The sequence below is a fragment of the Modestobacter sp. SYSU DS0875 genome, from assembly GCF_054050915.1.
Window position 1 is genome coordinate 1 of record NZ_JBJHAH010000015.1, and the last position, 55,523, is coordinate 55,523.

General features: G+C 74.6%; 53 protein-coding genes and 1 other RNA gene (1 of these 54 running past the window's edge). 31 read left to right on the top strand and 23 right to left on the bottom strand.

The features are described from left to right. Nucleotides 1–138: 138 nt before the first annotated feature. Together ACI79Y_RS11045 and ACI79Y_RS11050 are read left to right on the top strand one after the other, a co-directional pair. Nucleotides 139–3,876, top strand: a complete 3,738-nt coding sequence (locus ACI79Y_RS11045; RefSeq protein WP_457158529.1) for an ABC transporter ATP-binding protein — start codon at nt 139–141, stop codon at nt 3,874–3,876. 97 nt (nt 3,877–3,973) lie between these two features. After that, complete coding sequence (locus tag ACI79Y_RS11050) at nt 3,974–4,501, top strand: GNAT family N-acetyltransferase (protein WP_457158530.1); 528 nt, start codon at nt 3,974–3,976, stop codon at nt 4,499–4,501. Between the two features lie 82 nt (nt 4,502–4,583). On the opposite strand, the gene ACI79Y_RS11055 is transcribed toward ACI79Y_RS11050, so the two are convergent. Beyond that, on the bottom strand, nt 4,584–5,021 hold the full coding sequence (locus ACI79Y_RS11055; protein ID WP_457158531.1) for a hypothetical protein: 438 nt from the start codon (nt 5,019–5,021) through the stop codon (nt 4,584–4,586). 135 nt (nt 5,022–5,156) lie between these two features. Between ACI79Y_RS11055 and ACI79Y_RS11060 the strand changes: the two genes are divergently transcribed. From ACI79Y_RS11060 to nadA, 5 genes are all read left to right on the top strand, one after another. Beyond that, nucleotides 5,157–6,284, top strand: coding sequence for an L-dopachrome tautomerase-related protein (locus ACI79Y_RS11060; RefSeq protein WP_457158532.1), 1,128 nt, complete (start codon nt 5,157–5,159; stop codon nt 6,282–6,284). 86 nt (nt 6,285–6,370) lie between these two features. Then, a complete protein-coding gene (locus ACI79Y_RS11065) occupies nt 6,371–7,570 on the top strand; it encodes a Nif3-like dinuclear metal center hexameric protein (RefSeq protein ID WP_457158533.1) in 1,200 nt (399 codons plus the stop codon). 50 nt (nt 7,571–7,620) lie between these two features. Further along, nucleotides 7,621–8,361 (top strand): zinc ribbon domain-containing protein, encoded by a 741-nt coding sequence (locus ACI79Y_RS11070; RefSeq protein ID WP_457158534.1) that lies wholly within the window; start codon nt 7,621–7,623, stop codon nt 8,359–8,361. Then, on the top strand, nt 8,358–9,464 hold the full coding sequence (locus ACI79Y_RS11075) for a bifunctional RNase H/acid phosphatase (protein WP_457158535.1): 1,107 nt from the start codon (nt 8,358–8,360) through the stop codon (nt 9,462–9,464). Before ACI79Y_RS11070 ends, ACI79Y_RS11075 begins: the two co-directional genes overlap by 4 nt. Before the next feature lie 79 nt (nt 9,465–9,543). Next, on the top strand, nt 9,544–10,560 hold the full coding sequence (nadA, locus tag ACI79Y_RS11080; RefSeq protein ID WP_457158536.1) for a quinolinate synthase NadA: 1,017 nt from the start codon (nt 9,544–9,546) through the stop codon (nt 10,558–10,560). 108 nt (nt 10,561–10,668) lie between these two features. Here nadA and ACI79Y_RS11085 read toward each other — a convergent pair whose 3' ends face one another. Continuing rightward, nucleotides 10,669–11,424: a sulfite exporter TauE/SafE family protein gene (locus ACI79Y_RS11085; RefSeq protein WP_457158537.1), complete on the bottom strand. Its 756-nt coding sequence runs from the start codon at nt 11,422–11,424 to the stop codon at nt 10,669–10,671. 25 nt (nt 11,425–11,449) lie between these two features. Here ACI79Y_RS11085 and ACI79Y_RS11090 point away from each other — a divergent pair, with 25 nt between their 5' ends. Continuing rightward, on the top strand, nt 11,450–11,809 hold the full coding sequence (locus ACI79Y_RS11090) for a DoxX family protein (protein ID WP_457158538.1): 360 nt from the start codon (nt 11,450–11,452) through the stop codon (nt 11,807–11,809). Between the two features lie 2 nt (nt 11,810–11,811). On the opposite strand, the gene ACI79Y_RS11095 is transcribed toward ACI79Y_RS11090, so the two are convergent. Beyond that, nucleotides 11,812–12,810: an Lrp/AsnC family transcriptional regulator gene (locus ACI79Y_RS11095; RefSeq protein ID WP_457158539.1), complete on the bottom strand. Its 999-nt coding sequence runs from the start codon at nt 12,808–12,810 to the stop codon at nt 11,812–11,814. A gap of 98 nt (nt 12,811–12,908) precedes the next feature. Between ACI79Y_RS11095 and ACI79Y_RS11100 the strand changes: the two genes are divergently transcribed. The 3 genes from ACI79Y_RS11100 to rnpB all read left to right on the top strand — a co-directional run bounded on the left by ACI79Y_RS11100 (nt 12,909) and on the right by rnpB (nt 15,609). Then, the gene (locus tag ACI79Y_RS11100; RefSeq protein WP_457158540.1) at nt 12,909–14,429 is read left to right on the top strand and encodes an MFS transporter; all 1,521 of its coding nucleotides are present in this window, start codon (nt 12,909–12,911) and stop codon (nt 14,427–14,429) included. 20 nt (nt 14,430–14,449) lie between these two features. After that, complete coding sequence (locus ACI79Y_RS11105; RefSeq protein ID WP_457158541.1) at nt 14,450–15,169, top strand: PIG-L deacetylase family protein; 720 nt, start codon at nt 14,450–14,452, stop codon at nt 15,167–15,169. 29 nt (nt 15,170–15,198) lie between these two features. Beyond that, an RNA gene (rnpB, locus tag ACI79Y_RS11110) (RNase P RNA component class A) lies at nt 15,199–15,609 on the top strand. 17 nt (nt 15,610–15,626) lie between these two features. On the opposite strand, the gene ACI79Y_RS11115 is transcribed toward rnpB, so the two are convergent. The 3 genes from ACI79Y_RS11115 to ACI79Y_RS11125 all read right to left on the bottom strand — a co-directional run bounded on the left by ACI79Y_RS11115 (nt 15,627) and on the right by ACI79Y_RS11125 (nt 17,274). After that, entirely contained in the window at nt 15,627–15,911 is a 285-nt protein-coding gene (locus tag ACI79Y_RS11115; RefSeq protein WP_457158623.1) for a flagellin, read from the bottom strand. Nucleotides 15,912–16,040: 129 nt separating this feature from the next. Further along, the gene (locus tag ACI79Y_RS11120; RefSeq protein WP_457158542.1) at nt 16,041–16,244 is read right to left on the bottom strand and encodes a hypothetical protein; all 204 of its coding nucleotides are present in this window, start codon (nt 16,242–16,244) and stop codon (nt 16,041–16,043) included. Nucleotides 16,245–16,401: 157 nt separating this feature from the next. Continuing rightward, nucleotides 16,402–17,274 (bottom strand): AMIN-like domain-containing (lipo)protein, encoded by an 873-nt coding sequence (locus ACI79Y_RS11125; protein ID WP_457158543.1) that lies wholly within the window; start codon nt 17,272–17,274, stop codon nt 16,402–16,404. A 393-nt stretch (nt 17,275–17,667) separates the two neighbouring features. On the opposite strand from ACI79Y_RS11125, the gene ACI79Y_RS11130 reads away from it, so the two are divergent. Beyond that, nucleotides 17,668–18,078 carry a YkvA family protein gene (locus ACI79Y_RS11130; RefSeq protein WP_457158544.1) on the top strand — a complete coding sequence of 137 codons (411 nt, stop codon included), beginning with the start codon at nt 17,668–17,670 and terminating at the stop codon, nt 18,076–18,078. A 2-nt stretch (nt 18,079–18,080) separates the two neighbouring features. Here ACI79Y_RS11130 and ACI79Y_RS11135 read toward each other — a convergent pair whose 3' ends face one another. Then, on the bottom strand, nt 18,081–19,151 hold the full coding sequence (locus ACI79Y_RS11135) for a hypothetical protein (RefSeq protein WP_457158545.1): 1,071 nt from the start codon (nt 19,149–19,151) through the stop codon (nt 18,081–18,083). 74 nt (nt 19,152–19,225) lie between these two features. Between ACI79Y_RS11135 and ACI79Y_RS11140 the strand changes: the two genes are divergently transcribed. After that, nucleotides 19,226–19,651 (top strand): MarR family winged helix-turn-helix transcriptional regulator, encoded by a 426-nt coding sequence (locus ACI79Y_RS11140; RefSeq protein ID WP_457158546.1) that lies wholly within the window; start codon nt 19,226–19,228, stop codon nt 19,649–19,651. A 13-nt stretch (nt 19,652–19,664) separates the two neighbouring features. On the opposite strand, the gene ACI79Y_RS11145 is transcribed toward ACI79Y_RS11140, so the two are convergent. Further along, nucleotides 19,665–20,009, bottom strand: a complete 345-nt coding sequence (locus tag ACI79Y_RS11145; protein WP_457158547.1) for a hypothetical protein — start codon at nt 20,007–20,009, stop codon at nt 19,665–19,667. A gap of 164 nt (nt 20,010–20,173) precedes the next feature. On the opposite strand from ACI79Y_RS11145, the gene ACI79Y_RS11150 reads away from it, so the two are divergent. From ACI79Y_RS11150 to ACI79Y_RS11160, 3 genes are read left to right on the top strand one after another with little or no spacing between them, the layout of a single operon-like run. Next, nucleotides 20,174–21,304 (top strand): baeRF2 domain-containing protein, encoded by a 1,131-nt coding sequence (locus tag ACI79Y_RS11150; protein WP_457158548.1) that lies wholly within the window; start codon nt 20,174–20,176, stop codon nt 21,302–21,304. A 29-nt stretch (nt 21,305–21,333) separates the two neighbouring features. Next, nucleotides 21,334–21,591, top strand: coding sequence for a DUF2795 domain-containing protein (locus ACI79Y_RS11155; RefSeq protein WP_457158549.1), 258 nt, complete (start codon nt 21,334–21,336; stop codon nt 21,589–21,591). Nucleotides 21,592–21,611: 20 nt separating this feature from the next. Continuing rightward, nucleotides 21,612–21,827, top strand: coding sequence for a hypothetical protein (locus tag ACI79Y_RS11160; RefSeq protein WP_457158550.1), 216 nt, complete (start codon nt 21,612–21,614; stop codon nt 21,825–21,827). A gap of 51 nt (nt 21,828–21,878) precedes the next feature. Here the strand turns inward: ACI79Y_RS11160 and ACI79Y_RS11165 are convergent, their stop codons facing one another. After that, nucleotides 21,879–22,898 (bottom strand): LacI family DNA-binding transcriptional regulator, encoded by a 1,020-nt coding sequence (locus ACI79Y_RS11165; RefSeq protein ID WP_457158551.1) that lies wholly within the window; start codon nt 22,896–22,898, stop codon nt 21,879–21,881. Between the two features lie 240 nt (nt 22,899–23,138). Here ACI79Y_RS11165 and ACI79Y_RS11170 point away from each other — a divergent pair, with 240 nt between their 5' ends. The 3 genes from ACI79Y_RS11170 (at nt 23,139) to ACI79Y_RS11180 (ending at nt 25,616) form a co-directional block, all read left to right on the top strand. Further along, on the top strand, nt 23,139–24,275 hold the full coding sequence (locus tag ACI79Y_RS11170) for an endo-1,4-beta-xylanase (RefSeq protein WP_457158552.1): 1,137 nt from the start codon (nt 23,139–23,141) through the stop codon (nt 24,273–24,275). A 135-nt stretch (nt 24,276–24,410) separates the two neighbouring features. Continuing rightward, nucleotides 24,411–24,842 (top strand): ChaB family protein, encoded by a 432-nt coding sequence (locus tag ACI79Y_RS11175; protein WP_457158553.1) that lies wholly within the window; start codon nt 24,411–24,413, stop codon nt 24,840–24,842. Nucleotides 24,843–24,860: 18 nt separating this feature from the next. Then, complete coding sequence (locus ACI79Y_RS11180) at nt 24,861–25,616, top strand: potassium channel family protein (protein WP_457158554.1); 756 nt, start codon at nt 24,861–24,863, stop codon at nt 25,614–25,616. Here the strand turns inward: ACI79Y_RS11180 and ACI79Y_RS11185 are convergent. Both ACI79Y_RS11185 and ACI79Y_RS11190 read right to left on the bottom strand, forming a co-directional pair. Next, nucleotides 25,594–26,919: a M24 family metallopeptidase gene (locus tag ACI79Y_RS11185; RefSeq protein ID WP_457158555.1), complete on the bottom strand. Its 1,326-nt coding sequence runs from the start codon at nt 26,917–26,919 to the stop codon at nt 25,594–25,596. The two genes, ACI79Y_RS11180 and ACI79Y_RS11185, sit on opposite strands and share 23 nt — an antisense overlap. A gap of 46 nt (nt 26,920–26,965) precedes the next feature. Next, nucleotides 26,966–28,150, bottom strand: coding sequence for a diguanylate cyclase (locus tag ACI79Y_RS11190; RefSeq protein WP_457158556.1), 1,185 nt, complete (start codon nt 28,148–28,150; stop codon nt 26,966–26,968). Nucleotides 28,151–28,301: 151 nt separating this feature from the next. On the opposite strand from ACI79Y_RS11190, the gene ACI79Y_RS11195 reads away from it, so the two are divergent. The 3 genes from ACI79Y_RS11195 to ACI79Y_RS11205 all read left to right on the top strand — a co-directional run bounded on the left by ACI79Y_RS11195 (nt 28,302) and on the right by ACI79Y_RS11205 (nt 29,500). Continuing rightward, nucleotides 28,302–28,493, top strand: a complete 192-nt coding sequence (locus ACI79Y_RS11195) for a hypothetical protein (RefSeq protein WP_457081099.1) — start codon at nt 28,302–28,304, stop codon at nt 28,491–28,493. 103 nt (nt 28,494–28,596) lie between these two features. After that, the gene (npdG, locus tag ACI79Y_RS11200) at nt 28,597–29,292 is read left to right on the top strand and encodes an NADPH-dependent F420 reductase (protein WP_457081097.1); all 696 of its coding nucleotides are present in this window, start codon (nt 28,597–28,599) and stop codon (nt 29,290–29,292) included. 85 nt (nt 29,293–29,377) lie between these two features. After that, on the top strand, nt 29,378–29,500 hold the full coding sequence (locus tag ACI79Y_RS11205) for a DivIVA domain-containing protein (protein WP_457158624.1): 123 nt from the start codon (nt 29,378–29,380) through the stop codon (nt 29,498–29,500). Nucleotides 29,501–29,596: 96 nt separating this feature from the next. Here the strand turns inward: ACI79Y_RS11205 and panB are convergent, their stop codons facing one another. Then, nucleotides 29,597–30,427 carry a 3-methyl-2-oxobutanoate hydroxymethyltransferase gene (gene panB, locus ACI79Y_RS11210; RefSeq protein WP_457158557.1) on the bottom strand — a complete coding sequence of 277 codons (831 nt, stop codon included), beginning with the start codon at nt 30,425–30,427 and terminating at the stop codon, nt 29,597–29,599. A 244-nt stretch (nt 30,428–30,671) separates the two neighbouring features. On the opposite strand from panB, the gene ACI79Y_RS11215 reads away from it, so the two are divergent. From ACI79Y_RS11215 to ACI79Y_RS11240, 6 genes are all read left to right on the top strand, one after another. Next, a complete protein-coding gene (locus ACI79Y_RS11215) occupies nt 30,672–32,012 on the top strand; it encodes a glutamine synthetase family protein (protein WP_457158558.1) in 1,341 nt (446 codons plus the stop codon). Nucleotides 32,013–32,079: 67 nt separating this feature from the next. Next, nucleotides 32,080–32,826: a type 1 glutamine amidotransferase gene (locus ACI79Y_RS11220; protein ID WP_457158559.1), complete on the top strand. Its 747-nt coding sequence runs from the start codon at nt 32,080–32,082 to the stop codon at nt 32,824–32,826. Nucleotides 32,827–32,828: 2 nt separating this feature from the next. Next, a complete protein-coding gene (locus ACI79Y_RS11225) occupies nt 32,829–35,942 on the top strand; it encodes a bifunctional [glutamine synthetase] adenylyltransferase/[glutamine synthetase]-adenylyl-L-tyrosine phosphorylase (RefSeq protein WP_457158560.1) in 3,114 nt (1,037 codons plus the stop codon). A 5-nt stretch (nt 35,943–35,947) separates the two neighbouring features. Continuing rightward, nucleotides 35,948–36,568, top strand: coding sequence for an FMN-binding negative transcriptional regulator (locus ACI79Y_RS11230; RefSeq protein ID WP_457158561.1), 621 nt, complete (start codon nt 35,948–35,950; stop codon nt 36,566–36,568). A 29-nt stretch (nt 36,569–36,597) separates the two neighbouring features. Further along, complete coding sequence (locus tag ACI79Y_RS11235) at nt 36,598–36,927, top strand: CDGSH iron-sulfur domain-containing protein (RefSeq protein ID WP_457158562.1); 330 nt, start codon at nt 36,598–36,600, stop codon at nt 36,925–36,927. Nucleotides 36,928–37,035: 108 nt separating this feature from the next. Beyond that, nucleotides 37,036–38,322: a hypothetical protein gene (locus ACI79Y_RS11240; RefSeq protein WP_457158563.1), complete on the top strand. Its 1,287-nt coding sequence runs from the start codon at nt 37,036–37,038 to the stop codon at nt 38,320–38,322. Nucleotides 38,323–38,344: 22 nt separating this feature from the next. Here the strand turns inward: ACI79Y_RS11240 and ACI79Y_RS11245 are convergent, their stop codons facing one another. The 4 genes from ACI79Y_RS11245 to glnA all read right to left on the bottom strand — a co-directional run bounded on the left by ACI79Y_RS11245 (nt 38,345) and on the right by glnA (nt 43,709). Beyond that, nucleotides 38,345–39,355 (bottom strand): iron-containing redox enzyme family protein, encoded by a 1,011-nt coding sequence (locus ACI79Y_RS11245; RefSeq protein ID WP_457158564.1) that lies wholly within the window; start codon nt 39,353–39,355, stop codon nt 38,345–38,347. 61 nt (nt 39,356–39,416) lie between these two features. Beyond that, nucleotides 39,417–40,976 carry a methyl-accepting chemotaxis protein gene (locus tag ACI79Y_RS11250; protein ID WP_457158565.1) on the bottom strand — a complete coding sequence of 520 codons (1,560 nt, stop codon included), beginning with the start codon at nt 40,974–40,976 and terminating at the stop codon, nt 39,417–39,419. 179 nt (nt 40,977–41,155) lie between these two features. Further along, on the bottom strand, nt 41,156–42,127 hold the full coding sequence (locus ACI79Y_RS11255) for a D-2-hydroxyacid dehydrogenase (protein WP_457158566.1): 972 nt from the start codon (nt 42,125–42,127) through the stop codon (nt 41,156–41,158). A 148-nt stretch (nt 42,128–42,275) separates the two neighbouring features. Beyond that, nucleotides 42,276–43,709 (bottom strand): type I glutamate--ammonia ligase, encoded by a 1,434-nt coding sequence (glnA, locus tag ACI79Y_RS11260; RefSeq protein WP_457081076.1) that lies wholly within the window; start codon nt 43,707–43,709, stop codon nt 42,276–42,278. A 166-nt stretch (nt 43,710–43,875) separates the two neighbouring features. On the opposite strand from glnA, the gene ACI79Y_RS11265 reads away from it, so the two are divergent. Next, nucleotides 43,876–44,301, top strand: a complete 426-nt coding sequence (locus ACI79Y_RS11265) for an RDD family protein (RefSeq protein WP_457158567.1) — start codon at nt 43,876–43,878, stop codon at nt 44,299–44,301. Nucleotides 44,302–44,408: 107 nt separating this feature from the next. On the opposite strand, the gene ACI79Y_RS11270 is transcribed toward ACI79Y_RS11265, so the two are convergent. From ACI79Y_RS11270 to ACI79Y_RS11280, 3 genes are all read right to left on the bottom strand, one after another. Continuing rightward, the gene (locus ACI79Y_RS11270) at nt 44,409–45,245 is read right to left on the bottom strand and encodes a DUF4191 domain-containing protein (RefSeq protein ID WP_457158568.1); all 837 of its coding nucleotides are present in this window, start codon (nt 45,243–45,245) and stop codon (nt 44,409–44,411) included. Between the two features lie 83 nt (nt 45,246–45,328). After that, a complete protein-coding gene (lipA, locus tag ACI79Y_RS11275; protein WP_457158569.1) occupies nt 45,329–46,330 on the bottom strand; it encodes a lipoyl synthase in 1,002 nt (333 codons plus the stop codon). Between the two features lie 91 nt (nt 46,331–46,421). Continuing rightward, on the bottom strand, nt 46,422–47,762 hold the full coding sequence (locus tag ACI79Y_RS11280; RefSeq protein ID WP_457158570.1) for a hypothetical protein: 1,341 nt from the start codon (nt 47,760–47,762) through the stop codon (nt 46,422–46,424). A 131-nt stretch (nt 47,763–47,893) separates the two neighbouring features. Here ACI79Y_RS11280 and ACI79Y_RS11285 point away from each other — a divergent pair, with 131 nt between their 5' ends. Continuing rightward, complete coding sequence (locus tag ACI79Y_RS11285) at nt 47,894–48,823, top strand: LLM class F420-dependent oxidoreductase (protein ID WP_457158571.1); 930 nt, start codon at nt 47,894–47,896, stop codon at nt 48,821–48,823. A 46-nt stretch (nt 48,824–48,869) separates the two neighbouring features. Here ACI79Y_RS11285 and ACI79Y_RS11290 read toward each other — a convergent pair whose 3' ends face one another. The 4 genes from ACI79Y_RS11290 to ACI79Y_RS11305 are packed head-to-tail and all read right to left on the bottom strand — an operon-like array spanning nt 48,870 to nt 53,222. Next, on the bottom strand, nt 48,870–49,691 hold the full coding sequence (locus ACI79Y_RS11290; protein ID WP_457158572.1) for a phosphocholine cytidylyltransferase family protein: 822 nt from the start codon (nt 49,689–49,691) through the stop codon (nt 48,870–48,872). 2 nt (nt 49,692–49,693) lie between these two features. Then, nucleotides 49,694–50,818, bottom strand: a complete 1,125-nt coding sequence (locus tag ACI79Y_RS11295) for a CDP-glycerol glycerophosphotransferase family protein (protein ID WP_457158573.1) — start codon at nt 50,816–50,818, stop codon at nt 49,694–49,696. Then, the gene (locus ACI79Y_RS11300) at nt 50,815–51,588 is read right to left on the bottom strand and encodes an HAD family hydrolase (protein ID WP_457158574.1); all 774 of its coding nucleotides are present in this window, start codon (nt 51,586–51,588) and stop codon (nt 50,815–50,817) included. The genes ACI79Y_RS11295 and ACI79Y_RS11300 overlap by 4 nt, the downstream gene beginning before the upstream one ends. Nucleotides 51,589–51,629: 41 nt before the next feature. Beyond that, complete coding sequence (locus ACI79Y_RS11305) at nt 51,630–53,222, bottom strand: mannitol dehydrogenase family protein (RefSeq protein ID WP_457158575.1); 1,593 nt, start codon at nt 53,220–53,222, stop codon at nt 51,630–51,632. 555 nt (nt 53,223–53,777) lie between these two features. On the opposite strand from ACI79Y_RS11305, the gene leuS reads away from it, so the two are divergent. Continuing rightward, on the top strand, nt 53,778–55,523 hold the 5' portion of the coding sequence (gene leuS, locus ACI79Y_RS11310; RefSeq protein ID WP_457158576.1) for a leucine--tRNA ligase. It continues 1,158 nt past the right edge of the window; only the first 1,746 of its 2,904 coding nucleotides appear in the window; the start codon lies at nt 53,778–53,780; its stop codon lies off the right edge, out of view.

Here is a 55,523-nt window from a genome sequence, read left to right on the forward strand (position 1 = left end):
CCCCCCCCCCCCCCCCCCCCCCCCCCCCCCCCCCCCCCCCCCCCCCCCCCCCCCCCCCCCCCCCCCCCCCCCCCCCCCCCCCCCCCCCCCCCCCCCCCCCCCCCCCCCCCCCCCCCCCCCCCGCCCCGGATCCGCCTCGTGACGCGACCTCCCGGCACGAGCGGTGAGCAGGGTCCCGCCGGCGGCTGGCTGCGCCGCCTGACCGGCTACTGCCTGCGCCACCGCCGCGACCTGTTCGGCGCCTTCGCCGCGGCGCTGGCCGGCTCGGTGATCGCCGCGCTGGCTCCGCTGCTCACCCGGGAGGTCGTCGACCGGGTGGTCGCCGGCGCCGACGGCGGGGGCGACGTCGACGTGACCCCGTTCGTGGTCGCGCTGGTGCTGGCCGGCGTGCTCCGCTTCGCCGCCGGGTTCGTCCGCCGCTACCTCGCCGGCCGGCTCTCCCTCGACGTGCAGGTGGACCTGCGCAACGACGTGCACACCGCCCTCGCCCGCCTCGACGGACCCGGGCAGGACCGGCTGCAGACCGGGCAGGCGGTGAGCCGCTCGATCAGCGACATCACCCTGGTCCAGGGGCTGCTGGCGTTCCTCCCCAACCTGACCGGCAACGCGCTGCTGTTCGTCGTCTCCCTCGGGGTGATGGCGTGGCTGTCGCCGCTGCTCACGGTGGTGGCCCTCGCCGTCGGCCCGGCGCTGTGGTGGCTCGCGCTGCGCTCCCGGCGCGACCTCTTCCCGGCCAACTGGGCCGCCCAGCAGCAGGCCGGCGTGCTGGCCGGGGACGTGGAGGCCGCGGTCTCCGGCGTCCGCGTGGTCAAGGGCTTCGGTCAGGAGAACCGCGAGCTGGACCGGGTGGACGCCGGCGCGCGCACGCTGTTCGGCGCGCGGATGCGGGTGGTGCGCTTCACCGCCCGCTACAACCCGCTGCTGCAGGCGGTGCCCGCGCTGGGCCAGGTCGGCGTGCTGGCGCTGGGCGGCTGGCTGGCGCTGCGCGGCTCGATCAGCCTGGGCACCTTCCTCGCCTTCGCCACCTACCTGGCCGTGCTGGTCTCCCCGGTGCGGCAGCTGGCCGCGGTGCTCACCATCGGCCAGCAGGCGCGGGCCGGCGTCGAGCGGGTGCTGGAGGTCATCGACACCTCCCCGACGCTGGTCAGCGGGTCGGCGCCGCTGCCCGCGGGGCCGCTGACCGTCGAGCTGGACGACGTCACCTTCGGCCACGACGCCGACCGGCCGGTGCTCGCGGGGGTGTCGCTGCGGATCGAACCGGGGGAGACCCTCGCGCTGGTCGGCAGCTCGGGGTCGGGGAAGTCCAGCGTGGTCAGCCTGCTGCCGCGTTTCTACGACCCGACCGCGGGCGTGGTGCGCGTGGGCGGGGTCGACGTCCGGGAGCTGGACACCGCCGCGCTGCGGGCGGCGCTGGGCGTGGTGTTCGAGGACAGCTTCCTGTTCTCCGACACGGTGCGGGCCAACATCGCGTTCGGCCGGCCCGACGCGAGCGACGACGAGGTCCGCGCCGCTGCGCGGGCCGCCCAGGCCGACGGGTTCATCACCGCGCTGCCGGAGGGGTACGACACCGTCGTCGGTGAGCAGGGGCTGACGCTCTCCGGTGGGCAGCGGCAGCGGGTCGCGCTGGCCCGCGCGCTGCTGCCCGACCCGCGGGTGCTGGTGCTCGACGACGCCACCTCGGCGGTCGACGCGGCGGTGGAGGCGCGGATCCACGCGGCGCTGCGGACGGCGGTGCGGGGCCGGACGACGCTGCTGGTGGCGCACCGCCGCTCGACGCTGGCGCTGGCCGACCGGGTGGCGGTCCTCGACGGCGGGCGGGTGGCCGACGTCGGCACGGTGGCGGAGCTGGAGGCCCGCTCCCCGCTGTTCCGCGCGCTGCTCTCCGGCGCGGCCGAGGACCTGCCGGAGCCCTCGCCGGCCCCGCCGGGCGGGGTCACCGCGGCGGCCTGGCCCCCGGCGGCGCCGGCTGCCGAGGACGACGGCCCGCTGCGTGCCGCGGCGAGCTCCATCGGCGGGCGCGGCTCGGCGATGGCGGCCGCCGCACCGACGCCCGCGCTCAAGGAGCTGGTGCGCCGGCTGCCGCCGGGGGACGAGCGGCCCGACGTGCCCGCGGACCGGGCCCGGGCACCCGAGCCGGACTTCACCCTCCGGGGCCTGCTGCGCCCCTTCCGCTGGGTGCTCGCGGGCGCGCTGGTGCTGGTCGGGATGGACACCGCCGCCCAGCTCGCCGTCCCCGCCCTGGTGCGGGAGGGCGTCGACGACGGGATCACCGCCGGCTCGCTGCCGCTGCTGCTGGGCATCTCCGGGATCGCGCTGGCCGTCGTGCTGACCGACGTCGTCGCCGCCCGCGGCGCCGCCTGGCTCACCGGCCGCACGGGTGAGCGGCTGCTCTACACGCTGCGGGTGAAGACCTTCGCCCAGCTGCAGCGGCTCGGCCTGGACTACTACGAGCGCGAGCTCGGCGGCCGGATCATGACCCGGATGACCACCGACGTCGACGCGCTGTCGGCGTTCCTGCAGAACGGCCTGACCACCGCGGTGATCAGCGCCCTCACCCTGGTCGGGGTGCTCGTCGCGCTGTTCTGGTTCGACGTCGATCTGGCGCTGGTGCTGGTGGCCTCGCTGCCGGTGCTGGTGGTCGCCACGGTGTGGTTCCGGTCCCGTTCGGTGCCCGCGTACACCGAGGCCCGCGAGCGGGTCAGCGCGGTCAACGCCCGGCTGCAGGAGGACGTCGCGGGGCTGCGGGTCACCCAGGTGTTCGCCCGCGAGGAACGCTCGACGGCGGTGTTCCAGGAGCGGGCCCGGGAGTACCGCGACGTCCGGCTGCGCGCGCAGCGCTACATCGCCACCTACTTCCCGTTCGTCGAGTTCCTCTCCGAGGTGGCCGCGGCCGCGGTGCTCGCGGTGGGCGCGGCCCGGCTGACGGCGGGCTCCATCACCCCCGGCGTGCTGATCGCCTTCGTGCTCTACGTGAACACGTTCTTCTCCCCGGTGCAGTCGCTGTCGCAGGTGTTCGACAGCTACCAGCAGGCCTCGGTCGGGCTGCGGCGGCTGCGCGACCTGCTGCGCACCCCGACGTCCACGCCGGCGGCGGCCGACCCCCGCCCGGTCGGCCGGCTGCGCGGGGAGGTGCGGCTGGTCGACGTCACCTTCGCCTACCGCGGGGCGCCCGCCCCCGCGCTGCGCGACGTCTCGCTGACCGTGGCGCCGGGGGAGACCGTGGCGCTGGTCGGGGAGACCGGGGCGGGGAAGTCGACGGTGGTCAAGCTGGTCGCGCGGTTCTACGACCCGACGTCCGGCGCGGCGTGCGTGGACGGCGCCGACCTGCGGTCGCTGGACCTGCTGCAGTACCGCGCACGGCTGGGCGTCGTCCCGCAGGAGGCGTACCTGTTCGCCGGCACGGTGCGCGACGCGATCGCCTACGGGCGGCCCGAGGCCAGCGACGCGGAGGTGGAGGCCGCGGCCCGCGCGGTCGGTGCGCACGAGATGGTCGCGACGCTGCCGCAGGGCTACCGCACCCGGGTGGGGGAGCGCGGCCGGTCGCTGTCGGCCGGGCAGCGCCAGCTGCTCGCGCTGGCCCGGGCGGAGCTGGTCGACCCCGACATCCTGCTGTTCGACGAGGCGACCGCGTCGCTGGACCTGGCCACCGAGGCGGCGGTCACCCGGGCGGCCGACGCCATCGCGCACCGGCGGACGACGCTGGTCGTGGCGCACCGGCTGACGACGGCGGCCCGCGCCGACCGGGTCGCGGTGCTCGACGGCGGGCGGATCGTCGAGGTGGGCCCGCACGCCGAGCTGCTGACCGCCGGCGGCCCCTACGCCGCGTTGTGGGCCGCCTTCACCGCCGACGAGGACGCCGCCCCGCTGCCGGCCTGAGCACTGTGCGGCAGGTACCCGGTTCGCGGTGCTCCCGGGCAGTGAGCGCACATCGCCCGGGCGGGAAGTCGGTTGCCCGACATGTCAGGGTGCCGACATGTCGACCGGTCGCCACGAGGTGCGCATCGCCGAGCCGGCCGACCTGCTGGAGCTGCCCGCGGTCGAGTCGGCCGCCGACGAGCTGTTCGTGCCCTTGGGCGTCACCGACCTGCCCGCGCCGGCCACCCCGGCCGAGCGGGCAGCGGCCTGGCGCGTGCTCGTGGCGGGCCGCCCGGTGGTCGGCTTCGCCGTGCTGGAACGGCGCGACGGCGCCGTCCACCTGGAGCAGTTGTCCGTGCACCCCGCGCACGGCCGGCGCGGCATCGGCGCGGCCCTCCTGGCGGCGACCGTCGCCGCGGCGAGGGAGCACGGCGCCGACCGGGTCACGCTGCTCACGTACGCCGACGTCGGCTGGAACGCGCCGTTCTACGCCCGCCACGGCTGGCGCCGCCTGGACGAGCTCACACCCGGGCTGGCCGCGCTCCGCCGTCGTGAGGTCGCCCTCGGCCTGGACCGGCACGGCCCCCGCGTGGCGATGGTGCGGCCGGTCGCCGCCGACGAGGACGCCGCTCCGTGGCCGGCCTGAACAGCGCGGGCTCGGTGCTCTCGGCCCCTGCTGCAGGGGTTCGCCGCGAGCCTGCGAGCGGTGGGGGCAGCGGGGTCCTTCGTCAGTCCAGCCGCCACGTCATGAGCGCCATGCCCAGCGGGGACCAGGCGAGGGACAGCCCGGCGAGACAGGCCAGGGTCACGAGCACCAGCCCGACGCTCACCGCGGGCGTGCCGCGGCGGGCCCGGAAGACGAGCCCGCGTCCCGCCCCGATCAGCACCGCCACCAGACCGACCGGCGTGAGGATGAAGGAGAAGAGACCGCCGAGCTGGACCAGGCCGCCGACCGGGCCCTGCGGCCAGAGGTCCTTGGGGTCGTGCGCGCCGCTGGTCAGCTCGGACAGCGGCAGGGCGTCGAGGTCGTTGACGTAGTAGGGCACCAGGACGCCGGCCAGCCAGGGCGCGAGCGCCAGCGCGGTGCCCGCGGCGAGCAGGGCGACGCGGCGGCCATCGGCCGGGCGGGGCTGAGCCGGGTCCGTCTCCTGCACCGCAGGGCTCATGCCGTGGACGGTGACAGATGGGGGCCGCGGTGACCAGAGGATCCGCGGTCCGGGTGCTGGCCGGCGGCTCGCGACGGTGCGGCCGGTCACCGTCGGCTGGTTAGTCGATCGTCCGGTTCGGGCACCCCCGAGGCCATGAGCGAGACACACACCGTCGGGGACCTGCAGGCCGACCGCCCGCTCGGCGAGCTCGAGGTGGTGCACGAGTTCACCGACGGGCCGATGCCGACCGGCGTGTCCGTGTCGCACGCCGGCCGGGTGTTCGTGAACTTCCCGAAGTGGGGTGACGAGGTGCCGGCCACCGTCGCCGAGATCCGCGACGGGCAGGTCGTCGCCTACCCGGACCAGGCGTGGAACGACCCCCGCGGTGACGACGACCGCGAGGCCTTCGTCAGCGTGCAGAGCATCGTCGTCGACCCCGCCGACCGGCTGTGGGTGCTCGACACCGGCTCGCCGCTGTTCCAGCCCACCCAGGTCGGCGGGCCCAAGCTGGTCTGCGTCGACCTCGCCACCGACCGCGTCGTGCAGACGATCGTCTTCCCGCGCGAGGTCGCGCTGGAGACCACCTACCTCAACGACGTGCGCTTCGACCTGCGCCGCGGAGAGGCCGGCGTCGCCTACATCACCGACTCGGCAGACTCGGGCGAGAACGCGATCATCGTCGTCGACCTGGCCACGGGGGAGTCCTGGCGGCGGCTGCGCGACCACCCCTCGACGAAGGCGGTCACCCCGCCGGAGCTGCTCCTCATGGTGGAGGGCCGGCCGTTCCTGGAGCAGCCCGAGCCGGACGCCGAGCCCCAGCCGGTGGCGATGGGCGCCGACGGGATCGCCATCTCCGCCGACGGCGCCCGGCTCTGGTACTGCCCGCTGGCCTCGCGGCACTGGTACAGCGTCAGCACCGACGCCCTGGTCGACCGCGGCTCCGACGACGCCGCGGTCGCCGCCACCGTCGTCGACGAGGGCGACAAGGGCTGCGCCGGCGACGGTCTGGAGACCGACGACGCCGGCAACCTGTACGCCACCGCCGGCGAGCAGAACGCCATCCTCCGGCGCCGGCCGGACGGCGCGATCGAGACCGTCGTGCACGACCCGCGGCTGCTGTGGCCCGACACCATGTCGGTGGCCACCGACGGGCACCTCTACGTCACCGCCAACCAGCTGCACCGGCAGTCCCGTTACAGCGGCGGTACCGATCTGCGCCGGTACCCCTACGTCCTGTTCCGCACGCCGATCGGCGCCGGCCCCGTGCTGCTCCGCGGGTGAGCACCACCGCTCCCGAGGGACACCGCGCGGTCGGTGGATCGCGCACGACGGGCCGTCGCCGGTCAGCTGACCTACAGTCCGATCCCGTGGCACGACCGGTGGACGACGGGACAGCGACGGCCCGGCAGCTGCCCGTGCCCGGAACCCCGCTGGGGGAGGTCGTCGCCGCGCTCGAGGCGCGCTACGACCCGGAGCTGGCCGAGAAGTGGGACGCCGTCGGCCTGGTCTGCGGCGACCCTGCGGAGGCCGTGCGGTCGGTCCTCTTCGCCGTCGACCCGACCGCGGCCGTGGTCGACGAGGCGATCGCCACCGGCGTGGACCTCGTCGTCACCCACCACCCGCTGCTGCTGACGCCGGTGCACGGCGTCCCGGCCGACGACCCCAAGGGCCGGCTGGTGCACCGGCTCATCCGCGCCGGCACCGGGCTGTTCGTCGCGCACACCAACGCCGACCGCGCCGCCGACCACGGGGTCAACGACGCGCTGGCCGCTGCCCTCGGGTTGGTCGACCCCCGCCCGCTGGAGCCGGTGAGCGCACCGCCGACCGACACCCTCGTCGTCTTCGTCCCGGTGGACGACGCGGATCGGCTGGCCGACGGACTGGCGGAGGCAGGGGCCGGGGTGATCGGCGACTACACCCGCTGCGCCTGGCAGACGACGGGCACCGGCTCGTTCCTGCCCGGTGCTGACGCCCGTCCGGCGATCGGTTCCCCGGGCCGGCTGGAGCGGGTCGCCGAGGCCCGCCTGGAGATGGTGGTCCCGCGGCACCGCCGGGCCGCCGTCCTGCGCGCGCTCCGGGAGCGGCACCCCTACGAGGAACCGAGCTTCGCCTTCTTCGAGAACGCGGCGACGCCGTCCCGTGCCGGGCTCGGCCGGGTCGGGGAGCTGGCCGAGCCGACGACGCTGCGCGAGTTCGCCGAGCGGGTGTCCCGCGCGCTGCCGGCCACCCCGGGCGGCGTCCGGGTCGCCGGCGACCCCGACCGGGAGGTGCGCACGGTCGGCGTCTGCGGCGGCAGCGGCGGGTCGCTGCTGGCGGCCGCGACCGCGGCCGGCGCGGACGTCTTCCTGACCAGCGACCTGAAGCACCACGCGGTGTCCGAGGCGCAGGAGGTCCCCGGCCCGGCGCTGGTCGACGTCGCGCACTACGCGTCGGAGTGGCCCTGGCTGCCGGTGGCCGCCGACCTGCTGCACCGCGACCTCGACGGCCGGGTGCAGGTCGCGGTCTCGGAGCAGCGGACCGACCCGTGGACCTGGCAGGTGCCCAGCGCTGCCCCGTCCGGCAGCTGACCTCCCCCGCGCCGTCCCGGCGGGAGGGGCGGCGCGGGTAGGTTGGCCACGTGCAGGCTGACCACTTCGACCAGCAGAAGCTGCTGCGTCTCGCCGCGGAGGACGTGGCGCTCGCGCAACTGGCCCACCGCCGGCGGACCCTTCCCGAGCTCGCCGCCGTCGAGGCCGCGCTGGAGGCGCAGCGGACCGCGTCCGACGACGTCGTCCGCGCCGAGACGGTGGTCCGCGACCTCGACCGCGAGCAGAAGCGGCTGGAGAGCGACGTCGACACCGTGCGCCAGCGGGCCGACCGCGATCAGCAGCGGATCGACTCCGGGGGCGCCACGCCCAAGGAGATCACCGGGCTGCAGCACGAGCTGGAGTCGCTGCAGCGGCGCCAGGGTGACCTGGAGGACCAGGTGCTCGAGCTGATGGAGCGCCGGGAGGCCGCCGACGGTGCCCTGGCCGCGGCACAGGCGGCCGAGGCGGCGGCGCAGGCCGACCAGGAGCGCGCCGAGGAGGCGCGGGACGCCGCGCTGGCCGAGATCGCCGAGGGCGAGCAGCAGCACACCGCCAAGCGCGCGGAGATCGCCGCGACCGTCCCCGCCGACCTGCTGAAGCTCTACGACCGGGTCGCCGGGCAGACCGGCAGCACCGGTGCCGCGGAGCTCAAGGCCCGCCGCTGCCAGGGCTGCCGGATCGAGTTCTACGGCGCCGAGCTGGCCGGGTACCGCAAGGCCGACCCGCACACGGTGATCCGGTGCGAGAACTGCGGCCGGGTGCTGGTGCGCACCGCCGAGTCCGGGCTGTGAGCCAGGGGTCCACGGGCAGGCGGCTCATCGTCGAGGCCGACGGCGGGTCACGCGGCAACCCGGGGCCCGCCGGTTACGGCGCGCTGGTCCGGGACGCCGAGACCGGGCGGCTGCTCGCCGAGCGGGCCGAGTCGGTCGGTCGCGCCACCAACAACGTCGCCGAGTACGGCGGTCTCGTCGCCGGGCTGCAGGCCGCCCTCGACCTCGACCCGACGGCGAGCGTGGAGGTCCGGATGGACTCCAAGCTGGTCGTGGAGCAGATGTCCGGGCGGTGGAAGATCAAGCACCCGGACATGCAGAAGCTGGCCGTCCAGGCCCGGGACATCGCCCGCCAGCTGGGCTCGGTCCGCTACACCTGGGTGCCGCGCGCGCAGAACGGTGCCGCCGACGCGCTGGCCAACAGCGCGATGGACGGCAAGCCGGTGCGCCGGGACCTGGCGGCCGAGCCGGTGGTCGTCGAGGACGACGTGCAGCCCACCGCGCCGGCCCCGGTCGTCACGACAGTGACCCACCTGCTGCGGCACGGGCGCACCGAGCACACCCCCGAGCGTCGTTACAGCGGCAGCAGCGACCTGCCGTTGTCGCAGCTCGGACGGGCGGACGCCGAAGCCGCGGCCCGGCACCTGGCCGGCCGGGGCATCGACGTCATCGTCAGCTCACCGTTGCAGCGCACCCGGCAGACCGCCGAGGCCGCCGCGGCGGTGCTGGGCGTCCCGGTGGAGATCGACACCGACCTGCGCGAGCTGGACTTCGGCGCCTGGGAGGGGTTGACCGCCGAGGAGGCGCGCGCGAAGAGCCCGCTGGCCTACCGCCGCTGGTCCGGCGCCACCGACGTGCGCCCGCCCGGTGGGGAGTCCGTCGCCGACGTCTCCGCCCGGGTCGCCCGGGCCCGCGCCCGCATCCTGGAGCGGCACGCCGGGAAGACCGTGCTGCTGGTCAGCCACGTCACCCCGATCAAGCTGCTGCTCGCCGCCGGGCTGGGCGTGGGCGACGAGATCGTGCACCGGGTGTTCCTGGAGGCGGCGTCGCTGTCCACGGTCACCTGGTCCTCCGACGGCCGCGCTTCGGTGCGGCTGGTCAACGACACCAGCCACCTCGGCTGACCCGTCCGCCCCGAGCTGCTGGCGCGGGCATGGACACTGGTGCCGACAGGTGAACAGCAAGCAGCCAGGAGCGCTCTGAATGACCGCGACGACCGCGCCCGCCCTCGATGAGCGCACCATGAGCCCCGCCGAGTACGAGCCCTGGGCTGCCGAGGTCCGTCGGCTGGCCGACGAGCGCGGCGCCGTCGTCCTGGCGCACAACTACCAGGTGCCGGAGATCCAGGACGTCGCCCACTTCACCGGCGACTCGCTCTACCTGTCCCGGGTCGCCGCGGAGACCGACGCCCGGGAGATCGTGTTCTGCGGCGTGCACTTCATGGCCGAGACGGCGAAGATCCTCTCCCCGGAGAAGACCGTGCTGCTGCCCGACCACGCGGCCGGCTGCTCGCTGGCCGACTCGATCACCGCCGCCCAGCTGCGCGAGTGGAAGGCCGAGCACCCGGGCGCCGTCGTCGTCAGCTACGTGAACACCACGGCGGCGGTGAAGGCCGAGACCGACATCTGCTGCACCAGCTCCAACGCCGCCGACGTCGTCCGGTCGATCCCCGCAGACACCGAGATCCTGTTCTGCCCCGACCAGTTCCTCGGCGCGCACGTCAAGCGGGTCACCGGGCGGGACGACATCCGCATCTGGGCGGGGGAGTGCCACGTGCACGCCGGCATCAGCCCCAGCGACGTCCGCGCCCAGATCGCCGCCCACCCCGACGCGGAGGTGCTGGTGCACCCCGAGTGCGGCTGCACCACCTCGGTGCTCGACCTGGTGAGCCACGGCGACCTCCCCGCCGACCGCACGCGGGTGCTGTCCACCGGCGGCATGGTCGAGGCCGCGGTCGCCACCCGGGCACCGCAGGTGCTGGTCGCCACCGAGCTCGGCATCCTGCACCAGCTGCGGGCGGTGAACAGCGGCACCGCGTTCATCCCGATGAACGACCAGGCCGCCTGCCGCTACATGAAGATGATCACCCCGGCGAAACTGCTGGCCACGCTGCGCACCGGGGAGGGCGCGGTCGACGTCGACCCGGAGGTCGCCGCCCGGGCCCGTCGCGCGGTGGAGGCGATGATCGCCATCGGCGAGCCGGGCCGCGGCGGGGAGTGAGCGCGCCCGCCGGTTGATCATGGGCGTTCTGCCCAGGGACACGCCGGGCTGCGGCGTGTCGCGCGGCACGATGCCCATGATCAACGTGCACGCGGGAGGCGCGTGGCCTCAGCCGCGCAGGAACAGGTAGATCGACACGGCCACGCCGAAGACCACGATGAGCACCCGCAACGGGGTGGTCGGGATCCGGGTGGCGACCCTCGCGCCCAGGTACCCGCCGAGCAGGCTGGCCGGCGCGCAGACGGCGACGTAGGCCCAGGCGACCGGGCCGAACAGCCCGAAGACGACGACGGTCACCGTGGCGGTGACGGTGGCGACCGCGCTCTTCATCGCGTTGGCCAGCTTGAGCCGGCCCAGGCCCAGGCCCAGGACGCCGACCAGGATCACGCCCAGGGCCCCGCCGAAGTACCCGCCGTAGACGGTGGCCAGGAAGAGCGCGACGTAGACCCAGGCCGCGTCGCGGGTGCGGGTCTCGTCGGCGGCGCGCCGCACCCGGCGGGTGATCAGCGGCTGGGCCAGCAGCAGCAGGCTGGCCAGCAGCACGAGCACCGGGACGATCGTGTCGAACGCCTCGGACGGCAGCGTGAGCAGCAGGATCGAGCCGACCGTGCCGCCCAGCACCGCGACGACGGCGAAGGCGACCAGCCGACGGCGCTGTCCGGCGTACTCGCGGCGGAAGCCGAGCACACCGCCGATGTAGCCGGGCCACTGGGCGATCGAGTTGGTGACGTTGGCCGCGACCGTCCCGAGACCGAGCGCGACCAGGACGGGGAAGAGGATCAGCGATCCGCCGCCGGCGATGGAGTTGACGCCGCCGGCGAGGAGGGCGACCCCGGCGGCGATGAGCAGGTCGACGGCAGACACGAGCGGCGAGCCTACTGTCGTCCCCGTGCGGGAGCAGACGCGTGCGCTGGCGATGGCGGCCGGGATGACCGCCACCGGGCTGTTCCACCTGGTCCGGGCGCAGGTCTACGACTGGATGATCCCGCCGGAGCTGGGCCCGGCCCGGCCGTGGGTGATCGGCAGCGGGCTGGCCGAGCTGGCCACCGCCGCGTTGCTCGCGGTGCCGGCGACGCGGCGGGCCGGTGGCTGGGCCTCGGTCGGGCTGCTCGTCGGTGTGCTGCCGGCGCACGCCCAGACGGTGCGCGCGTTCCGCCACCAGCCGGCCAGGCTGGCGGTGGCGGTGGCCCGGATCCCGTTCCAGGTGCCGATGCTGCAGGCGGCGCTGCGGGTGGCCCGGGGCGGCTGACCTCAGCGGCCCCGGGTGGGCGCCAGGTCAGGCTCGGTCAGCCGGGCGCCGTCCATCCGGCTGCCGGCCTGCTTCACCCGGCGCAGCACCGGTGAGGTCTCCATCGACTGCACCGGCAGCGAGCCGACCTGCTGGGTGATGAACCGGTAGAGGTGGGCGTTGTCCCGGGCGACCACGGCCACCAGCAGGTTGGCCGGGCCGGTCAGCACCGCGGTGTAGGCGGTCTCCGGTGCCCGGGCCAGCGCCTCGCCGACCCGGGCCAGGTCACCCGGCGCGACCTGCAGCCACAGCAGCGCGTTCACCGGGTGGCCGAGCAGGGCGTTGGCCACCTCCAGGTCGAAGTACAGGACGCCGGCCGCGCGCAGCGCCTCCACCCTGCGGGCCACCCGGCTCTCCGACCAGCCGGTGACCGCGGCCAGCTCGGCCCACGACAGCCGGCCGTCGACGGCGAGGGCGGCCAGCAGCGGCTGGTCCTCCGGCTCCGCCTGCACCGGGCGCCCGCCGGCCCGCTCGGTCCCGGGGGTGAGAGCGGCGATCTGCTCGGTGGTGAGCGGGTCGGCCAGGCCGGTCCACTCGTAGGGTCCGGAGACGTAGTCGTGCAGCACGGAGAACGCGCTGAGGTCGATCACCTGCACGGTGCGCGGCAGCCGGTCCAGCAGCAGCGCGTCGCGCTGCGAGTCGGTCGTCGGCCGGGTGGCGAAGGCGATCTCCGCACCGCCGGAGGTGATGTTCACCCAGGACACGTCGGGACGACGGGCGAGCGCGTCGGCGACGGCCCCGGCGGCCGCCGGCTGCACCCGCACCCGCACGTGCCAGTGCGGCTCGACGTCGTCGGGGGTGCTCAACCCGAGCACCCGCACGACCCCCTCCGCACGCAGCCGCCGCCAGCGCCGGGCGACGGTCTGCTCCGAGACGCCGAGGACGGCGGCCAGCCGGCTGAACGGAGCTCGCCCGTCGACCTGCACGGCGTGGATGATCTGACGATCAGTGGCGTCGAACACAGCGAGGATCCTGCACCAGTGCGGCGATGAGTGGAGGATTCCGTCACCCGGACGGGATCGGTGCACGTGATGGGGTGGCCTGCCCGCACAGTTGTGCCATGCGCAAGTGGCTCCCGCTGGTGGCGATCTGCACCGGCACCTTCATGCTCCTGGTCGACGTCACCATCGTGAACGTCGCGCTCCCCGCGATGGCGATCGACCTGGACACCTCCTTCGGCCAGCTGCAGTGGGTCGTCGACGTCTACGCCCTGGCGCTGGCCGCGCTCGTGCTCGGCGCCGGTTCGCTCGCCGACGTCTTCGGCCGCCGCCGGCTCTACCTGATCGGGCTGGTGGTCTTCGCCCTCGCCTCGCTGGCCTGTGGGCTGGCGCCGGACGCCGGGCTGCTGCTCGTCGCCCGCGGCGTGCAGGGCATCGGCGGCGCGATCATGTTCGCCACCACCATCGCCCTGATCAACACCAGCTACGAGGGGCGCGACCGGGGCACCGCATTCGGCATCTGGGGCGCGGTGGTCGGCGCCTCCGCGGCGCTCGGCCCGATCCTCGGCGGTGCGCTGACCGAGCTGTCGTGGCGGTGGATCTTCTACGTCAACCTGCCGGTCTGCGTGCTCGCCGTGTGGCTGACCCTCACCGCCGTGCAGGAGGCCCGCCAGCCCGGCGCCCCCCGCCCGGACGTCCCGGGGATCGCGCTGTTCACCCTGGGCGCCGCCGGGGTCGTCTTCGGGCTGGTCCGGGCGGCGGCCGAGGGTTGGGGCGAGCCGGCCTCGTGGGGGCCGATCGCCGCCGGCCTGGTGGTGGTGGCCGGCTGGGTGGTGCTGGAGCTGCGCCGTCCGGCCCCGATGCTCGACGTCCGGCTGTTCCGGTCCCGCTCGTTCACCGGCATCATGATCGGCGCGATGGTGCTCAACGGCGCCGCGTTCGCCGCGCTGGTGTTCACCTCGCTCTGGCTGCAGTCGATCGGCGGCCTGTCGCCGCTGCAGGCCGGGTGCGTGTTCATCCCGCTCTCGGCGCTCAGCTTCGGCGTGGCGGCCGGAGCCGGCCGGTACCTGCAGACGTTGCCTCCGCGCTGGGTCCTCGGCGGCGGGCTGCTGCTCGTCGGGGCGGGATCGCTGCTCATGGCGCTGGTCGACGGCGACTCGACCTGGCGGGTGCTGGTCGCCGGGCTCGCCGTCCTCGGTGCGGGGGTGGGCATGGCCAACCCGACGCTGGCCTCGGCCGCGCTGGCCGCGGTCCCGCGGGAGCGCAGCGGGATGGCCTCCGGCGCGGTCAACACCTCGCGTCAGCTGGGGTTCGCGCTCGGCGTCGCGTTGCTCGGCAGCGTCTTCGCCGCCCGCGCGACCGCGCAGCTGCGGGAGGCCGGCGTCCCCGATCCGGCCGGCACCGCGTCGGCGCTCAGCGCCGGGCAGGCCGGCGAACTGGTCGGCAGCGCGCCGGCGGGGGCCCGGGCCGACCTCGCCGACCTGCTGGGGACGGCGTACGCCTCCGGCCTGCGGGACGTCTTCCTCGCCTGCGGTGCGGCCGGGCTGATCGGCGGCGTGCTCGTGCTGGTGCTGGTCCGGGCGGCCGCGCCGAGCGCCGGGCCGCGGCCGGCCGAGCGACCCGAGCCCGCCACCCAGCACTGAGCGCGGGCAGACTCAGCGGCATGGCCGCCCCCTTCCCCGACGACTGGCAGCGCGCCCTCGTCGTCGCCGCCCACCCCGACGACATTGAGTACGGCCCGGCCGCGGCCGTGGCGGTGTGGACCGCCGCCGGCAAGGAGGTCCGCTACCTGCTGGCCACCCGCGGGGAGGCGGGCATCGCCGGTCTCGCGCCCGCGGAGGCCGGGCCGCTGCGCGAGGAGGAGGAGCGGCGGTCCGCGGCGGTGGTCGGCGTCTCCGTGGTCGACTTCCTCGACCACGCCGACGGCGTGCTGGTGGCCGACCTGCAGCTGCGGCGGGATCTCGCCGCGGCGATCCGCCGGCACCGGCCGGACCTGGTGGTGACCATGCACGGCGGCGACACCTGGACCCCGCCGGAGGTGACGCCCGGCGCGCTGAACTCCGCCGACCACCGGGCACTGACCCGCTCGGTGCTCGACGCGGTCGCCGACGCCGGCAACGAGTGGATCTTCCCCGACCTCCCCGAGACGCCGTGGTCGGGCGTGCAGTACGTCGCGGTGCACGCGGTCGGGTACCCACCGCCGCACGTCGTCGACGTCACCGCCGGCGTCGAGCCCGCCGTCGCCTCGCTCATCGAGCACCGCCGCTACCTGGCGGCGCTCTCCGACGATCCGGTCGAGGAGCAGGCCCGCCGCCAGGTCGACATGTCGACGCTCACCGAGGACGGCGGGCGCCAGGTCGGCTTCCGGCTCTTCTGGGGCTGAGCAGCGGGTAGGCTGGCCGGCACGACGGACGAGTCGGCTGGGCGGTCGCGTCGGTGGGGGAGACCCCGCCGCCGAGGAACGTCCGGGCTCCACAGGGCAGGGTGGTCGTTAACAGCGACCCGGGGTGACCCGCGGGACAGTGCCACAGAGAACAGACCGCCAGTGCGTGCACTGGTAAGGGTGAAACGGCGGTGTAAGAGACCACCGCACACCGGGTGACCGGTGTGGCTCGGTAAACCCCACCCGGAGCAAGGTCGAAAAGGGACGGCGGACGGAGCGATCCGGACGCCGTCCTGCGCAGGCGTTCGAGGGCTGCCCGCCCGAGCCTGCGGGTGGACCGCTCGAGCCTGCCGGCAACGGCAGGCCCAGATGGATGGCCGCCCAGCGGGGTGCCGTGAGGCCCCCGGGGACAGAACCCGGCGTACAGGCCGACTCGTCCGTCGTCCTCGCCGGGCGATCAGCCCAGCAGCTTCAGCACGCACTGCGGGGTCTGGTCGGCCTGGGCCAGCATCGCCGTCCCGGCCTGTGCGAGGACCTGGACGCGGGTGAGGACGGTCGTCCCCGCGGCCATGTCGGTGTCCCTGATGCGTGACTCCGCCGCGGCGGTGTTCTCGATCGAGACACCGAGCCGGGCGATGGTGCGCGCTGGTGCGGCCGCGGTGCGCCGACAGCGACGCGGTGTCGATGACGACGCGCAACCCCATGCGGGCGTCCTCCGTGGTGTGGGGCGCGCCTGCCGCATCCGTGCGGCAGGCCTGCGGCGTGCACGACGGCGGTGGCCCTCCCCCGTCTCCAGTCGCAGCGGGAACTGCTCACGCGGCGCAGGGTGCTTCTCGGAGAGGGTCACGCCGGATCCCGCCGCCACCGGCACTCAGTCCAGGTCGGGGGCGACCTCGGCGACGATCGCCCGGAACGTGCGGGTGTCGACCTCGTCGTCCACGGTGACCCGGACGATGTCGCTGACCTGCTGCCGGGTGGCCGGGCCACAGGCGCTGACCCGGGCCGCGGCGATCAGCCGGAGCTGGTGCAGGCGGGCGGTCGAGGAGGTGGCCGGGGCGGGGCGGTTCTCGCGCATGGACGGACGGTAGGGCGATCGTCCACCGGTGCCGTGCGGGTCGGGCGACGTGTCGTGGACGACCGATCCCGGGCGCCACACGGGGCCCAGCGGTCCCGGGTGCCCCCGCGCTCAGCCGGTCGCGCGGGGACGGCGCGCGTGCCCGGCAGCCCCGCGATCAGCCGGCGGCGGTGATCTCCAGGGTCTCGGCCATCCGGTCCAGGATGCCGACGTTGCGGGCGTAGTCGAACTGCGGCAGCCCGACGGTGTCGAACACCAGCGTGCGCGGACCGTCGTCCCCGTCGGGCAGGCCGATGACGTAGCTGGTGGAGCGGATGCCCTCCGGCCAGAGCCCACGCCCCTGGCTCTCCCGCTCCACCCGCACCGCGGGGCGACCGTCGACGGTGGTCTCGCGGCGCTGCAGGTCCCGGTCCGGGTCCGGCGCAGCGATCCGGTCCACGTCCACCGGCTCGATCGACGCGGTGAGCGCGCCCATGCGCTCGTCGGTCCCCGGGGGGACCGTGAACGCCTCCGGCGCGAACCGGGTGCACGCCGGCGCGGTCTCCCCGGAGTTGACCGCCCAGCCCTCGGGGTAGCTGACCGCGAAGCCGGTCGGGCTCTCGCACCGCTGGCTCAGCGGGACCGTGCCCGACCGCTGCTCCGCGAGGGCGTCGACGACGATCCGTTGCGGCTCCGCCAGGAGGCCGACCGCGAACGGGCGTCGCTCGTCCAGGCCGGCGAAGAAGGTGGCCCGCCCGCCCAGCACGGTGTCCCAGACCAGCGTGTCCAGGGCGCCCGCGTCGGTGAGGCGCAGGCGCTCCGGCCCGTCCCACGGCTCGACCCCGGCCGGCGCGTCACCGGGCAGCGCGATGTTGGTCAGCGTGATGCCCAGGTCGGCCTCGCCCGGGACCTCGACCTCCTGACCGGATCCCGGCGACCGGGGCTCGTCGGTGTACCCGACCTGCCAGCCGGCCAGCCCCTCGCCGGCCAGCTCGAAGACGACCCGGTCGAAGGCCTCGTGCGCACCGAGCCGCACGTCGACGAGGGTCACCGGTGCACCGGCCCCCTCCGCCGCGGAGTCGGCCGTGTCCGGCGCGCCGATCGGCTCCAGGGAGCGGTCGGCCGGGTCCTCCCCGGGGAGGGGGGCACCCGGGCGGGGCCGGCCGGACGAGCCGGGGGCGCTGGTCGAACCGGACGCGCTGGTCGTGTCGTCAGACGGTCGGGCCTGGGGGTCCTCGTCGGCGGACGAGCCGCAACCGGCGAGCAGGACGGTCGCACAGGCCCCTGCGATGACGTGGCGCATGGTGCCGGAGAGCCTTCCGATCTCGGGTTCAGGTCACCGGGGGAGTTGCCGCTCCGGCGGCAGCCGAACGTCGGAGGGGTGCTTCTCCACGAGAGCGTCATGTGCCCGCGGCCCTGGGGGCGACCGGGCGGATCGGCCAGGATGGCAGTCGTGGGCGGGTGGTGGGCGGCGTTGGTCACCGGGTTGGTGGTCGTGCTGGCGAGCTGGGCGGTGCTGGTGCTGCTGGCCCGGACGCTGCCGCCGGGCACCGCGCGGGAGCTGGCCCGTTTCCTGCCGGCCTGCCTCACCACGGTCCGCGCGCTCCGCCGACACCCCGCCGTGCCGCGCCGGGCCAGGGTGGCGCTGGTCGTCGCCGGGCTGTGGGTGCTCTCGCCGGTCGACCTGATCCCGGAGTTCCTGCCGGTCATCGGCCCACTGGACGACGTCGTCGTCGTGGCCCTGGCGTTGCGCTACGCCGCCCGCCGGGTCCCCCGCGACGTCCTGCTGGACGCCTGGCCGGGGGACCGGCGGATGATCGAGCGGCTGCTCGGCGCCCCGCGGGCGTCGGCCTGAGGTCAGGCGGCGACGGTCTCCTCGATCTCCTCCTCCGCGTCGTCCGCGCGGTGGTGAGGCGGCAGGGGGGCGGGCGTCGCTCGCTGTGCGCGGCGTCGTTCGGCGGCCGCGGCGATCGCGGTCAGCGCCGCCCCGGCCAGCGCCCACAGCGCGAGGGTGAGCACCTGGCGGCCGATGCCGAGGTCGGGGAAGTAGAGCAGGCGGCGGGCGGCCTCCACCAGCCCGGAGCCGATCCAGAACTCGTGCAGCGCGCCGAAGAAGGCCGGCTGCAGCGCGGGGGCGAACACCCCACCGGCCGACGTGAAGTTGAGCATCACGAACAGCGCCACCAGGGTCGCGGTCGTCCAGCGGCCCAGGAAGGTGTGCAGCCCGATGCCGATCAGCACCACGGCGCTGACGTAGAGCCAGGCCAGGGCGCCGATCGACCAGGCCGCGCTCGGCAGCGCACCGTACAGCGGCCCGGCGACGAGGGTGGCCAGGGCGGCGATGACCCCGGCGGCGGCGATCCCGAGCAGCACCCGCACCCGCATCCGCAGCCGACCGCCGGCCGCGGCGATCGCGATGGCGGCGCTGTACCCGCCCACCGACAGGGCCACCAGGTGGAAGAAGGCGCCTTGCCCGGTCGGGTCGCTGGGCGCGGTGGGCACGACGTCCTCGACCTGCAGCGGGAGGCCCTGGGCCAGGGCGACCGGGGAGAGCATCCGCTCCACGGTCACGGCAGTGGTGTCGGACGCAGCGGTGGCCACGAGCAGGGTGGGTCGTTCCGGGTCGGGCACGTAGGCGCCGGCGGCGTCGAGGTGGGCGAGCTCGGCGCGGGCGTCGTCCACCGTCGGCACGGTGCGCACCGCGGCAGCGTCGCCGAAGGAGTCCTGCAGCTGCTGGGCGAGCACGGCCACGGCGGACTCGGTGCCGACGACGTCCAGGCGCAGCCCGTCCGGCTCGGGCTGGTGGAAGCCGCCCAGGTACGCCAGCGCCATCCCGGTGGCCAGGAGGACCGGAACCAGCAGGTGGGTGAGCACGTGCCGGACGATCGTGCGGGTGGGAGGGCTGGGTGGAGTGGCGGCCGAGCTCATGCGACGTCCTCTAGGTTGTAGATTGCAACTCGGTGATCGGGTTGCACAGTACAACCTTCTGGGAGTGTCGTGTCGTGTCTCGGGAACAGCTGTCCGCGTCGGTGCAGCGCGAGCTGACCGTCTTCGCGCGGCGGGTGCGAGGCCTGCCGCAGCGACTCGACCAGGAGCTGTCGTTCGTGGCGCACTCGATGCTCAGCTCGATCGACGCTGCAGACGGGTGCCGCGGTGTCGACCTGGCCGCGCTCTACCGCCTGGACAAGTCGACCGTCAGCCGGCAGGTCGGGGACCTCGAGCGCCGGGGGCTGGTGGCCCGTGCCCCCGACCCGGCCGGCGGACGCGGGCAGGTGCTGCGGGTCACCGCGGCCGGGCAGCGGGTGCTCGCCGAGGCCGCGGACGCCCAGCGGGCCGAGTTGGCCCGCCGGGTGGCCGGGTGGAGCGATGCGGAGCTGGCCGCCTTCGCCTCGGCCCTGCAGCGCTACAACGCGGCGGAGCCGGACTGACCGGCCGGCTGGCTCAGCCCGTCGAGCGGGGCTGGGCCGGGTTGGTCGGATCGCCTTGCGACGGCGGGTTGATCACCGGGCCGGTCGTGGCCTCCGAGACCGGCGACCCGCCGGCTGCGGCGGGGGCGTGCTCGGGCTGCGCGCCCTCCGGGTCGCCCCCGGACGGCTGCGCGCCGGACTTCAGCTCGTCGAGCCGGTGGGTCATCGCCTGCACCACCTGCACGCGGTTGGCGTGCGACTGCTCGTAGTCGAGCACGGTCTCCAGCTGCTGGGCGTCCAGCGTGCGGATCCGGGAGGTCAGGCTGCCCACGGGCAGGTGGTCGTAGTCGGGCAGGGGGAGGGTGTCGTGTTCGGTCATGCCGGCTCCTCGGGTGCGTGGCGGCAACGTGTCCGGCTCCGCCTACCCGAGTGGCCGGGACTGACACACCGGGTGTGAGGCCCGGGGGCGTGGGTAGGCCGCGACGACGCACGTCGCGGCTCCCCGGGGCCGCGAGACGAACGATCGAAGGAGCTGCTCACCCGATGGACCTGTCCTTCCTGGAGCCGGTGTTCGCCGCCCCGGGCCCGTACGCCACCGTCTGCGTGGACGTCACCCACACGACCGAGAACGCCGATGCCGAGGTGGAGCTCCGGGTCCGCGCAGCCTGCGACGAGCTGGCCGGGCAGGGAGCGCCCGAGACGGTCGTCGAGGCCGTCCGCAGCCGCCTCCTGCAGGTCAACGAGGGCGGCCAGCTGGCCACCCTGCGCGGCCGGGCGCTGGTCGCCGCGGCCGACGGCCGGATCGTGCTCGACCAGGTGCTCGCCGACGCCCCCCGCGAGCCGCTGGCCTCCTGGGCGCCGCACCCACCGCTGCTGCCGGTGCTGCGCCAGCTCGCCGGGCGCGTGCCGCACGTGGTCGTGGTCGCCGACCGGGTCGGCGCCGACGTGTCGGTGGCCACCCTTGCCGGGCACCCCACGGAGGAGGAGGAGATCGAGGGCGACACCTTCCACATGCGCAAGGTGAAGGTCGGCGGCTGGGCGCACAACACCTACATGCACACGGCCGAGAACCAGTGGGAGGAGAACGCCGGCCAGGTGGCCGACGAGGTCGACACGCTGGTCAAGCAGCACAAGGCCCAGTTCGTGCTGCTCGCCGGTGACGTCCGCGCCACCCAGCTGATCGCCGACAAGGCGACCAAGGAGGTGTCCGACGTCCTGGTGTCCATGACCGAGGGCGGCCGGGCCGCCGGCGCCGACCGGGCGCCGATCGAGCAGCGCGCGATCGAGCTGGTGGCGGAGAACGAGGCGCACGAGCAGGCCGGCGCCGTCGAGCGGGTGCAGGCGGCCAGCGCCCACGGGCTCGCGGTGACCGGGACGGCGCTGGTCGTCGAGGCCCTGCGCAAGGCCCAGGTCGAGGAGCTGGTCCTGGCCGACGACATCGCAGACGAGGGTGACCTGCTGGTCGGCCCCGACCCGCTGCAGATCGGGGTCGGCGCCGACGACCTGCGCTCCCTCGGCGTCGACGGTGCGCAGTCCGTGCCCGCCGACCGGGCGCTGCTGCGTGCCGCGATCGGCAGCAGTGCGCGGGTCGTCGTCGTCCCCCGGACGGCGATGCCCGGTGACATCCCGGTGGCCGCCGTCCTGCGGTACACCGACGACTCCACCCCCAGCTGAGATCTCACCCCACCACGAACGGAGCACCGATGACCGACCCCCACCAGCCCGCCACCTCGCCCGGCACCGACCCGGCCGACGTCGAGCGACGGGCACAGATCGCCGAGGCCCTGGGCAAGGAGGTCTGGCCGGCCGACCGGGACGCCCTGGTGGCGAAGGCGCAGGAGAACAACGCGCCCGACGGCGTCCTCTCCGCCCTGCACCGGCTGCCTGCCCACGGTGAGTTCACCAACGTCCAGGAGGTCGCCGAAGCCCTGGGCATGGGCACCGAGCAGCACCGGTTCTAGGGGGAGTCATCGTGCCGAGCATGAAGGACCCGACGCCGGAGGCGCGGGCCAACGTCACCGAGAGCAACGTGGAGTCGCGGTCGCAGCTGCTCCCGGAGGAGACGTCGGTCGGGCCGAGCGCCGATCCAGAGGCGCAGGCCGCGGTCATCCTCGCCGAGTCCGAGGAACGCACGGTGCACGCCGATCCCGACGACGCCCAGGGCGGGCACCGGCAGAGCTCGGACACCGCCGACTGAGCCCGCGCACGGCGGCGCCCCCGAGGAGTTCCTCGGGGGCGCTGCCGCGCGTCAGGCCCGCGCGGGGGCGGTGCTGTCCCGGACGACCAGCTCGGTGGCCAGCTCCAGCCGGGGGGTCTCCACCGGCTCGCCACGGACCAGCCGCAGCAGGGTGCGGGCGGCCACCATGCCCATCTCGGCCAGCGGCTGGTGCACCGTGGTCAGCGGCGGGGAGGACCACTGGGCCGCCGGCAGGTCGTCGAAGCCGACGATGCTGACGTCCTCGGGCACCCGCAGCCCCCGGCGCCGGACCGCCTCGTAGACGCCCATCGCCATCTGGTCGTTGGCGGCGAAGACCGCGGTCGGCGGCTCGGGGAGGGCCAGCAGCCGGCTCGCGGCGGCGAACCCGGACTCGTAGCCGAAGTCGCCCTCGAGCATCAGGTCGGGGTCGACACGCAGCCCCGCCGCGGCCAGCCCCGCGCGGTACCCGCCGAGCCGCGCCCGGCTGCAGGAGAGCGACGGCGTGCCACCCACGTAGCCGATCCGACGGTGTCCCAGGCCCAGCAGGTGCTCGGTGGCGCTGACCCCGCCGGCCCAGTTCGTCGCGCCGATGGTCGGGACGTCGAGCGCCGGCACGCCGGCGGGGTCGATCACCACGGCGGGCACGTGCAGCTCGCGGAGCTCGGACTCCAGTGCCGGGTCCAGGGCGCTGGTGACCAGCACCGCGCCGTCGCTGGCCCGGGCGCGCAGGTTGTCCAGCCACACCCGGGCGTCGCTGGCCCGGCGGTGGATCGCGCTGATCACCGTGCCCGCGCCCTCGGCGTGCACAGCGCCCTCGACGCCGCGGATGATCTCCACCGCCCAGGGGCTGTCCAGGTCGCTGAACACCAGGTCGACGAGCTTGGGGGTCTCCGGGGCGCGTCCACCGCGCCGCTGGTAGCCGTGCGAGCGCAACAGGGCCTCGACCCGCTGCCGGGTGTGCGGGGCCACGTCGGACCGGCCGTTGAGCACACGTGAGACCGTCGGCACGGACACCCCCGCCTCGGCCGCGATGGCCGCGATGGTGACCGTGCGCGTCTGGGTCTCGGACACGGACCCCTCCTCCTCGTCGGAGGGTCCACCCTACGGCTCGGGGACACGCCCACCCGCCGCGACCGGGTGAGACGGGGACACGCCGACCGCCTCTTGCCACGGCTCACAGCCGTCCTTAACGTGCCGCGCATCACTTCCGGAAAACTCCCGGAACTGGCAACGTCGCCGACGAGAGGTTGCGCCATGCGCCCCCAGCGGTCCCTGTCCCGAACGTTCCTCCGGTGCGCCGTGGGGGTGGGCATGCTGCCCGTCCTGCTCGGCGCGACCCTGGCCCCGGCCGCGGCCGCCCCGGCCGGGGAACGCGGTCGAGCACCCGACCACGCCGTGGAACACCGCGTCCACAAGACCCTCGACCGGCTCGGCCTGCGCACGGTGGCCCCCGGCGACCTGGCGATCGGCACCGCGGTCGCCGGGGGCGGGCACCACCTGGAGCAGGACTACCCCGACCCGTTCACCTACGACAAGCCCTACCGCAAGGCGCTGGCGCGGGAGTTCAGCTCCCTGTCGCCGGAGAACCAGATGAAGTGGGAGTTCATCCACCCCGAGCAGGACCGGTACGAGTTCGCCGCCGCGGACGCGATCGTCGAGTTCGCCCAGCGCAACGGGCAGGCCGTGCGTGGCCACACCCTGCTGTGGCACAGCCAGAACCCGGCGTGGCTGGAAGAGGGCGACTTCACCCCTGACGAGCTGCGCGCGATCCTGAAGGACCACATCCAGACCGTGGTCGGCCGGTACGCCGGCAAGATCCAGCAGTGGGACGTCGCCAACGAGATCTTCACCGACGGGGCGAACCCCACCCTCCGACCGGAGAACATCTGGATCAGCGAGCTCGGCCCGGGCATCATCGCCGACGCCTTCCGCTGGGCCCACGAGGCCGACCCGCAGGCGAAGCTCTTCCTCAACGACTACGCCGTCGACGACATCGGGGCCAAGAGCGACGCCTACTACTCGCTCGCCCAGGACCTGCTGGCCGAGGGGGTGCCGCTGCACGGCTTCGCCACCCAGTCGCACCTGAGCTTCGAGTACCCGTTCCCGGCGACCCTGCAGGAGAACCTGCAGCGCTTCGACGACCTCGGTCTGGAGACCGCGATCACCGAGCTCGACGTGCGCATGCCGCTGGGTGAGAACGGCCGGCCCACCTGGCAGCAGCTGGACCAGCAGGCCGACTGGTACCGCATGGCCCTGCAGGCCTGCCTGCGCGTGGAGGAGTGCAACAGCTTCACCATCTGGGGCTTCAACGACAAGTACTCGTGGGTGCCGCACTTCTTCGAGGGCACCGGCGCGGCCAACGTGATGTTCGAGGACTACACGCGCAAGCCCGCCTACTGGGCGCTGGCCGTCACGCTCGCCAAGGCCCGCTGGCTGAACTGGCGGTGAGCCGGGCGCCGGGCCGGCGCGCCACCCTGCCGGCCCGGCGCTGAACCGCGCCCGGTGGGGAGCCCGGTGACTGGCCGGGCTCCCCACCGGGTAGCCGTCCGAGGTCAACCGTCCCGACGACCGAGGAGAACGGCCGTGCCGAAGACCACGAAGAGCGGTGACGCGAAGCAGAGCGAGCTCCCCAGCACGCTGCAGCGCTCCGACGAGAAGGCGCAGCGGACCTTCGCCAAGGCGCACGACTCCGCCGCCGACGAGTACGGCGACGAACAGCGGGCCAACCGGGTCGCGTGGGGGGCGGTGAAGCACACCCACGAGAAGGTCGGCGACCACTGGGAGCCCAAGGAGGGTGGCAAGAAGGGTCCCAGCGACGAGCAGTCGGCCAAGGGCAACGCCGACACCGACTACGACAGCAAGGGCGGGGTCGACGCGAACGCCTCCAAGTCCCACCTGTACGACGTGGCCAAGCGGCTGGACGTCGAAGGCCGGTCGACGATGGACAAGGGCGAGCTGGTCGATGCCATCGAGAAGGCCAACGACGAGAAGACCGCCGAGGCGCGGGAGAAGTGACCCGGCGACACTGAGCGGGTGCACCGCGAGGAGATCAGGGTCCGCTACGAGCGGGCCAGCCAGTGGCCGCTCGTCGTCGTCGCGCTGCTGTTCGTCACCGCGTACGCGTGGCGGGTGCTGCGCCCGGGCGTCCCGGACTGGGTCCAGACGACGCTGACCGTCGTCACGCTCGCGGCGTGGCCGGTGTTCGGAGCCGACTACGTGATCCGCCTGGTGCTGGCGGAGAAGCGCTGGCGGTTCGTCCGGCGGAACTGGATCGACGGCCTGGCGGTGCTGCTCCCGCTGCTGCGGCCGCTGCGCATCGTCAGCCTGGTCCGGGTCGCGCGGGTCCTCGACCGCAAGCTCACCGTCTCCCTGCACGGCCGGGTCGCCTGGTACGTCACGCTGATCGCGCTGCTGATCTCCTTCATGGCCTCCCTGGCGGTCCTCGACGCCGAGCGCGACGCTCCCGGCGCGGTGATCACCACCTACGGGGACGCGGTCTGGTGGTCGGTGGCGACCATCACCACCGTCGGCTACGGCGACGCCTACCCGGTGACCGCGGAGGGCCGGTTGGTCGCGGTGCTGCTGATGGTCGGCGGCATCGCCCTGCTCGGTGTGGTCACCGCGGCGGTCGCCTCCTGGTTCGTCGGCCGGGTGGCCGACGCCGCGCAGGCCCAGGACCAGCCGGACGACGACGCCCTGCGGGCCGAGGTCCGGGCACTGGCCGAGGAGGTGCGCGGGCTGCGTGCCCAGCTGGGCGAGGGCGAGCTCAGGGCGACGGGACCACGATGAGCTCGGTCTGCCGGCCGTCGAGGTACTCCACTCCGGCGCTCGTCAGCGCGATGCCCTGCTCCAGCCCGATCCGGACCAGCTGACCGCCCCACTCCGGCACCGGCACCCGTACGCACAGCTCCAGCGCCCAGACGGTGTCGGGGTGGACGACGGCCTCACCGGCGCCGGGGACGCCGTCCTGCTGGTCCCACGTGCCGATCGCCGGTCCGGCGCCGTGCCCGTGCACGCCCACCGGGTGGGAGTAGACGTCGCCGTCGATGCCGGCCACGGCCGCGGCGGCCCGGGCGGTGGCGAGCACCTCGTCGCCGGTGCACCCGGGCTGCAGCGCCGCCGTCGTCAGGTCCTGCATCCGGTTGCCCACCCGCAGCGCCGCGGTCAGGCCGGCCGGCGGTCGGGTCTCCCCGGGCCGGAGCACGTAGGCGTTGCGCTGCGTGTCGGTGGTCAGCCCCAGGCTGGAGAGGCCGACGTCGCAGTGCAGCAGGTCCCCGGGTTCGACGACGGCGTCGTACGGCACGCCGGGCAGCGCCGTGCCGTGCTCGTCGACCAGCGGGGTCCCGGCGCGTTGCAGGCCGACGGTCGGCTGGAACCACGGGTCGACGCCCAGGTCGGCGAAGCGCTGCCGGATCCACCAGGCGACGTCCAGCGCCGTCGTGCGCCCCACCTCGATCGCCGCGGGGGAGAACGCCTGCCCGATCACCTCGTGCGCCAGCCGGTTCATCGCGTGCATCGCAGCGATCTCCTCCGGCAGCCGGGTCTCCAGCCAGCCCACGACCAGTTGCTCGGCGGGGACGACCCGGTCGGCGTGCGGGCCGAGCGCGGCCAGCAGGAGCCGGTGCTCGGTGGCGGACAGGCCGTCGGCGTGCGCGAAGGTCGCCGACACGTCGATGCCGATGGACCGGGGGGCCGCCTGGTCGACGAACCGGCGGACCGACGCCCACTGCGACTGCTCGGGGGTGTGCCCGGGGAGCTCGTCGTCGTCCCAGGCCGGCTGGAACTGGCCGACCGGGTAGCGGGACACCGCGGCCGCGGTGACCCCGTCGTCGCTCCGGTGGAACAGCAGGACCGTGCGCCGCCGGGCCGACAGCCAGGTCGCCGGCAGCAGGGTGGGCAGCACCGGGTCCTCGTTGTACTCCCGGCCCACGACCACCCACAGGTCGATCCCGGCGCGGTCCATCAGCGCCGGCAGCAGGTCCAGCAGCCGCTGGGTGAGCCAGCGGTCGCGGACGTCGGCCTGCTCCCGCAGTGGCAGCGGCACGGTGCGGGTCGGGTCGGCGCCCGGACGCCCCGGCGTGATCACGGTCATGAGGGGAGGAAAGCAGAACCGGCGGCGGTCCACCGCCCGGACGCCGTCAGGCCATGCCACCGGACGCCGGGTCGGGCGTCTGGGCGGAGGGCGGCGGCTCCGATGCCGGGTGGCGGGGCTCGCGGGGGAGGGGCACGAGGTGGGCGCCGGCCAGCACCACCTGGTCCCGGCCGTCCCTCTTCGCCCGGTACATCGCCGCGTCGGCGCGGTCGACCAGCCGCCACAGCGCCTCCGCCGGGTTCTCGGTGCCATCGGGGCGGGTCAGCGCCACCCCGATGGAGACCGTCACCTCCCGGTCCCGCCCGGCAGAGCTGGTGGCGACCGCGGCGCGCAGGCGCTCGGCCAGGTGCCGCGCCTCGGCCGGGTCGCCGGCCAGGCCGATGACCACCAGCTCCTCGCCGCCGGTACGGGCCAGCACGTCGGTCGGGCGGACGGTGCTCGCCAGGGCCGCGGCGACGCAGCGCAGCACCTCGTCGCCGACCGCGTGCCCGAACGCGTCGTTGAGCCGCTTGAAGTGGTCCAGGTCGAGGACCAGGGCCACCACCCGCTGCCCCTCCCGGCGGGCCTGGCGCCAGATCCGCGGGGCCTGCTCCACCAGGCACCGGCGGTTGGCCAGCCCGGTCAGCGGATCGGTGGAGGACAGCGCCCGGGTGCGGGTCAGCAGCCGCTCGATCCGGCGGCGCAGCAGGAACACCCCGGCGGTGACGACGTCGAGCACCACCGCGTTCACCGCGACCTGGACCACCAGGCCCGCCGGGTCGGGGTAGCTGCCGGCCAGGGCGGCGGCACAGGCCACCACCACCAGGACCATGTGCAGGGCGAGCATCCGCGGCCCGAGGAACCAGGCCGCCGCCGCGCAGCAGAACAGCAGCATCAGCGGTGGCGAGTAGAGCATCGGGTCGGTGACCGAGCGGGCCACCACGACGTAGACGACGTCGCCCACGATCACGAGCGCCGCCGTCGTCGGGGCATCGACCTGCCGGCGTACCGCCAGCGCCGCACCGAGGAGCACCAGCACCACCATCGTGGCCAGGTACAGCCACCGGGTCGGCCCCTCGCGCAGCACCCCGTCGATGAGCAGGTTCAGCGAGCCGAGCCCGGCGCCGACGGCCAGCAGCGCGGCGAGGCACCAGGCGGCCACCCGGCTGTCGGGGGTGCGCCCGGAGCTGCCGTCGGCACCGTCCTCCGGATGCCGGTGACGCTCCGTGGCCGGCCCCCGCTCGTCCGTCATGGCAGCAGGATGCACCACCGGCGGCTCCGGCAGAACCCCTGCTGAGCTGCTCGTTCCGGTACCGCGAGGTCCGTGCGCGCCCCGCGCTCGGGGCGGCGCGCGCCCGGCCCGGGTGCGAGGCTGGGACGGTCCGAGGAGAGAGGAGGCCGACGTGGCCACGGGTCCCTGGTTCTACTGCCTCAAGCACCACGCGGTCGAGGACCGCGACGGCTGCGCGGAGCGGCACCGGCTCGGTCCGTTCGACACCCGCGAGGAGGCCGAGCAGGCGCTGGCGAAGGTCGCCGAGCGCAACGAGGCGGCCGACGCCGCCGACCGGGAGTGGGAGGAGGGGCGCCGCCGCTGAGCGGGCCCCCGCCGGTGCTCCGGTCGGCCGGGAAGGGCCGGGAAGGGCATGATCGTCGGCAGCGGGCGCGCGCCGGTGCGCGGCCGGAGCGGCAGGAGGGCTCGTGACGGACGGACGTGCGTTGGAGGACCTCGTGGTCGGCGTGCTCGGGGGCACCGGGCCGCAGGGCCGCGGGCTGGCCGTGCGTCTGGCCGCTGCCGGGCAGCGGGTGCTGCTCGGCTCCCGGGACGCCGAACGCGCCGAGCAGGTCGCCGGCGAGGTCGCCACCCGGGCCGGCGCGGCCGCCGGGGGCGTGGAGGTGTCGGTCCGCGGTGGGTCGAACACCGACGTCGCCGGTGCGGCCGACCTCGTCGTGGTCGCCGTCCCCTACGCCGGGCACGCCGACACCCTGGCCGAGCTGGCGACCCCGCTGGCCGGCAAGGTCGTCGTCGACTGCGTGGTGCCGATGGGCTGGGACGAGCTGGGTGCCTACGTGCTCGACGTCCCCGAGGGCAGCGTCTGCCAGCAGGCCGCGGTGCTGCTGCCGGACAGCTTCGTCGTGGGCGCCTTCCACCACCTCTCCGCCGTCCTGCTGGAGGACCTCTCCCGGCCGACCCTCGACGGCGACGTGATGGTCGTCGGCGACACCCGGGAGGCCACCGACGTGGTGCAGGCCCTGGCCGGGCGGCTGCCGGGCATGCGCGGGGTCTACGCCGGGCGGCTGCGCAACGCCCGTCAGGTCGAGGCGCTGACGATCAACCTGGTGTCGGTCAACCGCCGGTACAAGGCGCACGCCGGCGTACGCATCACCGACGTCTGAGCGCCACCGCACCGAGGACGTCGATGAGCTCCTCCCCCGGGCGGCCGAGGCGCTGGACGCGCTGGCAGTCGGCCGGCGGCCCGGGCTGAGCGCGGCCCACGTGCACGACGTCGTCTTCCGCGAGCCGCCGTTCGGCGGTGGCCGCGGCTACGACGAGGGCCAGGTCGACGACCTGCTCGACAGGATCGAGGCCGCGCTGCGCGGCTGAGAGCCGGCGACGACGTCCGAACGAGCGAACGGTGTGCGCGGACTGCCGGCTCCGGTCGGTGGAACCGGCAGTCCGCGCACACCGTCGGCGCGGCGGTTACTCGAAGGAGTGCTCGGCGGTGGGGAAGGCGCCGGTGCGGACCTCGTCGGCGTACTCCCGGGCCGCGCGCAGCAGCTCGGTGCGCAGGTCGGCGTACTTCTTCACGAACCGCGGCACCCGGCCGCCGGTGAGCCCGGCCATGTCCGGCCACACCAGCACCTGGGCGTCGCAGTCCGGGCCGGCGCCGATGCCGATGGTGGGGATCGCCAGTTCTGCGGTGACCTGGCCGGCGATCGCCGCGGGCACCATCTCCAGGACGACGGCGAAGGCGCCGGCCTCCTGCACCGCCCGGGCGTCGGCGAGCAGCTGCTCGGCGCCGGCGCCGCGTCCCTGCACCCGGAAACCACCGAGGGTGTGCTCGCTCTGCGGGGTGAAGCCGATGTGCGCCATCACCGGGATGCCGGCCTCGTGCAGCAGCCGGATCTGCGGGGCCACCCGGACCCCGCCCTCGAGCTTGACCGCCTGCGCGCCGCCCTCCTTCATCATCCGGACGGCGCTCTCGTAGGCCTGCTGGGGCCCCGACTCGTAGCTGCCGAACGGGAGGTCGGCGACGATCAGCGCCCGTGTCGTCGACCGGGTGACCGCCTTGGTCAGCAGCAGGATGTCCTCGACCGTCACCGGCACGGTGCCGGTGTGGCCGAGGACGACGTTGCCGGCGGAGTCGCCCACCAGCAGCACCGGGATGCCGGCCTCCTCGAACACCGCGGCGCTGACCGTGTCGTAGGCGGTGAGCATGGCCCACTTCTCGCCCCGCTCCTTGGCCTGCTGCAGGTGGTGCACGCGCACCCGGGCGGTCGACGTGCCGCCATAGAGCACCGACTCGGTCATGACGCTCCTCCACGGACGCCGGCGGCGGGGCCGCGGCGCTGACGGTTCCGGCGCCCCGGCAGGCGGCGCCCGGGGAGATCTTCGTCCTGCCGCCTGCCGTCGTGCACGGGCCCCCGGTGCCGACCGGGCCACGGGTCGCCGATCTGGACTCCGACCCCGCGTCCCACTCGTGCCCGACCCTCCCAGGGGGCAGGCTGGGGGTCGCGTAACACGACCGTCACGACCGGAGGCCAGCATGGCGAACATGGACCGCCAGCAGGAGTTCGTCCTGCGCACCCTGGAGGAGCGCGACATCCGCTTCGTGCGGCTGTGGTTCACCGACGTCTCCGGCTACCTCAAGGCCGTCGCCGTCGCCCCGGCCGAGATCGAGGCGGCGTTCGCGGAGGGCATCGGCTTCGACGGCTCGGCGATCGAGGGCTTCGCCCGGGTCTACGAGTCCGACATGCTCGCCAAGCCCGACCCGGGCACCTTCCAGGTGATGCCGGCGGCCAAGGGCCAGGCCAGCGACACCGCCCGGATGTTCTGCGACATCACGCTGCCCGACGGGTCGCCGGCCTGGGCCGACCCGCGGCACGTGCTGCGCCGCACCCTGGCCAAGGCCGCGGACATGGGGTTCACCTTCTACACCCACCCCGAGGTCGAGTTCTTCCTGCTCAAGGACCTGCCCAGCGACGGCACCCCGCCGCAGCCGGCCGACACCGGGGGCTACTTCGACCTGTCGACGCACAACGTCGCCCACGACTTCCGCCGGGAGGCGGTCTTCGCGCTGGAGGCGATGGGCATCTCGGTGGAGTTCAGCCACCACGAGGTCGCGCCCGGCCAGCAGGAGATCGACCTGCGCTACGCCGACGCGCTGTCCATGGCCGACAACATCATGACGCTGCGGCACGTCGTCCGTGAGGTGGCGCTCGGCCAGCAGGTGCACGCCACGTTCATGCCCAAGCCGTTCACCGAGCTGGCCGGCTCGGCGATGCACACGCACCTGTCGCTGTTCGAGGGCGACCGCAACGCCTTCCACGACGCCGCCGACCCGATGCGGCTGTCGACGACGGCCAAGCAGTTCATCGCCGGGCTGCTGACCCACGCCCGGGAGATGACCGCGATCACCAACCAGACGGTCAACTCCTACCGCCGGCTGCTGGCCGGCACCGAGGCGCCCACCGCCGCCACCTGGGGCCGGGCCAACCGCTCCGCGCTGGTCCGGCTGCCCTCCTACAAGCCGAACAAGGGCAACTCGGCCCGGGTCGAGGTCCGCTCCCCGGACTCCGCCTGCAACCCGTACCTGACCTTCGCGGTGCTGCTCGCCGCCGGGCTGCGCGGCATCGAGAAGGGGTACGAGCTCCCGCCCGAGGCCGAGGACGACGTCTGGTCGCTGACCGACACCGAGCGCCGCGCCGCCGGCTACCAGGACCTCCCGGTCTCCCTGGGTGAGGCGCTGACCGCCATGGAGGGCAGCGAGCTGGTCGCCGAGACCCTCGGGGAGCACGTGTTCCAGTTCTTCCTGCGCAACAAGTGGGAGGAGTTCAACGCCTACCGGCAGAACGTCACCCCCTTCGAGCTGCAGCGCTACCTCCCCGGCCTCTGACGCGTCCTGGTGCCGCCACAATGGCCATTTTGGCGGCACCAGGACGGCGCTCACTAGGCTCGGCGCCGTGGCCCGCCTGCTCGTCGTCGTCCCGTCCGACACCGACCCGCCGACCCGGCTGGGGGAGTGGCTGCGGAACGCCGGGCTGGAGCTGGACGAGCGGCGGCTGTCCCGCGGGGAGCCGCTGCCGGCGGACCTGACCGGCGTCGACGGGCTGCTGGTCCTGGGCGGCCCGCAGTCCTCGCTGGACCCCGCGGAGGTCTCCCCGGAGCTGACCGGGGTCCGGTACCTGCTGGCCCAGGCGCTGGCCGCCGACGTGCCGACGCTGGCCATCTGCCTGGGTGCCCAGCTGCTCGCCCAGGTCGGCGGTGGCAGCACCCGGATCGGCGCCGACGGGCCGGAGGTCGGCGCCACGTTGGTGGCCAAGCGGGACGCCGCCGACGCCGATCCGCTGTTCGGCCCGCTGCCGCTGTCGCCGGACGTGCTGCAGTGGCACCACGACGAGATCGACGCACTGCCCGCCGGCGCGACGCTGCTGGCCAGCAACCCCGCCTACCCGCACCAGGCCTACCGGGTCGGGCAGCACGTGTACGGACTGCAGTTCCACATCGAGCCCGACGAGGCGGTGCTGCGCCAGTGGGCCGGCTCCGACCCGGTCGGGGTGGCCAGCAGCGGCACCGACGTCGCGACCGTCTGCGCCCGCGCCGCCGCGGTGCTGCCCGACGTCGCGGAGGTGTGGGCGCCGTTCGCCGGCCGGTTCGCCGCGCTGGTCGAGGAGCACGTCCGGACCCGTCCCGCACCGGCCGGGGGCTGAGGGTGACCGCCGTGCAGCCCGAGGGCGGGATCCCCCGGCGCGCTCTCGTCCGGCTGGCCCGCCTGGGGTTCGAGGACGGCGAGCGCGCCGCCCGGCTGCTGTCGGACCCGGCGCTGGGCCTGTGGGACCTGGACCGCAACGAGCCCGCCGACCCCGAGGCCGCCCCGGTGGTCTCCGCCCTGGCCCGTGCCGGCGACCCCGACCTGGCGCTGCGGTCGCTGAGCCGGCTGGTCGAGGCGCTGGACGGGATCGACCCCGACGGCGAGGCCGCCGCTGCGCTGCTCGCCCGGCTGCGGGGTTCGGCGCTGGTCCGCACCCGGCTGCTCGGGGTGCTCGGCGCCTCCGCGGGGCTCGGCGACCACCTGGCCGCCCAGCCCGCCGACTGGGTGGTGCTCGACACCGAGGACCGCTGGGGCGCCCGGCCCAGCCCGCAGGAGCTGGAGCAGCAGCTGCTGTTCGCCGTCGGGGCCGACCCCGACGACCCCCCGTGGGGGGTGGGCCTGGGCAGCGCCGCACCGGACGCCGATCCGGCCCGAGTCCGCGACCTGCACCACGCCTACCTCCGGGCCGTTCTCTCCCTCGCCGGCCGGGACATCGCCGACGGCCTGCCCGCCGACGAGGTGGCCGGTGAGCTCGCCGACATCGCCGCCGCGGTGCTCACCGCCGGGCTGGCGCTGGCCGTGGCCGAGCAGCCGCCGGGGTCGGCGCCCTGCCGGCTGGCGGTGATCGCGCTGGGCAAGACCGGCGGGCGGGAGCTCAACTACGTCAGCGACGTCGACGTCGTCTTCGTCGCCGAGCCGCTGGCCGACGCACCCGAGGACGCCGACGAGGCGGGCGCCCTGGCCACCGCGACCCGGGTCGCCGGTGCGCTGATGCGGATCTGCGGTCAGGCGGCGTGGGAGGTCGACGCGGCGCTGCGCCCCGAGGGCAAGGCCGGCGTGCTGGTGCGCACCCTGGCCGGGCACCGGGCCTACTACGAGAAGTGGGCCAGCACCTGGGAGTTCCAGGCGCTGCTGAAGATGCGCCCGGTCGCCGGTGACCCGGCCCTGGGCCGGGAGTACGTCGACGCGCTCTGGCCGCTGGTGTGGAAGGCCGGTGACCGGCCCGGGTTCGTCGGGGAGATCCAGGCGATGCGCCGCCGGGTCGAGCAGCACATCCCCGCCGCGCAGGCCGACCGGGAGCTGAAGCTGGGCCGCGGCGGGCTGCGCGACGTGGAGTTCAGCGTCCAGCTGCTGCAGCTGGTGCACGGCCGCGCCGACGTCACCCTGCGCGTGGGCGGCACCATCCCGGCGCTGACCGTGCTCGGGGCCGGTGGCTACATCGGCCGGGAGGACGCCGCCACCCTGGTCTCGGCCTACCGGTTCCTGCGCACCGTCGAGCACCGGCTGCAGTTGCTCCGGCTGCGCCGCACCCACCTGATCCCGGTCGCCGGTGACCAGCTGCGCTGGCTGGCCCGGTCGCTGGGCTACAAGCCCGACGACCGCGGCGACTCGGTGGCGGTGCTCCGCGCCGAGCTCACCCTGCACACCCGGGTGGTGCGCCGGCTGCACGAGAAGCTCTTCTACCGGCCGCTGCTGTCCTCGGTGGCGAAGGTCCCCGGCGAGCAGCTGCAGTTGGGGTCGAAGGCAGCGGGGGAGTGGCTGCGGGCACTGGGCTTCGCCGACCCGGACGGCGCGCTGCGGCACATGGGCGCGCTGACCGGCGGCCTGAGCCGCTCGGCCTCCATGCAGCGCTACCTGCTGCCGGTGCTGCTGCAGACCTTCGCCTCCTGCGCCGACCCCGACGCCGGCCTGCTGGCCTACCGGCGGGTCAGCGAGGCGCTCGGGCACGACCAGTGGTTCCTCCGGCTGCTGCGCGACGAGGGGCGCACCGCCGAGCGGCTGGCGGTGCTCCTGGGCTCCAGCCAGTACATCGCCGGGCTGCTCACCCGCACCCCGGAGGCGATGCGCACCCTGGCCGACGACGCCCAGCTGGAGCCGCGCGGCGCCGACGTGCTCACCACCGCCTGGCGGCAGGCGGTGTCCCGGGCCGGTGACGCCGCCGCCGGCATGCAGGTGCTCCGCGCGCTGCGCCGACAGGAGCTGCTGCGCATCGCCTGCGCGGACCTGCTCGGCCGGCTCGACGTCGTCCGGGTCGGGCAGGCGCTGCACGCCGTCGCCGTCGCCACCCTGCGCGCCGGGCTGGACGCCGCCGTGCGCAGCTGGGCCGCCGAGACCGGCACCACCCCGGCCGACGTGCCGGTCGACCTCGCGGTGATCGGCATGGGCCGCCTCGGCGGTGCGGAGATGGGCTACGGCTCGGACGCCGACGTGCTGTTCGTGCACCGGGTGCGGCCCGGCGCCGACCCGGGGAAGGCCACCTCGGCGGCGAACAGCGTCGCGCACACCCTGCGCCGGCTGCTCGGCGAGCCGGCCCCGGACCCCGCGTTCGAGGTGGACGCCGACCTGCGCCCGGAGGGCCGGCAGGGTGCGCTGTCGCGCAGCCTCTCGGCCTTCGCCGAGTACTACCAGCGCTGGGTCTCGACCTGGGAGGTGCAGGCGCTGCTGCGCGCCGACCCGGTGGCCGGCGACGAGGAGCTGGGCCGGGAGTTCGTCCGCCTCGTCGATCCGCTGCGCTACCCGGCCGCCGGGCTGAGCAGCGAGCAGATCGCGGAGATCCGGCGGATCAAGGCGCGGGTCGACAGCGAACGGCTGCCCCGCGGCGCGGACCCGGCCACGCACACCAAGCTGGGGCGCGGTGGGCTGGCCGACGTCGAGTGGACCGTGCAGCTGCTGCAGCTGGAGCACGCCGCGGCCCACCCGCAGCTGCGGGTGACCTCCACGGTCGCGGCGCTGGGCGCCCTCGCCGACGCCGGGCTGCTCCCCGAGGACCAGCGGACCGCCCTGCAGACGGCCTGGGAGCTGGCCAGCCGGGCCCGCAACGCCGTCTTCCTGGTGCGGGGGCGCCCGGGAGACCAGCTGCCCCGGCAGGGCCTGGAGCTGGGCGGGGTGGCGCGCGCCTGCGGCTACGGCCCCGACGTCGATCCCGGCCAGTTCCTCGACGACTACCGGCGGGTCACCCGGCACGCCCGGACCGTCGTCGACGAGGTCTTCTACGGCCGCACCGAGGAGGGCTGATCCCCGTGTACGTGCCCGCCGCCTTCGCCGCGCCCGGCGACGCCGTCGCCGCGCTGCTGGCCGCGCCCGGCGCCGTCGACCTGGTCAGCGCCACCCCGGCGGGGCTGACCGCCACGACCCTGCCGATGGTGCACGACCCGGCGAGCGGCACGCTGCGCGGTCACCTCGCCCGGAACAACCCCCAGTGGCGGGACACCGTGGGGGAGGTGCTGGTCATCGTCCGCGGGCCGGACGCCTACGTCTCGCCGTCCTGGTACGCCACCAAGGCCGAGCACGGCCGCGTGGTGCCCACCTGGGACTACGTCGTCGCCCATGTGCACGGGCCGCTGGTGGTGCACGAGGACCCGGCCTGGCTCGCCGCGCACGTGGCGGCGCTGACCGACGCCCACGAGGGCGGCCGCGCCGAGCCGTGGGCGGTCGGCGACGCGCCGGAGCGGTTCGTCGCCGGCCAGCTGCGCGCCATCGTCGGGGTGGAGGTCCGCATCGCCCGGGTCGAGGCGAAGTGGAAGCTCTCGCAGAACCGGTCGGCCGCCGACGTCGACGGGGTGGTCGCCGGCCTGCGCGCCGACGGCGCCAGGACGACGGCCGACGCGGTGGCCGCCGTCCGTCCGGAGTCGCGCGGTTGAGCGGGGTTACCCCCGGGAACCAGCCACCGGTGCCCCCCGAGACCCCCGACACCGACCCCGCCGACGTCTCCGACGTGACCGTGCGCGACCTGCCCCCGGCCGACGAGCCGACCGCGACCATCACGCCCTACCGCGACGGCCCGCTGGTGGTGCGCGGCGACTTCCGCCTGGTCGACACCGACGGCAACGAGATCGACCCCGGCCGGAAGACGGTGGCGCTGTGCCGGTGCGGGAAGTCCGGGATCAAGCCGTTCTGCGACGGCACGCACAAGCGGTCCGGCTTCCACGCCGCCAGCGCGCCCGCCCGGCCCCGCCCGGCGGCGCGGATCGTCGCCGAGGCCCGCGACAACCGCGGCTGAGCCGGCTGGACCGGGCCGGGCCACCGCGCGTTCACCGGCCGGTCACCGGGCGCTGGCCCGCCGCGGTCAGGGTGGGCGCGTTCCCGCCCCGACCGCCGAAGGTGGCCCGTGCTCCGTCGCCCGCTCCGCTCCGTTCCCGCTGCCGCGCCCGCCGTCCTCACCGCCGGCCTGCTGACCGCCGTGCTCACCGCCGGTACGGCGTCCGCCGCCACCCCGCCGACCTTCTCGGCGCTGGCCACCTTCCCGGTCGCCGGTGAGGTCGCCGAGATCATCTCGGCCACCCCGGACGGCCGGACCGTCGTCTACACCGACTCCGAGCTGGGCCAGGTCGGCCTGGTCGACCTCAGCCGGCCCACCGCGCCCCGCCAGCTCGGCACGATCGACGTGGGCGGCTCACCGACCTCGGTGACGGTGATGTCCAACGCGCGGTACGCCCTCGTCGCCGTCGACACCACCACCGACCTGACCCGGCCCTCGGGCCACCTGGCGGTCATCGACCTGCCCCGGCGGGAGGTGGTGCGCACCATCGACCTGGGCGGCCAGCCCGACTCCATCGACGTCGGGCCCAGCGGGGTGTTCGCGGCGATCGCCATCGAGAACCAGCGCGACGAGGACCTGGTCGTCGACGGGGTCGAGGGCGGCCTGCCGCAGCTGCCGGCCGGCCACCTGTCCGTGGTCGACCTGCGCGGGCCGGTGTCGGCCTGGACCGCCGGGCGGGTGGAGCTGACCGGCCTGCCGGGCATGGTCTTCCCCGCCGACCCGGAGCCGGAGTTCGTCGACGTCGACGGGCGGGACGTCGCGGCGGTGACGCTGCAGGAGAACAACGCGATCGCCCTGGTCGACCTGGCCCGCAAGCGGGTCGTGCACTCGTTCTCCGCCGGCACGGTCACCCGCACCGACGCCGACATCGCCGACGACGACACCGTCGCCTTCGACGACACCCTCGTCGCACCGCGGGAGCCGGACGCCGTCCAGTGGACCCTGCGCGGGGAGCTGGTCACCGCCGACGAGGGCGACCTGTTCGCCGAGCCCAGCGGTGGCCGCGGCTGGACGGTGTTCCGCCAGGACGGCACGGTGCGCTGGTCCAGCGCCGGTTCGGCGGAGCGCGCACTCGCCGACGCCGGTCGCTACCCCGACGGGCGCAGCGACGACAAGGGCGCGGAGTTCGAAGGTGCCGAGGTCGCCCGCATGCGCGGCACCGACTACGCGTTCATCGGCGCCGAGCGCGGCGACGCCGTCCTGGTGTACGACATCGGCCGCAGCGCCACCCCGCGGCTGCTCCAGGTGCTGTCCACCGGCGACGCCCCCGAGGGCCTGCTCGCCATCGAGTCGCGGGAGCTGTTCGTGACCAGCGACGAGGACGACGGCACGCTGTCGGTCTTCGGCCTGCGCTGAGGCCCGGAGCCGGTCGCTGCAGCTAGGCGGCGACCGGCTCCGCGGTCCGCAGGGCCGACCGCCCGGCTTCCCAGGCGGACAGCAGGTACCCGGCGGTCAGTCCGTCCAGGGCGAGCGAGCACTGTGCACCGAACACGACGTCGGCGGCCAGGGCCGGCTGCTCGGCCACCAGCGACCCACACATGTCGACGGCGGCGATCTGCTCGTGCACCGCGTCGGCCTCCACGTGCTCGTCGTAGAAGACGCTGGTGTCCGCGCCGAACCCCAGCCGCCGCAACCCGGCGGAGTAGCGCCGGCTCGGCTCGGAGGAGGTCATCTCCACCGCGGCCAGGTGGCCCAGGCAGGCGCCGCGCCAACGGCGGTGCAGGCCGAACAGCGACATGGTGTTGACCGAGGCGAAGGCGACCGCCGGGGCGTCGTCCCACAGCGCACCGTAGCCATCGTCCAGGCCCAGGTCGCGCATCATCCCGGCGAAGAGCCGGCTGTGCATGCGCTCGGGTGCCCCGCCGCCGTACTCGTCGGCCTGGATCTCCACCATCGCGGCCTTGCTCCGCCCGGAGATGCGGGGGATGGCCCAGGTGTGCGGATCGCCCTCCTTGAGGTGGTAGACCGACCGCACGGTCAGGTACTCCCGCCACTGGTCGGCGGTGCCCTGCTTGGCCATGTACCGGGACAGCGACGGGCCGTCGTCGGCCTCGATGACCGCGCTGAGCTGCCGGTCGACGGTGTCCTCGGGGAGGTCGACGTCCGGGACGAGCGCCTGCAGGGCCCGCAGGTGCACCGCCTCCAGCAGTGCGCGCAGGCGCAGCAGCTCGGGATCCCACTCCCAGGCGTCGTCGACGTCGTCGAAGCCCTGGTAGTGCAGCTCGTAGCAGACGGCCAGGCTGAGCTGCAGGTCGTCGTCGGTGAGCGGGTCGGCGGTGGTGGCGACCAGGGCCTCGGCGGTAGCGACGGTGGCCGGGCCGATCGAACCGCCGGTCAGGTCCGCGCACAGCGCGGCGCTCAGCGGGCCCCGTGGCTTGGGAAGGCGCATGTCAGCGATCATGCCCCGGACGGCGACGTCCCGAACGTGACCTGCCCCCCCGGCCCGGGGCTCAGGCGTGCGCCTCGAAGGCGGTCGCCATCCTCGCCTGCTCCTCCAGCACGTCGTTGATCCGGGCCTGCACCACGTCCAGCTGGCCGATGATCTCGCTGGTGGCGTGGATGCCGTCGGCGACCGCCTTGCTGCTGGCCTGGATCCCGGCGATCTGGTCGGAGACCTTCTGCGTGGCATTGGCGGTCTCCCGGGCGAGGTCCTTGACCTCGCTGGCGACGACGGCGAAGCCCTTGCCGAGCTCACCGGCGCGGGCGGCCTCGATGGTGGCGTTGAGGGCGAGCAGGTTGGTCTGGTCGGCGATGCCGGAGATGATCCGGATGACCTCGCCGACCGCCGCCGACGCCTCGTCCAGCGAGACGACCTCGCCGGTCATCGTGGAGGCCTGGCTGACCGCGCTCTCGGCGACCCGGCCGGCGTCGCCGGCGGCCTCACGCAGTCGGGACACGGTGTCCAGCAGCTCGCGGGCGTTCTCCGCGGACTCCTCCGTGCGCCGCAGCACGTCCAGCCGCTGGGAGACCAGCTGCTGCACGTTGCGCAGCGCCGAACGGCGCGACTCCGACAGCTCGATGGTCTCGGTGACGAAGAAGTCCATGGTGCCGATGACCCGCCCGCCGACCAGCAGCGGGAAGCAGACACCGGACTTCACCCCGGCGCGCTGGGCTGCCGGGGCACGCACGCAGTCGGTCATCTCACCGATGTCGCTGACGAAGTACAGGTCCCGCGCGCGCCAGGCCCGGCCGGAGAGCCCGACGCCCTCGGCGAAGGAGGCGGCCAGGGTGACCGTGCGGAACTCCTCGCCGGCCGAGCCGGACTCCTGCTGGAACCGCAGCACACCGGCGGCCTCGTCCAGCGCCCAGTAGGAGCCGTAGGCCCAGCCGAACGCCTCCCGGACGGTGTCCAGCGCGATCCGCAGCGCCCCCTGCTGGTCCGACGCGGCGCCCAGCTCGGTCACCACCTGGGTGACGGCGACCCGGTCGTTGAGCGTCTCCTGCAGCTCCTTGGTGCCCAGCGCGGCCCGGCGGGCGTGCGACAGCAGGCGGCCCAGGGAGTCCCACTTGCCCTGGCGGGCGCCGGTGAAGGGCAGCTCGCCGCGGGCGTAGTACTCGTTCAGCGCCACGACGGTGCCGTTCTCGACCGTCGGCAGCACGCAACCGTGGGTGGCGCCGGTCGAACGGGCCCCGGCCCAGCGGGCACAGGCCGCCGGATCGCTGTTCTCGTCGATCAGCACGGCGGCCTTCGTGCGGAGCGCCTGGCCGCCGTAGCCGTCGGCGGAGGTGACCCGGTCGAGGCGGGCCGCCGGGGTCGTCGCGAGGGAACCGGTCATCTCGCCGTGCTCCCCGACCAGCTGGAAGGCGCCGTCCGGGCCGGGGAGCCAGGTGGCCCCGTAGCACAGCCCCAGCTCGTCGACGAGGGTGGCGGTGATCTTGTCGTGGGCGTCGACGGAGTCGCGGACGCCCTGGTCCAGGACCGCGATCACCCGCTCGACCGCCTCGACGTCCCGGGGCATCTCCGCCGGGGAGAGGGGAGCGCGCTCCGGGGTCCTGGTGCGCCGCCTCATCTGTCGTCCCCCATGTCTCGTGGCTGTCCGGCCGCCGTGCGCGGCCTGCCCGCGCGGACCGGGCTCGGTGCGCCGGCCAGGTCCAGGGCTCCCGTCCTCTTCGGCAGCCGGGGGGCGGTGTTGAGCCGACGACCGGATCGGGCGCAATCAGATGGTGCGTCCGGGCGGATGGGACGAGCTCAGAAGCCGGCGGCCTTGTCCACGACGTTGACCAGCGGCTCGCCGGCGGCGAAGCGGCGGCAGTTCTCCGCGAGCACGGCGTACCGGCGCTCCTCCAGGTCCGGGCCGCGGTCGGCCACGTGCGGGGTGATCAGGGCCCGGGGTGCGCTCCAGAGGGGCGAGTCGGCGGGCAGCGGTTCGGGGTCCGCCACGTCGACGCCGGCTGCGCCGAGCAGCCCATCGCTGAGGGCTCGGGCCAGGTCTGCGGTCACGGTGGTGGCGCCGCGGCCCACGGTGACGTACAACGCACCACGGCGCATCCGGCGGAAGCGGGCCAGGTGGAACGTCCCGGCGGTCGCGGTGGTCTCGGGCAGGACGTTCACCACCGCGTCGGCGCGGGGGAGCAGCGCGTCGAGGGCGTCGGGACCGTGCACCTCGGCCACACCCGGCGGCGGGTTCCCGGGGCGCGCGTCGGTGGCCAGCACGGTCATCCCCAGCGCGGCGGCCAGCCGGCCGATCTCGGCGCCGACGCTGCCCAGGCCGGCGACCAGGAGGGTCGCCCCGTCCAGGTGGAGCACCGGGCCCTCGTCGGGGCGCCAGCCGCGCTCGTCCTGCTGCGCCCGGTACACGTCCAGGCGACGGGCCAGCGCGAGCAGCAGCGCGATCGCGTGCACCCCGACCGAGTCGCCGTAGATGCCCCGGACGTTGGTGACGACGACGTCGGACTCGACCAGCTCGGGGAAGAAGTACCCCGACGGCGGGTTGGCCTGGGGGGAGTGCAGCCACCGCAGCCGGCCGGCGGCGGCCAGCAGCCGGGGTGTGAGGGTGCCGAACGCCGCCTCCGCCTCGGTCAGCAGCCCGGCCAACTCGTCCTCCCCGGCCTCGGCCGGAGCCAGCAGGACGTCCAGCTGTGGCACCTGCTCGGCCAGCCGGTCTCGCCATCCCGCCAGCGACCTGCCCGCCTGCGGCAGCAGCACCAGCCGTGGCGTCATCGTGTGCCCTCCTCGTCATCCGCTGCGGGTGCGCACCCGCCACCCGATCCTCACCCAGCGGATCCCGCCCGGCGCGCCGAACGGGATCGGACGCACCGCGGCCCCCGACCTCGGTGAGGTCGGGGGCCGCGGGATCGGACGTCGGAGATCAGATGTCGTAGTACATCGCGAACTCGTGCGGGTGCGGGCGGAGGCGGATCGGGTCGATCTCGTTCTCCCGCTTGTACTCGATCCAGGTCTCGATCAGGTCGGAGGTGAACACGCCACCGTCGAGCAGGTAGTCGTGGTCGACCTCGAGCCGGTCGAGGACGGCGTCGAGCGAGGCGGGCACCTTGTCGATGCCCAGGGCCTCCTCGGGCGGCAGCTCGTAGAGGTCCTTGTCGACCGGCGCCGGGGGCTCGATCTTGTTCTTGATGCCGTCGAGGCCGGCCATCAGCATCGCGGAGAACGCGAGGTAGGGGTTGGCCGACGGGTCGGGCACGCGGAACTCGATGCGCTTGGCCTTCGGGCTGTCGCCGGAGATCGGGATGCGGCAGCAGGCCGAGCGGTTGCGCGCGGAGTAGACCAGGTTGATCGGCGCCTCGTAGCCGGGCACCAGCCGGTGGTAGCTGTTCACCGTCGGGTTGGTGAAGGCCAGCAGCGACGGGGCGTGCGCCAGCAGCCCACCGATGTAGTGGCGGGCGGTGTCGGACAGCCCCGCGTAGCCGGTCTCGGCGTGGAAGAGCGGCTCGCCGTCCTTCCACAGGCTCTGGTGGCAGTGCATGCCCGAGCCGTTGTCGCCGAACAGCGGCTTCGGCATGAAGGTCGCGGTCTTGCCGGCGGCGAAGGCGGTGTTCTTCACGATGTACTTGAAGAGCATCAAGCTGTCGGCCGAGCGCAACAGCGTGTCGAACTTGTAGTTGATCTCGGCCTGACCGCCGGTGCCGACCTCGTGGTGGCCGCGCTCGAGCTGCAGCCCCGCGTTGGTCAGGTTGACCATCATGTCCGCGCGCAGGTCGCTGTAGTGGTCGTACGGCTCGACCGGGAAGTAGCCGCCCTTGGCGCGGGTCTTGTAGCCCAGGTTCGGGCCCCCGTTCTCACCGGTCAGCGAGCCCGAGTTCCACGAGCCCTCGACCGAGTCGACGTGGTAGTAGCCCTCGTTGATCGAGGTGCTGTGCCGGACCGAGTCGAAGACGTAGAACTCGGCCTCGGGGCCGAAGTAGGCGGTGTCGGCGATGCCGGAGCTCGCGAGGTAGGCCTCGGCCTTCTTCGCCACGTTGCGCGGGTCGCGGCTGTAGGCCTCGCGCGTGATCGGGTCGTGGATGAAGAAGTTGACGTTCAGCGTCTTGTGCGCCCGGAACGGGTCGACGAAGGCGCTGTTCGCGTCGGGCAGCAGCAGCATGTCCGACTCGTTGATGGCCTGGAAGCCGCGGATGGAGGACCCGTCGAAGCCCAGGCCCTCGCTGAAGGTGTCCGGGCCGAAGGTCTCCGCCGGGATGGTGAAGTGCTGCATGACGCCGGGGAGGTCGCAGAACCGGACGTCGACGAACTTCACGTCGTTGTCGCGGATGTAGGCGGTGACCTCGTCGGGACTGGTGAACATCGATCCTCCGGGAGTGGACGGACAGCCGACACGCAAGCTACGAGCGCGCGATTGCCCTGGGGTGTCTCTCGTGTTTCCGGGGCGTAACACCGCCTCCGGCGTGTCGCGCCGGGGGCCGGACGGCGCCCACCGAGGCGTGCACGGGGCACGTCCTAGGCTGGCGGACGTGGCCAGTGACGACGTCTCACCTTCTCAGGGGCGCGCCCGGGGCGCCGCACTGGGGTTGCCGGCCACCGGCCCGGGCTCGCTGGCGGGCTTCGGGCAGCGGGTCGCGCAGTACCTGGTCGACGCGGTGGCCGCGGCCCTGGTCGCCGGGCTGTTCACCGCCCCGGAGGCGCCCCGGCTGTGGAGCCTGCTCAGCTTCGGCGTCATCACCGTCGTCTCGCTGGTGCTCGCCGGCCAGACCCCCGGCATGCGGGTGATGGGGCTGCGCCTGGCGCACCCGCACCCCGCTCAGCGGCCGGCGCTGTGGCGGGCCGTCGTCCGCACCGCCCTGCTCATGGCCCTCGTCCCGGCGCTCGTGGTCGACGCCGACGGCCGGGGGATGCACGACCGGCTCACCGACACCGCGGTGGTCCGCGACCGGGCCTGAGAACCGCCGCCCACCCCGCGGGACCGGGGCGGCGCCCCGGACGGGCCGACCGACGACGAACGCCCCCGGCCACAGGGCCGGGGGCGTTCGTCATGGGGGTGCCGGGCTCAGCGGCGGCGGACCTGCCGCTGGCTGATCGACATCTGCCGCCCACCGGGCAGCGGGCCGCCGGGAACCGGCATCCGGCTGCCGCCCAGGGCGCTCATCCGCTTCGACAGCGCGTTGACCTCGGCGCCGGACAGGTTGCGGGGCAGCTTCATGACGTGCGCGCTGAGCTTCTTCAGCGGTACCTCGCCCTCGCCGTCGCCGACCACGACGTCGTAGATCGGGGTGTCGCCGACGACCTTGGCCATCCGGCGCTTCTCCTGCGCGATCAGGCCGCGCACCCGCTGCGGGGTGCCCTCGCCGACCAGGATGATGCCGGGCCGCCCGAGCACCCGGTGCAGGGCGTCGAACTCCCGCGTGCCGGCGATGCCGGAGGAGACCCGCCAGTCACCGCGCATGCCCTCGAGCACCCAGGACGCCGCGCCGGGCTGGCCCTCGACCTGCCGGTACGCCGAGCCCTGGGCGCGCCGGCCGAACACGATGAGGGCGGCGAGCAGCCCGAGCGCGATCGCGATGGGCAGGAACAGGAACGGCGAGCTGAAGACGAGCAGCCCGAACAGCTCCACCGCGGCCGCCACCACCACGAAGGCGATGAGCATGATCCAGGGGAGCTTGGGGTCGTTGCGGTGGGTCAGCGTGTAGGCCTGGCGGATCATCCCCGCCTGGCTCTTGAGCTTGGCCAGCCGCTTCACCTTGGGCTTGCCGTCCTTGCCGGTCTTGCCGCTCGTGGCCTTGCCCGCGGCGGTGGCGCCGGTGTTGCGTCCGGGCGCGCCGCCGGCCGGGCCCCGGCCGGCCTTGCCGGCGGGGGCGGAGGTGTCGGTGGACCTGCTGCGTGCCATGCGTCGAGGATAGCCAGAGGACCCGCTGCCCCCCGCCACTCGCGAGCTCGCGGCGGGCCCCGGCAGCGGGCCGAGGGGCGGGATCAGCTGCGGACGGCGAGCCCGCGCGCCTCCGCGGCCTGCTGGTAGAGCCGCCCCGCCCGGTACGAGCTGCGCACGAGCGGTCCGGCCAGCACGCCGGGGAAGCCGATCTCCTCGGCCTGCGCGGCGAAGCCGACGAACTCGTCGGGCTTGACCCAGCGGATCACCGGGTGGTGCCGGACGCTCGGCCGCAGGTACTGGGTGATGGTCAGCAGGTCGCAGCCGGCGTCGCGGAGGGCCTGCATCGTCTCCACGACCTCGTGCGGCTCCTCGCCCATGCCCAGGATCAGGTTGGACTTCGTGACCAGACCGGCCTCGCGGGCCGCGGTGATCACCGCCAGCGACCGCTCGAAGCGGAAGCCGGGGCGGATCCGCTTGAAGATCCGGGGCACCGTCTCGACGTTGTGCGCCAGCACCTCCGGCCGGGAGGAGAAGACCTCGGCCAGCTGGTCGGGGTCGGCGTTGAAGTCGGGGATCAGCAGCTCGACGCCGCAGCCGGGGATGGCCGCGTGGATCTGCCGGACGGTCTCGGCGTACAGCCACGCGCCGCCGTCGGGGAGGTCGTCGCGAGCGACGCCGGTGACCGTGGCGTAGCGCAGGCCCATGGTGGCGACGCTCTCGGCGACCCGGCGCGGCTCGTCACGGTCGAAGTCGGCGGGCTTGCCGGTGTCGATCTGGCAGAAGTCGCAGCGCCTGGTGCACTGGTCACCGCCGATGAGGAAGGTGGCCTCCCGGTCCTCCCAGCACTCGTAGATGTTGGGGCAGCCGGCTTCCTCGCAGACCGTGTGCAGCCCCTCGCGGCGCACCAGCGACTTCAGCTCGGTGTACTCCGGGCCGGTCTTGAGCTTCGTCTTGATCCACTCGGGCTTGCGCTCGATGGGGGTCTGGCTGTTGCGGACCTCCAGGCGCAGCAGCTTGCGGCCGGCGGGCTCGATCCGGGACGCGTCGCCCGGGGTTTTCGCGGTTGCCTCGTTCGTGGTCGCCTCGTCCATGCCCAGGCTCATGACCAGCACGGTACTCCCGGCTGCCGACGCCCCCGGACGTGCAGGAGGGGGCCCGGCGCGAGTGCGCCGGGCCCCCTCCTGGTGGTGCTGGTCAGCCGCGGGTGTTGCCCGGCGTGCCCGCGGGGCCGCCGGTGTCGTCTGCGTCCGGCCCCGCCGTGGCGACCGGGGTGTCCGGGTCGTTGCGGGTGCTGGTGGTCGGCTCCGGGGTGGACTGGTTGCTCGGCTCACCCGAGCCGGAGGCCGGCTGGGCCTCCAGCGCGCCGATGTCGGTGTCGGTGGGAGCGGAGTCCGACGGCGCGGTCTCCGCGGTCGAGACGGCCTTCCCGCTCTGCGACGCGGGGCTCTCGGTGCCGCCGGCCGGGGTGCTGGGGGAACTGGACACGGGGTCCTCTCGGTAGCTGGGCACGGGCCCGTCGCCGGTGGGCGCGGGGTTCCACGGGTCCTCGCTCTTCTTCCCCCGCAGGACCACGACCACACCCGCGACGACCGCGAGGACCGCGAGGACCCACGGCCAGCGCCGCGGCGCCTTCTCCTCGATGCCGACACCCCGCTTGACCGAGGTGACGGTCGCGGTGGTGCGCTTGGCGGCGTCCTTGCGGGCCCGGGCGGTGGCCTTCTCCAGCGCGGCGCGGCGCTTGGCCGCCTTGCGTGACAGCTCGTCGGCCCGCTTGCCCAGCTCCTCGGCCCTCTTGCCGGCGGCTCGGCGACCGGTCTCGGCCGCGGCGACGGCGGCGGCGAGCCGGGCGGCGGCGGTCTCGCGGGCGGCCTCGGCAGCGGCCACCGCATCGCGGCGCGCCTTCTCGGTCTGGGCGCCGGCGGCGGTGCCCAGGGTGGCCGCGGTGGCGGCGAGCTCCGCGCTGCGGGCCTCCAGCTGGGCCCGGGCCGCCTCGACGCTGGCGAGCAGGTTCCCGCGCGCCGTCTCGAAGGCCGGCCCGGCTGCCTCACGGGCCGCGGTCACCCGCGGGGTCGCGTAGGCGGCCGCCGCGGTCAGCCGCGGGCCGGCGGCCTCGAAGTTGGTGCGCGCGGTCCGGGCGGCGTTCTCCCACGCCGGCCCGGCCGCCTCACGGGCGGCATCGATCCGCGGGGTGGCGGCGGCGACTGCCGTCTCCAGGTTCGCCCGGGCGACCTTGGCGGCGGCATCCAGGCGGGGCACGACGTCCTTCTCGTACGTCTTCTGCGCCGCCTCGAGCCGGGGGACCAGCACCTCACGGGCAGCGTCGAGCTGCGGGGCCAGGGCCGCGACCGCGGCCTCCACCCGCGGGGCGACGTCGGCGGCGTAGGTCTGCTGCGCCGCCTTGGTCGCCGCCGCCACCTGGGGCCCGAGCTGGTCCGCCGCGGCCCGACGGGCCTCGGTGACCGCGGCGCCGATGTGGGCGAACCCCTCTTGCAACTCGGTCCCGATGACCTCTGTCGAGCTCTTCTTGCGGAACACTCCAGCACCTCCGAGTTGATCGCGTCGCGATCATCCTGCCCGCCATCGCCCCCGGGCACACACCGAGTCGCCCGCGGGGCGGGTGCCACGCCGGCCGGCAGGGGACGGTCGGGCTGGCTAGGTTCCACCCCGTGCAGCTACGGATCTTCACCGAACCCCAGATGGGCGCCACCTACGACGACCTGCTCGCGGTGGCCCGCCGCACCGAGGAGACCGGCTTCGACGCCTTCTTCCGCTCCGACCACTACCTCACGATGGGCGGCGACGGCCTCCCCGGGCCGACCGACGCCTGGGTCACCCTGGCCGGGCTCGCCCGGGAGACCAGCCGGATCCGGCTGGGCACGCTGATGACGGCGGCCACCTTCCGGCTGCCCGGCCCGCTCGCCATCTCGGTGGCCCAGGTCGACCAGATGAGCGGCGGCCGGGTGGAGCTGGGCATCGGCTCGGGCTGGTTCGCCGAGGAGCACAGCGCCTACGGCATCCCGTTCCCCGAGCTGGGGGAGCGCTTCGACCGGTACGAGGAACAGCTCGCCGTCGTCACCGGGCTGTGGAACACCCCGGTGGGGGAGACCTTCGACTTCGCCGGGCAGCACTACCAGCTCTCCCGGTCACCGGCGCTGCCCAAGCCGGTCCAGCCCGGTGGCATCCCGATCCTGGTCGGCGGCAACGGCAAGAAGCGCACCCCGCGGCTGGCGGCGAGGTACGCCGCCGAGTTCAACGTGCCGTTCCAGTCGGCCGAGGACAACGCCCGGCTGTTCGCCGGGGTGCGGGACGCCTGCACGGAGGTCGGCCGCGACCCGGGTGACCTGGTCTACAGCTCCGCGCTGGTGCTCTGCGTCGGCCGGGACGAGGCGGAGCTGGCCCGCCGGGCCGCCGCCATCGGCCGGGACGTCGACGAGCTGCGCGCCCACGGCGTCGCCGGCACCCCGGCGGAGGCGGTGGACACCCTGGGCCGCTACGCGGAGGCGGGCGCCACCCGCGTGTACCTGCAGGTGCTCGACCTCGCCGACCTCGACCACCTGGACCTGGTCGCCGGCGAGGTCGCCCCGCAGCTGGCGTGAGCAGCGCGGCGCCCCGCCCGCCGGTGGTGGGCGGGGCGCCGTTGCCTCAGCGGAGCTCGGAGGCCAGCGGCTCCAGAGCCGCGCGCGAGCCCAGCCAGGTGTTCGCCCGCTGCAGGTCGTCGTCGAAGTCGACCTCGACGGCGGAGAACCGGGAGATGTCCACCGGGCGGAAACGCACCCCGGCCCGCTGGATCGCCAGCTCCATGCCGCGCTCGAAGTAGTCGTTCGCGTCGCAGGCGACGAGGTGCTCGACCAGCGCGGCCTTGTCGGCACCGGAGACGTAGTTGATGCCGACCGCCTCGCCGAGCCCGCCGACGACGGTCTTGGACAGCTCGGCGATGAAGCCGTCGTCGTCCAGGGTGTACTTGACCTCCTCGTCGGCGACGGTCGAGGTGTCCACGCAGACGAAGCTCTCGTCGGCCTGGATGAGCGGGGCGGCGTGGTCGAGCACCGCCGGGTCGAAGACCACGTCGCCGTTCATCCAGAGCACCCCGCCGGCCTGGGAGGACCGCAGGGCCTTGAGCAGGCTCTGCGAGGTGTTGGTGACGGCGAAGTCGGGGTTGAACGCGAACAGCAGGTCCGGCTGCGCCCGCATGACGGCCTTGGCGCGGTAGCCCACCACCGCGGTCACCGGGGCCGCGGCGCCGAAGACGGCACGGATGCCGTCCAGCTGCTGCTGCATGATGCTGCGGCCGTCCATCAGCTGGGTCAGCGGCTTGGGCAGCTTGCGGCCCAGCCGGGTGCCCATGCCCGCGGCCAGGATGACCACCTGCGGGGTGGCGGCGGGGGTGCCGGACGAGCCGCCGGCCACCGCCGGACGCGACCGCCGATCGCGGCCCCCGGTCAGGATCGGGTCAGCAGTGCGCATGCTCATCTCCTCGGTTCGTCGTTCGTCGGGGTGGCGCCGGACGGGCCGGGGGCGCCCGTCCGGGGGAAGAACAGCTCCAGGACCCGGTCGGTCGCGTGGCCGTCCTCGAGGGAGCAGAACGTCTCCTGGAACCGGGTGTACCGCTCGGTGGGTTCCCACGGCTGTCGACCGAGCTCGGCGATCGCGTCGAGCACCTCGTCGCTGGTGGACAGCAGCGGGCCCGGGGCCGCCTCGGCCAGGTCGAAGTAGAAGCCCCGCAGGGTGTCCTGGAAGTAGTCCAGGTCGTAGGTGAAGTGGAGGATCGGCTTCCCGGTGACGGCGAAGTCGAACATCGTCGAGGAGTAGTCGGTGACCAGGACGTCGGCGGCCAGGTAGAGGTACCGGATGTCCGGGTAGCGCGAGACGTCGCGGACCGGCGCGCCCGCGGGCACCTCCAGCCGGTCGGAGACCATCTGGTGCAGACGCAGCAGCAGCACGTGGTCCTCGCCCAGGCCGTGGGCGAAGTCCCCGAGGTCGAGCGGGAAGGTGTGCTGCGGTCCGCCGCCCCCGCCGAACACCTGGTCGTCGCGCCATGTCGGGGTGTACAGCACGGCGGTGACGCCGTCGGCGATCCCCAGGGCGTCACGGACCTCGGCCCGGATGCGCGCACGGTCGGGTGAGCTCAGCAGGTCGTTGCGCGGGTAGCCCGTCTCGTGCACCGGCCCCGTGAACCCGAAGGCCCTGCGGAACCGGGGCGTGCTGACGGCGTTCGGGGACAGCAGCGCGTCCCACCGGGCGATCTCGGTGTCCAGGTAGGCCAGCCGGCCCTCCGGGGCCCACAGCACGTCGTTGTGGATCCGCTTCAGCGGTGTCCCGTGCCAGGTCTGCAGGTAGGTCGTGCCCGGCTGCTTGTCCCAGTCGAACCCGATGTGGTCGTTGGACACCACGACGTCGGCGGACTCCAGCGCGGCCCGGGCCTCGGCGGTGCCGAACTCGACGGTCGTCACGTCGGCCGGGAAGTCGCCCAGGCGGTCCGGGGCGGCCAGCCAGACGACCTCGTGGTCGTCGCCGCGCTGCCGGAGGGCCTCGAAGATCGTCCGCGGGCTGTCGGAGTACACCCCGCGGAAGCTGTTGAGCACGACCCTCACCGGGCACCTCCCGCCACGGTCGCCGGGCGCCCGGCCGGCGTCGGCAGCAGCAGGTCGGTCAGCTCCGCCCAGGAGGAGACCAGTGCGACCACGCCGGCGTCCCGCAGCTGGGCCGCGCGCTCGGCCCGCTCGCCGGGAGCCACGAACCGCAGGTTGCCCACGGTGGGGCAGCCGGCCCGGACGGCGGAGAGCGCACCGGCCACCGAGTCCTCGACCGCCAGGCCCTGCTCGGGGGAGATGCCCAGCTGGTCGCAGGCGTGCAGGTACACCGCCGGATCGGGCTTGCTGGTCGGCGTCGGCAGGGAGTCCTCCGCGCTGTACCGCAGCGGCGGTGGGATGAGGTCGTCAAGCTCCGCGGCGCTGAAGCAGGCCGCCAGCCGGGTGAGCGCGCTGGAGCTGACCGCGGCGAGGGTGAGCCGCTCGCCGATCGCGGTGAGCCCGGCGGTCACGTCGACGTCGGGACGCAGCTCCCGGCCGAGGTACTCGGTCACCACGCGCCGCTCCTCCGCGACCCACTCGTCGAGGTCGGTCACCTCGACGCCGTGCGCCGCGGCCAGGTCGGCGGCGGTGGAACGGAAGTTCCGGCCGGTCGCGGCCCGGCGGAGCTCCTCGGCGGTGAAGCGGTCCGGGATCCCGTGGGCGGCCAGGAAGCGGTTGGTGACGTCGGCCGACGCGACGAAGGCCGGCTCCTCGGAGGGGAAGAGGTTCCCGTCGGCGTCGCAGAGCAGCGCCGTGAGGCCTTCGGCCTGCGTGGTCCTGATCTCTGGCATCTGGGGCGGTCTCCTGGGGGGCCGGGCCGGTGGGGACGTGGTCATGCGGACAGCAGGTCGTCGAGGACGACCGACACCCGGTTCGGGGTGTCGGGGTCGGCCACCGGGTGGTCGCCGCTGCGGGCCAGTGCCCGGGCTGCCGTGACCCGGACACCATCCGCCTCCAAGTCCTGGAGGGCGCGGGTCAGCGCCGCCACGAACGTCGGGTCGGTGGCCAGGTCGCCGAAGACCGGGTGCAGGCCCAGCAGCGGCCGGGGGTCCGTGCCCCCCGCGCGGGCCAGCGCACGCAGCTGGTCGGCGAGCTCGTCCTCGACCACCAGCTCGCCGCCCTGCAGGTCCGTGCCCCGCACGTACCGGCACCAGCCGGCGACCGCGAGGGTCAGCAGCTCGGTCGGGCGTCCCTGCGTCAGCCCCGCGCGCAGGGACGGGAGCACGTGCAGCGGCACCTTCGACGACCCGCGCCGGCACAGCCGCTCCAGGCGGTCGCCGATGGCCGGGTCGGCGAAGCGACGCAGCAGGCGCGCCTGGTAGTCGGCCAGGTCGACCCCGGTGGGGGCGGTGAGCAGCGGCCCGATCTCCACGGCCATGAGCTGGGTCGCGTAGCGGCGGAGCACCGGGTCGGCCATCACCTCGTGCACGTACCGGTGGCCGGCCAGCGAGCCGAGGTGGCCCAGGGCCGAGTGGCTCGCGTTGAGCAGACGGGTCTTGATGAGCTCGTGGCCGCTGACGTCGTCGGCGAACTGCACGCCGACCTGCTCCAGCGGCGGGCGCCCGTTGCAGAAGGAGTCCTCCAGGACCCACTGCGAGAACGGCTCGGTGATGACCGGCCAGCGGTCGTCGACGCCGTTCCGCTGTGCGAGGGCGATCCGGTCCTGCAGGCTGGTGCGGGGCGTTATCCGGTCGACCATGCTGCCCGGGAACGTCACGTGCTCGTCGATCCACCGGGCCAGCGACTCGTCGCGGAGCTGCGCGAACCCCACCACGGCGGCGCGGGCGATCTCACCGTTGCGCTGCAGGTTGTCGCAGGACAGCACGGTGAACGGCGGGCGCCCGGCCCGGCGCCGCCGGTCCAGCGCCTCGACGATGTAACCGAACAGCGAGGCCGGGCGGTGCGGGTCGGCCAGGTCGGCCCGCACCGCGTCGTCGGGGTGGAAATCGCCGGTCGCGGGGTCGACCCGGTAGGCGGTGCCGGTGACGGTCATGGTCACCAGCCGGGTCCGCTCGTCGGTGAGCACCGCCAGCACGGTCTCCGGGGAGTCCGGCGCGAAGTGGTAGTCGACCAGGGAACCGACCACCCGGGCCCGCTCGCCCTCGCAGCTGCGTTCCACCACCGTGTAGAGGTGGTCCTGCGGCCGGAGGGCGTCGCGCATCGCGGGGGAGTGCAGGCCGACGCCGACCACGCCCCAGTCGGTGTCGCCCTGCTCGGCCAGTTCGTCGAAGTAGACCAGCTGGTGGGCGCGGTGGAAGCCGCCGACGCTGAAGTGGACGACGGCGGGGGTGAGCGCCGTGCGGTCGTAGGTGGGCACCCGGACACGTCCGGCGAGCAGCGGCAGGGCGTGCTCGGTCAGGGGGACAGCGCCGGCGACGTCCACGTGCCCCGCGGGTGCCGGGCCGGGCTGGGCGAGCTCTGCCATGCACGGTCCTCCTCTTCTCGCGGGCACCGGGGGTGCGCGGTCACTGCTCGTGTAGCGGCGATCATCTCGCCGCGCCGCCGGTGGGCGGGCTGCTGCCCCGGGGTCTCCGGGCCCCGGTGCAGACGGCCTCCACCGGAGGCGCCGCGGCCGGAACGGGGACCGCCGTCGGCCTGCGCGTCTCCGGGAGCGCACCGCTCCACGACCATGCGCAGGCGGCGCTGCTGCTCAACGCCAGAGCCCTGTCGTGCCCGGTCGGTGGGCGCGACAAACAAGGGTGATCATGACACCCCTCGGTGAACACGCGTACGGCGAGCGCCACGGGCCCCGGCTCGGTGGTGGTTCCGCGACCGGGACGCACCCGCGCCGGTGACCGCTGTCGCTGCTCGGAGGCCGACGTGTTCGGCCGGTGCGCGCGCTAGGATCGCCCCGTGACCGGCGGACTTCTCCTTCTCCGGCCGTGCTGACCTGACCCGAACCGGACCAGCACGGCGACCCCTCCTGTGTGAGGGGTCTTTTTCTGTCCGCCGCCAGATCCTCTCCTGTGGAGCACCGACGATGAGCCAGACGGCCAGCCAGCACACCGAGCCCACCGCCGACGGGGTGCCCCCGCACCGGTACACCCCGCAGCTGGCCCAGCAGATCGAGCTCGCCTGGCAGGACCGCTGGGACGCCGAGGGGACCTTCCACACGCCGAACCCGGTGGGGCCGCTCAGCGAGGGCTTCGACCGGGTGGCCGACCGCCCCAAGGCGTTCGTGATGGACATGTTCCCCTACCCCTCGGGGGCCGGGCTGCACGTCGGGCACCCCCTGGGTTACCTGGGCACCGACGTCACCAGCCGCTTCCTGCGGATGGACGGGCACAACGTGCTGCACCCGATGGGCTACGACGCCTTCGGCCTGCCCGCCGAGCAGTACGCCGTGCAGACCGGGCAGCACCCCCGCGTCACCACCGAGGCCAACATCGCCGCGATCAGCGCGCAGCTACGTCGGCTGGGCGTCGACCACGACACCCGGCGCACCTTCGCCACCATCGACCCGGGCTACTACAAGTGGACCCAGTGGATCTTCCGGCAGGTCTTCGAGGCCTGGTTCGACGAGACCGCCGATGGTGGCCGTGGCCGGGCCCGGCCGATCCCCGAGCTGGTCGCCGAGCTCGACGCGGGCACCCGGCAGCCCGCGCCGGGCACCCTGCCCGAGGGCCGCACCTGGGCCGAGCTGGACGACGTCGAGCGGCGGCGGGTCGTCGACGCGCACCGGTTGGCCTACCGGCACGAGGCACCGGTCAACTGGTGCCCGGGTCTGGGCACCGTGCTCTCCAACGAGGAGGTCACCGCCGACGGGCGCTCCGAGCGCGGAAACTTCCCGGTGTTCCGCCGTCCGCTGACCCAGTGGATGATGCGGATCACCGCCTACGCCGAGCGGCTGATCGACGACCTGGACCGGTTGGACTGGTCGGACTCGCTGAAGCAGATGCAGCGCAACTGGATCGGCCGTTCGACCGGTGCCCGGGTGCGGTTCCCGGTCTCCGGCGAGACCGTCGAGGTCTTCACCACCCGCCCCGACACCCTCTTCGGCGCCACCTACCTGGTGCTGGCCCCCGAGCACCCGCTGGTGGCCGCGCTGACCGCCGCCTCCTGGCCGGAGGGCGCCGACCCGCGCTGGACCGGCGGGGCGGCGAGCCCGGCGGAGGCGGTCGCTGCGTACCAGCTGCAGGCCTCGCGCCGTTCGGAGCTGGAACGGCAGACCGAGGGCCGGGACAAGACCGGGGTCTGGCTGGGCGTCACCGCGCGCAACCCGCTGACCGGTCGTGACCTGCCGGTGTTCATCGCCGACTACGTGCTGACCGGCTACGGCACCGGCGCGATCATGGCGGTACCCGGTGAGGACCAGCGCGACTGGGACTTCGCCCAGGCGTTCGGGCTGCCCGTCGTCCGCACGGTGCAGCCGCCGGCCGACTTCGACGACGCCTCCGGCGCCTACACCGGCACCGGGCCGATGATCAACAGCTCGAACGAGCAGCTGTCGCTGGACGGGCTGGACAAGGCCGCGGCGATCGCGAAGGTCACCGACTGGCTGGTGGCCACCGGCCACGGTGAGGCGACCACCACCTACAAGCTGCGCGACTGGCTGTTCAGCCGGCAGCGCTACTGGGGTGAGCCCTTCCCGGTCGTCTACGACGAGCACGACCTGCCGATCGCCGTCCCGGACTCGTTGCTGCCGGTGCTGCTGCCCGACGTCGACGACTACTCGCCGAAGACCTTCGAGATCGACGACGCCGACTCCAAGCCCGAGCCGCCGCTG

Coding starts and splice junctions, on each gene's coding strand:
- ACI79Y_RS11105 (WP_457158541.1), top strand. CDS start 14,450: ATGGCCGCCCCCTTCCCCGACGACTGGCAGCGCGCCCTCGTCGTCGCC.
- ACI79Y_RS11190 (WP_457158556.1), bottom strand. CDS start 28,150: ATGACGGACGAGCGGGGGCCGGCCACGGAGCGTCACCGGCATCCGGAG.
- ACI79Y_RS11215 (WP_457158558.1), top strand. CDS start 30,672: ATGGACCGCCAGCAGGAGTTCGTCCTGCGCACCCTGGAGGAGCGCGAC.
- ACI79Y_RS11160 (WP_457158550.1), top strand. CDS start 21,612: ATGAAGGACCCGACGCCGGAGGCGCGGGCCAACGTCACCGAGAGCAAC.
- ACI79Y_RS11055 (WP_457158531.1), bottom strand. CDS start 5,021: ATGAGCCCTGCGGTGCAGGAGACGGACCCGGCTCAGCCCCGCCCGGCC.
- ACI79Y_RS11255 (WP_457158566.1), bottom strand. CDS start 42,127: ATGACGCCACGGCTGGTGCTGCTGCCGCAGGCGGGCAGGTCGCTGGCG.
- ACI79Y_RS11050 (WP_457158530.1), top strand. CDS start 3,974: ATGTCGACCGGTCGCCACGAGGTGCGCATCGCCGAGCCGGCCGACCTG.
- ACI79Y_RS11170 (WP_457158552.1), top strand. CDS start 23,139: ATGCTGCCCGTCCTGCTCGGCGCGACCCTGGCCCCGGCCGCGGCCGCC.
- ACI79Y_RS11155 (WP_457158549.1), top strand. CDS start 21,334: ATGACCGACCCCCACCAGCCCGCCACCTCGCCCGGCACCGACCCGGCC.
- ACI79Y_RS11145 (WP_457158547.1), bottom strand. CDS start 20,009: ATGACCGAACACGACACCCTCCCCCTGCCCGACTACGACCACCTGCCC.
- ACI79Y_RS11245 (WP_457158564.1), bottom strand. CDS start 39,355: ATGCGCCTTCCCAAGCCACGGGGCCCGCTGAGCGCCGCGCTGTGCGCG.
- ACI79Y_RS11290 (WP_457158572.1), bottom strand. CDS start 49,691: ATGCGCACTGCTGACCCGATCCTGACCGGGGGCCGCGATCGGCGGTCG.
- ACI79Y_RS11250 (WP_457158565.1), bottom strand. CDS start 40,976: ATGAGGCGGCGCACCAGGACCCCGGAGCGCGCTCCCCTCTCCCCGGCG.
- lipA (WP_457158569.1), bottom strand. CDS start 46,330: ATGAGCCTGGGCATGGACGAGGCGACCACGAACGAGGCAACCGCGAAA.
- ACI79Y_RS11060 (WP_457158532.1), top strand. CDS start 5,157: ATGAGCGAGACACACACCGTCGGGGACCTGCAGGCCGACCGCCCGCTC.
- ACI79Y_RS11270 (WP_457158568.1), bottom strand. CDS start 45,245: ATGGCACGCAGCAGGTCCACCGACACCTCCGCCCCCGCCGGCAAGGCC.
- ACI79Y_RS11185 (WP_457158555.1), bottom strand. CDS start 26,919: ATGACCGTGATCACGCCGGGGCGTCCGGGCGCCGACCCGACCCGCACC.
- ACI79Y_RS11300 (WP_457158574.1), bottom strand. CDS start 51,588: ATGCCAGAGATCAGGACCACGCAGGCCGAAGGCCTCACGGCGCTGCTC.
- ACI79Y_RS11135 (WP_457158545.1), bottom strand. CDS start 19,151: ATGAGCTCGGCCGCCACTCCACCCAGCCCTCCCACCCGCACGATCGTC.
- ACI79Y_RS11115 (WP_457158623.1), bottom strand. CDS start 15,911: ATGCGGCAGGCGCGCCCCACACCACGGAGGACGCCCGCATGGGGTTGC.
- ACI79Y_RS11120 (WP_457158542.1), bottom strand. CDS start 16,244: ATGCGCGAGAACCGCCCCGCCCCGGCCACCTCCTCGACCGCCCGCCTG.
- nadA (WP_457158536.1), top strand. CDS start 9,544: ATGACCGCGACGACCGCGCCCGCCCTCGATGAGCGCACCATGAGCCCC.
- ACI79Y_RS11305 (WP_457158575.1), bottom strand. CDS start 53,222: ATGGCAGAGCTCGCCCAGCCCGGCCCGGCACCCGCGGGGCACGTGGAC.
- glnA (WP_457081076.1), bottom strand. CDS start 43,709: ATGTTCACCAGTCCCGACGAGGTCACCGCCTACATCCGCGACAACGAC.
- panB (WP_457158557.1), bottom strand. CDS start 30,427: ATGACCGAGTCGGTGCTCTATGGCGGCACGTCGACCGCCCGGGTGCGC.
- ACI79Y_RS11130 (WP_457158544.1), top strand. CDS start 17,668: ATGGCAGTCGTGGGCGGGTGGTGGGCGGCGTTGGTCACCGGGTTGGTG.
- ACI79Y_RS11150 (WP_457158548.1), top strand. CDS start 20,174: ATGGACCTGTCCTTCCTGGAGCCGGTGTTCGCCGCCCCGGGCCCGTAC.
- ACI79Y_RS11100 (WP_457158540.1), top strand. CDS start 12,909: ATGCGCAAGTGGCTCCCGCTGGTGGCGATCTGCACCGGCACCTTCATG.